We start from the raw sequence: 57,671 nt of genomic DNA, 5'->3' as shown, positions 1-57,671 counted from the left end.
TTTTTTCTTGGAATGAACTGAAAAATAGACAGGGTTAAATGAATTGATATAAACAAAATTATCTTTCACATGGAACCGATCTAATACTGTATCAATACTATTCCAAATGGTTTTACAATTTTTAGTTTTTAATTGATTATAAATCAGTCCAGGAGGAAGAAAATTAATTGGAAAAACCGGTGGCGGACAAATATTTATAAAGTTGGGATAATCATCAAAAGGCTGAAAATAGAACACATCGTTTTTCCAAAGTGCCTTTCTCTTTTTCAATTGTTCTTTATACGCTTCGTTTGTAAGATCTTTAAACGTGTAAGGATGATCAACATAAAATACTAATCTATCTCTAGACCACTTTTTCGCTAAAGAGATAGATGTAGCACCAAACTGTTCATCGACTCTCGTTAGTGCTTGTAATACAATGGGTCTAAAAATATGCATAGTTTATGATTGAAATTGTTTTTGATATTTAAAGTTTGAGGCAGAGTATTTCGGGAAAAGTAGAATTAAATCAATCCACCAATAAAAGATGAGTTTTAGTCCTCCTAAAAATAATTTAGGTCTAAAGAAATACTTAAATGTACTCTTTAAATTCATTAATTGATGATAGAAAAAGACTTCCCAATAGATCGTCACCCATGGTGAAGTGTTTCTATATTTATGATAAAGATTCGTGTTTTTATAATAAAGAAGAAACTCACTTTCTAGGATTTTCATTCTAGATTTCATCTTAGAAAATGATTCTTGACGTGGAGGGTGACAAACTTTCATTTCCTCCACAAAGACGATTTCTCCTACTTCTCTCATTCTCCAAGCAAAATCAGCATCTTCGTTATGTGCATAAGGAAAAGTTTCATCAAAACCATTGAGGTATTCAAATGTTTCTTTTCTGAAGGCAACATTACAAGTTGGTACCGCAGGATTTCCTTCTAGGTTTTCAATTTGATGAGTGAGTGGCGTCACCTCTTTTTTGAAAGTATAAGTAAGGCCTTCAAGACCAACAACTTTTTCGTTATTATATAGGTTTAAATGAATAATTTGTAACCAATTTGAATCGGGTATACAATCATCATCTGTAAATGCCAGTATTTCTCCTGTAGCTAATCTTGCTCCTGTATTTCTTGCTTTCGCAGGACCTGCTTTTTCTACTTCAAGAATTGTCCAACTTTCATTTTGACCATACCTCTTTTCTAATTCCTTTTTGGTATCATCTTTACAAGAATCACAAACAACAATCACCTCATAATTTGGGTAATCGAGTGTATTTAATGCCTCTGCCAAGGTAAGCATAGACGACATTCTGTTGTGAGTAGGTACTATAACACTTATTTTCATGACATCAGATTTTCGTAAATACTTTCTAGCTCGTTGGTGGCTTTTGACCACGTATATTTTTTAGCAACTTGTATCCCTCTTTGTTCAAACTCCTTCTTTAGATTTTCATCCTCCATTAACTTTATAATATTATCAGCAAGTTCTTCTGGAGCAGAAGACGAAAGTAATGCACCATCTTTGAGTACTTCTCCTAAAGAGCCTTCATTGGATGAGACCGTTGCTGTACCACAAGCCATTGCTTCTAATGGAGGAAACCCAAACCCTTCGAATTTCGAAGGATATAAAAAAGCATCAGCTGTTTGAAGGAAATTTTGCAAGTCCTTTTCTGCTACATACCCCACAAATGAAACATTCTTTAGATTGTACTTTTCAACTAAATCAGGAAGGTTGGTATATGCAGCGTTGCCACTTCCTATTTCCATATTGAACTCTAATCCTTTTTCTTCAAGAATTCTAGCAACCTCAATCAATGCTACTGCATTTTTATGTACAACGCCTAAACCTCCTAAGTAGCGAATTGTAAATTTTTTATTTTCTGTTTTAAGGTCCTTATCCCAATAAAATGTAGAGTGATCAATTCCGTTATATACCACTTTTACTTTATCAGGGTCAGCATCAGTCATTCTTACCAAATCTTGTTTGGAAGTTTCTGATACTGTTACTATTAAATCAGAGTACTTAATAGAAGTGTTTAACTGATACAAATAATATTGATGTACAATCGGATTTGTATTTTTAAAATGAAGAGGAATTACGTCGTGAATTGTCACTATATTTTTACCAGTCTTTTTTTTATTTGACCAATAGTACCCCGTAAATGCATCAATATTATCTGCATGATATATGGAGAATTCTCTATGTTGATGATTTAGTTCTCTAGACATATAAAAGGGTGCAATATAGTTTCTTAAGTTTCTTAACGAGCGATGATGATAGTGATTCGTAAACGGAAATTCAGCTCCTTTTTTTCTTGAGAGTAAGATCTCTAAACCGTCTCGGTACATTCCTTGGGCTAATCTTTCTGAATATTGACCAATACCAAACTTTCCTTCTAAACATGAAAGAAATTGAATATTCATTTTCTATTGGTTTTTGTTATTTAACTAAAATACTAAATAATATCAGCATGATTCATAAAATATAAAGATTGTACAAAACAATGTTATATAGAGTATACTAACACTTAATCAAACTTTAAATATGATTTATTCTTCTTTTTGAATCATTGCAGGAATAGTCTTCAACATTAATCCTATATCATAAAAGATATTATACTTTCGAGCGTATTTTGTATCTAACTCAATACGTTCATCAATAGTCATAAAAGCCCTTTTGGATTTCTCTACTTGCCATAATCCAGTAATTCCTGCCGGTGCAGAAAATCTTAGAATTGATTTATCTTTTGTCATTTGCTCAGCTTCGTAAATAGGAAGTGGTCTATTCCCTACAATCGACATATGACCAAAAAGAACATTAAATAATTGAGGCAATTCATCCAGACTTGTTTTTCGGATTAATGCTCCCACTTTCGTTACTCTTGGGTCATTCTTAAGTTTAAAAAAGGAAGATTTATTCTTTTCTTTAATATAGTCCTTATAGGTTACCTGATAACCTTTGTCGCTATATAACATGTGCGGATTTTGATCACTCGGCACTTCGTTTTCATTCGATTCTTCTTCCTTATTGTATGCATTTTCTTTTTGTAATGAACTCACCATACTATCTGCATCAACCCTCATCGACCTAAATTTGTAAAAAGGAAAAATAGCGTAATATCTCCCTACTCTCTTGGCAGAATAAATCACATTCCCTTTGGATTCAAACCTTATTGCCGCAGCAATTAATAATAGTAAGGGTGACAATAGAATGATCAGAATGGAAGAAACAACAATATCAAAGATTCGTTTTGTAAAGTCATTTACTAATACATAGAGGTTTTTTCTTCTTTTGATCAGTTTCTTATCTGGAAAATCTACGGTGTCATAGTTTTCAAGTACCTCAAACTGATAAATTACATTCTGGAGAATTAGATCTAAATTTTCTGGAACAAAGGGTTTAGTGATGTATTCACTCACTCCAGATTTTAAGAGTTCCATCTTACAGTTGACATCAATTTCAGAAGTCAATACAACAATCGGAAGATTCCTATAAGCTTCATTTTGTTTGAGTTCTCCTAAAAAATCAATCATGCTTTCATCATGAATATGTAGATCTGACAATAGTAAGGAGATTGAGACTTTGGATAAGATTTCTTCAGCTTGTTCGATACTTCTTGCTTCAATGATTTCGTATTTGCTTTTTAGGACATGTTCCACAAATTCAAACATAAATCTGTCGTCTTCTAGATATAGTACTTTTCTCATCGTGATAATTATTGTTTATCTAAGAACATTGAATGGTTAAGAAAAATTCCTATTAACTTCTGATTCCATAATTACGTTTTTATAATTATGCATCATCTTAAAATATTTCTATAGCAGCAATGAACTTGTGTATTTTAGTTTCGTTTTTGGATATATTTCAAATCAAATGATTTTAACTTTCAACTACTCTTCTAATAGTCTTTTCAAGTATTTTTGTCTTTTAGCAAACTTGCGTTTCTCCCTTTCTTCAAACTCTTCTTTCCGTTGATCATTTAATTCAACCCACCTTCTTAATTCATCTTCTAAAGCTAATTTTATTAATCGGCAGAAGATAGCAGAGAAAAACCATAATCCTACACTAAATGGTAGAATCCCATTGATATCTTGAGCCTGTTCTACAACCATAAAAGCACCATAGAAGGCAAAGAATGTGAGAATTAAAAGTTTATAATCTTGATCTTGCAAACTCCATACTTTGACTTTAAAAAAAGCAGGCAGCAACATTGCTAAATAAAAAGCAAGATAAATAACCAATCCTACATACCCCGTTTCTACCATTACCCTAACATGTCCTGAGTCAGGGGCAAAACCCGAAAGCATAGTACCAGGAGAAAATTTCATACCCCAAATCCCTGTACTTCCTAATCCACCACCAATAGGGTGCTTCGCCAACCAAGGTTTGATTCGTTCCTGATTTCTTTTTCTTTCCTTGTAGGATTCGTCTTCACTTGCATTAAAAGTAGATTGTATTCTTTGAATATGGTAATTGTTGGAAGGAGTGACAATCACAAAAGTCATAATTGCCACTAGTATCGCACCAACAATATATATTTTCGTATTTCCCCAAAGACCAATAATGATAATAAACCCTATAGGAACGATGGCAAAACCCGAACGAGTACCTGACCAAACTAAACCTAAGAAGATGATCAATAAAGCGATCACCATAAAAATCTTTTGTGACAACTTTTTATAGACGGGTATTAAAATCGCATAAAAATTGAACATCAATCCCATCAAAACACCAAAATGGGCTGGTGAACCTGTAGTACCAAATGATCTCCAACGACCATTAATATAAACTAAATGTTTTGCATCATTGGCTAAAACCCACATCATTTCAAAATTTAGATAACCGAACAAAAACTGATAACAACCCCATGCTGCACAAATAGTAGTGATGACAAGGAAATAATGTAAAACTTTAAGGATCTGTTCTTTAGTTCTAAATTGATAATAGGTTAAGACAAAAATGAGAGGATAAAAAACATAAGGGCGCATAGTATAAAACCAAGCGGCTCTTGATGCTGCCCATGGGTTTCCTACTTGCAAAAAGTTATAAGCCATCCAAGCATACACAAAATAAACTGGATAAAACTTGAAAGTAGACTTATAATCCTTCCTTTCATAACATCTAAAAACATGTCCAAAAAAGGTAAAAAGAATAGAACCGTCAAAGGAGATACCTATCGGTATTGAAGTGGGAATTTTTAAAGGGACACCTATGAAAATTGAGAGTGTTAGAAAAAAATAAATTGCAAACTCAAGCTTTACAAAAAGAGAAAAGAAAATAGGAATCGCCACACACACAAATGCCAGTACAATGCCTGTTACCCAATTGGTTTTCATCACCAATATAGCGATTGCAAATGCAAATGTAATGAGGCAGAAAGCACCAAAATTGGTGTTATACCGCTCTCCTATCATTTTCTTTATAACTCTCTTTGCTACCCTCATCATTTTTCCATCTTATTTTTCTTCACGTTCAGTATGAATAAAATTTCCTTTGGTTTGGGATCCAATTTTTAGAATACTTTTCAAATTGCTAAGAATTAAAGACGGGAACATTTTCAAAACTTGGAAAGCTGCACCCCAAAGTCTTTGATTGGTTAGAAAAAGTATCAAGCCAAAAACAAGAAATAGTAAAGACAATAAATTGAAAATTGATGTTTGAAATAATGCTAATTCAAGTGTCAATAAAGTAGGAACTACCAAAAGGTGTATGCTTCTTGGTGGGCGTGATAATGCAAAAACGTAATCTAATATTTCGAATCTAAATGATGTGATTCCTTTTACAACTAGAGGGGTAAAATAAGCTGCTAATGTTTGATATTGTTCTGCAAACCATCTTGTTCGTTGTGCTCCCAATACCTTGATGTCATCCGTTTTTTCCTCATAAACTAAAGTTGAGTTAGAAAAACATGCCTTTATATCATTGAAATTCAACAACCAATTGATCAATAAATTTTTATCCATTCCAGGATTATTTTCATCTAGCTTATTAATCCCTTTTACAAATAATCTTTTATCAACCAAGAAGCCACTTCCACTCAACTCAGGTAACCATCCCATTTTCACTCTGTATTGGCGCATCATCATATCATTCAGAGATTCCGATATTTGATCATAAGATGTTACTCCATTGACGTGTGATAATGGTAATCTTTTTCCTTGGATAAGATCATAACCATTTCCTCTTAAAGCATACATTTTGTAGAAAAAATCAGGAGCAATAATATTATCCTTGTCCAATAAAATAATATGTGTTGGATCAAAAAGCTTTAAATGATTATCTGATGTAATTTGATGGCATATAAATTTCAGTGCATGTACATAAGAGTTTCCTTCCTGATTATGAAAGCTTTTATGATTACAAAGGAAATCCATCTTTTTATAGCATTGATCTATAAATTTTGCATTGGTGTTTTGAAATAAAACGTATGTTTTCATCTCTACAAAATTCGGAGGCTGATGATCCCTTATACTTTTTAAAACTTCAAAAAAAGTAGAATTAGGTGCGTAAGCGGGAAGTACAACCAACCACCTATCTTTCATAGGAAAAGAGCTCGTTTCTGGTTCCTTGTAAAAGGATCCAATAAAAAGGGTCATCATCCAGTAAAAACTGTAGCATAAGAAATAGAAACTTATGAACTGAAAAACAGTATGGGCTAAGTCAAGGTAATTAATATTCATCGTCTTCCGTAATTATAGTACCTAAAATATTGAGGTGCGATTCATACATCTCATTTTGATTTTTAGCATCATCTTCATTGAATGGAAAATGCAATTCATACATGTAGTAAAGGTCTGATGACAAATCCATCCATTCCTTCCACTCCAATGATTGATAGATTGGAGGAGGTAAAATGAAAATATATTTATATTGCTCTTTTAATCTCTTCAACATTTTGAACCACTTACTTGGTAATGCATAATCATAAGGAGATGCTGCATACTTCGATAAGTCTATCATGCCAGAAGCTGTAGCAGTCTCTACGTCTGCATAACTATTACCAATGATGGGTGCATCTTCAAAGTCAACCTCAGGTAAATCCCAATTTGCATAAAGGATCAAAGTTTCAACCCCCAATACACGCAAAAAATCATACAGCTTCTTTACTGTATGATATTGCATTTTATTACTTCTGACATAGTTAAATAATATAATGCCTGACTCCTTCGTGTCAATTTCCAAAACTTGTTTTCTGATGGATTTAATCACATCTCGTTCAAGTGCATCTAATACCTTATTTTTTTTCTGACATCTTTTATAAATAAACTGGTTCAACTTTGGAATTTTCTGAATGACCTTATTGACCTTGTGCCTTCGTCCTGATACTAAAGCGACTGTACTAATTACTGTTTCATGCTCAAATTGGAAAGGTTTATGAAGATTTTTATCCAATGCTAAAGTGGCAACAATAGTGACAATAATTAATAATAATCCTCCCATAAAAGTACCAATCACCAAAAGCATTCTCTTTGAACTCTTGGGTTTGAGTGGGAAATTGGCCTCTTCTATGACAAATAGATCTTTACCCGCATCTTTCTCCAACACCAATGCTACATTGAGTTTATCCAAGAGTTTGAGGTAATGCTTTTCCTTTGTATTGATTTTATGTTTCAAATTATCTACATGCGAAATAATCCCGACTAACCTTTTCCCTTCACTTTTTACTTCCCAAAGTTGTGAACGGACGACTGGAATCATCGCTTCCTCTTTTTCGTATTCAATTTCTAGTACAACTAAATCAGAAACAATACTTTGTTTGGTTGCCGATGGATCATAAGTTGTATTGATAATCGTCTCATTTAATGATGATTGTAGACGACTTTCAAGGTGCGAAATTTCATTCTCCAAATTTGCCTTATGGTCAAAAGGTAATTGATCCGCCTTAAACTGATCAAACTCTCTACTTAATTTCAGTTTTTGTAAAGAATCTTTCAAATGAATTATTTGCTCATGCAAATCCTGATTTTGGTTAGCATAACCATAATCTGTTTTCACTTCTAACTGATGCTTAATGTAATCAATTGCCCTTCTTCTTGCTGCATGGTTTTTAGTCAATGTCCCAAGCATTTTTTGCAACTCTAAAATTCTCTCATTAACAGCATCTGATGAAGCCTCTACATTGAAAACATTAAAACGTTCTTGGAAGTTTCTTAACGAATCAAGCAAGTAATCTAATTCTTCTTTCGATTTGTTCGTCGTTTCCTCAATGATAATTCTCTTTCCTGTAAGTTGGTGTCCAATTTCATTTTTATATTCTTGGGTCCATTCTTCGGCCATGACTTTTACATAAAAGTAAGCCACTTTAGCTAATTTATCTTCAGCAGTAATTGTCATATATTTACTGGAACCAATTCTTGAAATTTTAATCTTAGATTCGACAGCGGCAGGAGTTATTCCATTTTTCTCCAAGAGTTGTAATATCACAACGTCAATGGGACGTTGCATATCTAATAGTTTATTTTTCTCAATTAAGAAGTCTATTCTATTAATAATTTCAGTTGGGCCATAAAGATTTTCATCTACTTCAAAATCGAAGTATCTTTTGTCACCAACCCCATCTTTTAGAATTCGCAATTGAATACGTTGAGTAACATGTTGTAAACGAGCTACCTCGATCACATCACTAAATAAAAACCCATACTCAAATAGTTTTATCGATTTACTATTTAAAGTTAAGTTTTCATCGCTTGTTAGCTCAAACTGAAGTTTGGATTTGGATTCAAAGCTCTTAAAATCTGCCGTTTTTGTGTAAACGAATACTGCTGCTATTGCCGGAGGAATTGTCCATAAATACCATCGTTTTAAGACTTCAAATAATATGTAATATATAGTTTGCACTTAATATAGTTACTTAATCAGTGGTTAGTATTTGTAATTCCTTATAAGCCATTTGTGAGGCCACTTCAGCTTCAATTTTGGCAATTCGAGTTTTTTCTAAAAGTTCTTCTATTGCGAGATAATCATCAATTTTTGCCTCACCTCGTAAAAATTTTTCTTTGACTATATTTAATATTTCTATTTGATTTGATTCTTGACTAGTCAATAACTTTAGTTTTTCTACAGCTAATAAATAGGCAGAATACACCCCTAATAACTCTCTTTCTAAAGCTTTTTGTTGACTAAAATATTGTAATTCTTTTTTCCTTAATTCATGTCTTGCAATTTTTATTCTATTGTTCAAAGAGGTGAAAGAGTACAAATCAAGTGAAAGCGTGACACCAATATCAGAGAAAGCTGAAACTTGAGTAACTGTTCCATCAGAGGAGTACCTAAAACTACTTATACCAATTGTAAAGGAAGATAGCCAACTTTTTTGAGTAGAGTGTAAAGCCTCTGTCGCTGCAAAAATATCTTCTTGTTGAATCTTTAATGAATACGCCACATCGTATCTTAATTCTTTGAGTGAATCGAGTAATTTATAATTAATATTAGTTTCAAACTGGGCGTAAGTTTGAATAGAATATAGCGTAAAAATGAATAATGATATGGTGATCTTTTTTATATTCATTAAGTCGAGATTCAAGAGTTTAGATTTTATTATGTTTAGTTACTATTGGGATTTAAAGGTTCTAGTAGAAAAGCACAATAGTATAAACAATGTAGTATAAGTACATTAATAATTTACTAAACTTTTGATTTAATCAATATTCTATACCCTATTTCAGTTTTATGAGAATATATATTATTAGAAATATCCTATTTTTATAAATTCACAAAAATACACTTTCAGAATTTTAGGCATTAAACTTCTTCTTTAATCTTAAAAATGGTTTTTCAAAATGATAAAATGAAATATGCGAAATAATAACAGTTAAAATAATACAAGTAATATTGATGAATAGAATTAATGAAAAATCACTAAGATTTAGATAATTCTCAAGCTTCATAATTAGAAATAAAACAAAATTAATAGCAATCATATGATACATATAAACACCATATGATATCGTTCCTAAATAGTTTAACACCTTATTATCTACAATAAAAAGCTTTTCATTTGAAATATTCAAAATGAAGATACCAAAGAATGGGAAACTAAAAAGGTGAATTAAGACATCTTCGCTAAACACAAAAGCATCGGTAAAGAAGTAAGCAAAAAACATAAAGTAATACAGAATACGAAGGATATCGTTTTTAATGATTAAATAATTCACTTTTCCTTCGTAATGCAATACGGATAAAAGTCCCCCGAAAGACATATAAAAATAGATAAAATGATATTTACGTAAGAAGTCAAAACCTGGTAAAAAAAATAGAATAAAACTTACAATTGTAAAAATAATCAACCCGATGATAAAAGGTTTAGGTTTTGAAATTTTGGCCAATGGAGCAACCATCAAATAAAACTGTTCTTCAATCCCTATTGACCATAATACTAACAATATGGCTCCAGGAGCATATAAAACCTTAAATACATTGGGTAAAAAACCTATACACCATGCTAAACCTTCAATAATTGAATATTCAATAGGGTATTCAATATCAAAGAAAGGAAGTATCAAACTATAATATGTAAATCCAAAAAGAAGTACGACATAATATACTGGGTAGATCCTAAGCATTCTTCTTACATAGAATTTCTTGATAGCGACATTTCCGTTTATCAATTCTTTGTATAATTGCCCTATTATTAGAAAACCACTTAATGTAAAAAATACCCAAACTGCTTCCTCTCCCTTATGAAAAATAGGCCAATCTGAAAATGAAACAATATTTACTGTTTTTGATATTTCAGGAATGTGAAAAATGACTACGCATAATGCTAGAAAACCTCTTAAGGGCTGTAGGTTGGGTAATATTTTGGGTTGACTCATTTTAATATCTTTAGCTTTTGGTAAAATTAAGATAGCTTCTAAAAAAATAACATATCCTATAACACTGATAATACACTATTATTTTACAATAGTTTCTGTAAAAAATAAAAACCATTTCAAGGACTTACCTTTATCATATCATTATTTTTGATAGTTTTTGCATTACTTTTTTACTTCGAGATTTTAACGCTGGGCCATAATAAGGCATTCCATCTTCAAGAATTAAGTATAATTCATTGGCTAGTTCAGGATACTGCATTACATACTTCGCTAAAATTTCTATAGCATGTACTTTCACGGCAATATCAGTCTCCATACTTTGGATTGCCTCAAATAAATAATCAACCCACTCCCCTTCTTTTTCGGTAGATAGTGATAAAGGAACAACAGACCGTAAAATGGAACGCTTAATTCCTTGTGTTTTGAAATTTGGCAACCAATCAACAATATCATCTCTATGTTTTTCTAACCATTCTCCATTCAAATCACAAAGAGCAGACAAAGCCCATGCTAATTGATTTCCGTACGGATTGTCTTGTTTCTTGATTTCATTATAAAGCCAATCCTGTTTATCTTCTTTAATTATAGTTTCAACAAATTGATCACGGTCTTCTTTAGAGCTAAATAATCTCTTCATTATTGTTGTTATAGATTAGTATCATGAATTAACATTCACTTTGATGTTAATTTGTTTTAATATTTAAAATTAATAAGATAATTTTTGTTTTAATATAAGTTAACCATGTTTGTATAAGAGCACACGACTTTTATATTTGGAAGTAGGATATGTGAATTAGGACTCATTTATCAATACAAAAACATATCACATATCTGCTAAAAATTGATTTGTTGTTGTTTTTGCAAGTCTGAATATAGATATGATACAAATATCCATTATTAAATCTAGCAAACAATATTAATTATAGACTTAACTAGCATTCACCTTGAGAAGATTTGAAGAAATACCCGGTTTCCCCGATTACATGATTAACATGGACGGCCTTGTCTTATTAAAACAAGACTATGAGGAAGGTAATTTTAATTTTTTGAAAGCTTATAAATGTAATGTGACAGAAAAACTTAAGGTTACCTTAAAAAAAGAAAAAGAGGGAAAGAAAATTAAAAGTACTGCCTATTTACATACACTTGTAGGAAGAACATTTTTACCAGTTTTTAATTCAAAAGGAAAAAAAGTCTGGCATGTAAATAGAGATATCTATGACAATAGCGTAGAAAATCTTAAATGGGTTCCTCTAAAAGGAAAACAGGAGTTTAATTATGCTCCAGAAAAGTACGTTAAAAGTAACCGACTTTATTTACCAATACCAAAACTTCCTTTCCTAAGTATTAACTCAAAAGGAGATGTTTTGTCTTTTAAAAGCGGAAAACCAAAACCAATCAAACAAAGGCTAAATGGAAAAATATCCTTTTTTGATACAGAAGATTATGAAGGTAAAAGACATACAGTTTATCCTCATGTCATCGTAAAAGAGCTTTTTGGTAAAAAGAATATGGAGAAAGAAGCTTCATCTATTTAATCAAAAAAATAACATTACAAATAAGCATGTTGTTCTTCTGTTCAAGTTGAATAACATGCTTTTCTTTTATAAACTTTAAAAAAGGCGTAAATTTAACTTCATGAAAGAAATTAGTATTACTATAATTTTTTTATTACAGGTTTTAATTTGCATTGGCCAAAAAGTGATTCCCTCGGTCAGCTCTTATGATCGTTTTGATTATAATGCAGGAAGACAGAATTGGGATATTGTAAAAGATAAAAATGAAATAATATACATTGCCAATAATCAAGGTTTATTGGTCAATATTAATGATTCATGGGAGTTAGTACCAACTCAAAATAATGATGTTATAATTTCACTAAAAACCGAAGAAGATATCATATGGTCGGGCGGAAATATTGAGTTTGGTTTTTTTTACAAAGAAGATAATACCGTTTTAAAGTACAAACACTGCGGAGCTGTTAAAGGTGGGCAAATTTGGGATATTGAAACAAGTCACAACAATGTTTACTTGAGAACCGAAGAACAAGTTATTATCTATAATAAAAAGACGGATCAAATAAATAGGGTCAGAACAACTGGTGGATTCTCAAGTCTAAAAAAGTGGAATAATTCAATTTGGGCTACTGACAATCAAAATCAATTAGGACATATCATTAACAATCAGTTTGTTGTGATAGATCAACTTACTGAACAACAAAAAGTCAGGGCTCTTTTTACACATAAGAATGAATTATACATCTTACATACCAACGGTGCCATCTATTCATTCAACGGAGGTATCGTTCAGAAAGTGACTAATTTACCAAGGGAAATCTTTCAAGAAGGTCTTTTTTCAGTAAAATCATATGATAGTGATACCATTTTGATAGGTACAATATCTTCTGGACTTTACATTTATTCTATAACAGATCAAAAAATCATTCAACATATAGCCTCAAAAGATGGATTAAAAGATGACACAATACTCGCTGTTTTTAATGATGAAAACGGTGATATTTGGTGTGGTTTAGATTATGGTATTTCAAAAATTGAAATGCAAAGAGAAATCAAAACCATTTTTAATAGAGGTGCCACTTATAGTGTTATAATCCAAAATGAAAATAACGTATTATTAGCGACCAATAAAGGTTTGTATGTTTCTGAACAGAATGATAATTTCAAAATTATTTCTCAATCGCAAGGTCAAGTATGGAATATCAAAAAAATAAATAATACGATTTTCATCTGTCACGATAAAGGTTTGTTTATCTTCGAAAATAACAAACTAATACCTCTTTATACTTCCATGGGTGTAATGGATATTTCATTTCTAAATGGAAAATATTTCTTATCGACCTACTCTGGACTGTATCTTTCAATAATCCAAAATAAAAGGTTAACCACTAAAGAAAATTTAAACTATCCTGGAAGTCCTAAATTATACTTTGATGAAAATAATAATTGTATTTGGGCGAAGAGTAACACAGGTGTCTTATACCAATATAAAGGAAATAACACAATATCAATTTCACATTACCCTTCAGTTCAAAAAATATTTCCTCAAAGCAATGGCGAATTACTTTTTTTAGTCGAAGGAAAAGTATCCACTTTTCAAAATGGGCAATTTGAGGTCATCAACTTACCTTCTCTTAATCAATTGGTCGATCATCAAATTTCTGCACTAAAAGTAATTGATAAAGGATTAACCTATGCCTATATCAGTGATGGAAAGCTACATATGAGAATGAATATTGTCAATGGTAATTTTTATGATTACAGCAATCTATTCAAGTCATTACAAGGTCAATTTTTGAAAGATCATGAGTTTATTAACTTTCATGATGGAGAACTTTATATTGCGACTGAAAGAGGTGTTAAAACGTTTGACCCCAACTCAAAGTATAGATCAATACAACTTCCTTCACCAGTGATATCCAAAGTGATCACTTCTGATAAAATGAATCAAAATAAGAAATATATTTATCCTTTTATTGATCCAAAAATTGACCTGAAGAAAAATGAGAATAATATCAAACTGGTATATGGTGTGGCAAAGGACAAGATTGACATCGTAGAATACAGAACGAAGCTAATTCCTTTTGATGATCATTGGTCTGATTGGAGTCAAACCAATGAAAGAGAATACACAATGCTTAACGGTGGTAATTATGAATTCATTGTGGAATCTAAAATTAATAACAGTCCACCAAATAGTGTCTCTATAGCTATAGAAATTCAAAAGAAATGGTATCAAACCTATTGGATTATTTTACCCCTGCTGATTGTTGGACTCCTTGCCTATATCCTATCTTACAAACTATGGATCATTATCAATAAAAAAGCTGAGAAGAAACAAAAGGAACAACAAAAAATTGACCTCGATAAAAAAACACTAGAAATAAAAAATGAGCAGCTTATTCAGTATGCTGAAGAATTATCAAGAAAGAATGATTTCCTAAGACAGATGAGTGAAGGCCTGTCTATTATAAAACATAAAAACGCAAAACTATGGATTGATAGAATAGATGATGAAATGAACAATGATAAGAAGAACTTCATCTTTTATAAATTGTTCTCAGAATTACATCACGATTTTATTATTCTTCTTCAAAATAAATACCCTCAATTAACTTCTAATGATCACCGATTAATTGCACTTATTCGTTTCAACCTCAACAATAATGAAATTGCAAATATCATGAATATTACAAACCGCAGTGTAATTATGAACAGGTATAGGTTAAGAAAGAAAATGGGTTTAGATAAAGAAACGGACCTTGATAAGTTCATCAAAGATTTAAAGTAAAGCTATCCTCAATTAAAATAAGAGCATTGATGCCACCTGACCTAAAAATGAACTATAAAAGGATTATTGTTTAGTTCCATTCATAAAGAATAACAATGTGCATAACCACCAAAATACCTACAAATAGGTATTTCATACTACTGATATTTCTCTTACCTTTCGGTATCTAATTGTATTCATATTCATGCAACTTATCTAAAATGTTTAAATTTCTTATCATTGATGATCATGAATTATTTAGCAATGGTCTGAAACAGATTATTGAAAAATATATACCATCAAAAGTAACTACTGTTCACGATCCACTTCTTTCACTATCTTATAACTTTTCTGATTTTGACTTAGTATTTGTAGACATGGATATGCCAAACATGAAAGGTTTAGAACTTATTGAAAAAGTGATAGAAAGAGGTGATATTTCTAAATACCTTATCATCTCTATGCACAATAAACCTTCACTTATTCGAAAGGCACAAAAACTTGGTGTTCTAGGTTATATGCTTAAAGATGATAATGTAGAAGATATCATTAACGCAACAAATGCGGTCTTGCATGACAAGCTATATATGAGTCCAAAAATTAATCACAATACAATTGACATCAATAAAACCTTTACTCCTATCTCTCCTCGTGAAGAGCAAGTCCTAAAATATATAGCAATGGGAAAAACAATGAAAGAGATAGGTGAGTTATTAAATATCAGTCCGGATACAGCCATCACTCATGGAAAAAAAATTAAACAAAAATTAAAGATTGATTCAAAGGCAGGATTAATCAAATATGCCGTTGAAAACCTACTGACATAATGAGAATACTTTTCACCTCTATATTACTACTTTTTACGTTACACACCTACGCTCAGACGAATACTAATTTAATCGTTTCACACTGTACACTATCAGAAATTGATGTCAATAATATTCCTGGTAATTCAGAGTGCACACCTAAAAATTACGATTTTTTTGATATACAATACCACAAAATTACCGTTCATAGTACAGTAAAAGAAAACTATGTTTTAAGATTTAATTATATACTTTTTGAAGACTTTAAACTTTGGCAAGTTGATAGAAGCGGAACAAAACTTCTTGTTGATATGGAAAATAATTCCAAACCAACTAAGTACGACAGAAGTTTAGGAATTCCAATCACTTTTGCATTGAATGGTGTAGAGACAGTTGATTTTTATTATCAGATTAATAATAAAGGATTTCCAGTAGATAATCTATTTTGGGTGCAGAGTGAAGATGAGTTTGAAAAAGAGGTAGACTTTGAAGAAAACATTAAACTCACAACAAGGACTATTGTGATAAGTCTTTTGTTTATTGGAATAATTTTGGGATTAATCATCCAAGAAAAGCTTTTCTTGTTTTATACTTTAAGTTCTATCAGTGCATTTTTATTCTTCGAATCTGAAAGCGGTATCATCACAAACCTTTTAAGTCATAATCACTTTAATTTAACTAAATATCTTCTTGTATTTAGTTCTTATTCTTATTCGATTAGTACATTTTACTTTTATGTATACTTGATATTTTCTACCCCCAATAGAATTCCAAAATTTGCTTTTAAAATTGTACATATTGCTAGTGTTGTAGGAATTATAAGTTTTCTAATGTATCCATTCTCGGCTTTTTATCCGAACATTGTTAATTTCCTTCTTGCACAACTCTCTACTCTTTTTACGCTGGTACTTTTATGCCTTTATTTAATGGTTATAATTTTAGGTTTAAAGTCAAAAGAAAAACTAGCTATACCAACATTGGTTATTTTTCTGATCACAACAATTTTTGTGATATTTTTCTCCGTACTCCCCAATATGGGCGTTTATGAAAAGTTTAACTTTACAAGGACTCTCTACTTCATCATTTTCACTTTTGATATTATTTATTATTTACTTCTTATTTTAAAGAAAACGTCATCTATCATTAAAGAAAGAAATGATCTACAAATTCAAAACCAACTGATACAACAAAAATATTCCCTAGCAGTAATAAAGGGACAGGAAGATGAAAGAAATAGAATTGGTAGAGAACTTCATGATCATGTTGGTGGAAACTTGGCTTTGATTAATAAATCGAAAGATCTTGATACAGATAACGTAAAAGAAATACTAAAGCATACTATTAAAAGTGTAAGAAGTTTAAGCCATGGGTTGGTTTCTCCAGAATACGATAAAGAAGATTTTGAAGATATACTCCTTGATCTTTGTGCAAAATATAAAAGTAATCACCTCAATATACATACAACTTACACTATTGATGTACCTATTCAATCTCAAATGGTCAAAAATCACTGTTATAGAATTTTGCAAGAACTATTTAGTAATGCTTTAAAACACAGTAAAGCAACCGATATTTTTATTGATTTTATGCTTGATAAAACTACTAACATGATGACATTATTTTATGAAGATAATGGAGTTGGATTTAATACTTGTAGTAACAATGAAGGAATCGGAATCAAGAACATTAAATTTAGAGTAAATGCTTTGAATGCTAAAGTTGCATTTACTTCTGAAAACAAAGGTACTTATATAACAATTTCTGACATTCAGATTTATCAATAATTGCCTTTACCCTCTTGTATTTTCCTTCGGCATCCAACTAACAAAAAACATTTATACGTATAGGTATAATGTATTACGTTAGTGCCATATTAAATATAAAAATGATAATAAAAAAAGTAACTTTATTAGACTAATTTCTCAAAACTTGGTATGATGTTTTCAGTACTTAAAATGGTTATTTAATTATTATTATTTGTTTGATTACTTGTGTTTTAGTTACGATTATCTAAAAATAACATACTAATTAACTTAATTCATTTTATTAATTTAATGATGAAAAATTTCACGCTCATTCTTTTCCTTACACTACAATATTTTAGTGTACACTCTCAATCTATCCAACAACAAAAATGGAACAATTCTTCTTGTGGAACACTAAGTTTTTTTGAAGATTCTTTACTACTTCATATCAAAGAAAACACTTTCCATATCAGCGATCCAAATGTGAAAGAGGTAGATATCTCTATTAAAATGTATGCGAACTACTACGATATGTTATTAGACGACATACAAATGAAAGATCATAATGGAATTTATGTTTCAGGAGGAATGTATTCCATCCAAGTTACTGCCAATGGTCAAAAGATAGATTTTCAAAAAGACATTAAGGTGTCTTATATCTCTGATGGCACAGATCATTACAACGGATTTCAATATAATACCCAAGATAAGAAATGGGATTCTTTGAATGCTCCAATTTTGGACTATGCAACTACAAATTCTACTTCTGAAGATTGGGGAGCCCTCAAACCAAGAGAAAGTTATTTAGCTGAAGGTTTTTCGGATGAATCTGATGATTGGGATGCTGATTGGTCAAGTTGGGCTGAGGGTTCATCTAACTCAGATTGGCTTTATAAAACAATGAACATTAAAGGAAACGGTCTGTATAATTATGACTACCTCATTGGAAAAGACGAATTGATCACTTATCAACTAAAAATTGAAAACAAAAATATCAATAAGGTCTACGCTTATTACCCACACTTAAATACCGTTATTTACTATACGGTTAACAGTGATAATATAGTGGATGACTTTGTGTTAGTAGATGCTTCTTTATCAAATGTTAGACTTTTCACTTTTAATCCATTAACGGATAAAGGACAGGCTGAAATTGGTGAAATGTCTAAAAGTGAACTTTTACAGCTTTCGAAAGAAAAATTGAATAGTATTAAGTTCAAGACAACGATTGTTCCACTTTCAAAAGCCTCATTAGATGAAAAGTTTGCTTCATTATAAACTTAAAATTTTGGTTCTTGTTTGTTGTGTGAGCTTACCTTTTACATCATTCGCCCAAGAAAAATATAAGGAAGTTCATATCAATACTACGTTTAAAGGAAATGATATCTACAAAGATATGGCATATGCTATCTTGGAAGCCGTTAAAATAGGACGGCTTCCAATGTACACTCCTTTAAACAAAAAGAAACGTACTACTTTTGAAACATTAATGTATCAATTAAGAGGCTGGACCTTTATGGAAATTGATCCCAATGAGCAATATTGTAGTACAACAGATATTAATGAAGCATCAATCCTATTTGAACAAGACTATTTATTATTTTATGATGATTCTAACGTTTTGCATACTATTCATCATTCTCCTGTCTATATCCAGTTTACAATTTTATCAGAACTTTCAGGTCACGCTTATGATGTTCTTGGTCCAATTTTCTATTTTGACGATATAAAAAAGGCAAAACTGAAATTAAAAGGGTCAGATCAATTTTTACATGAAATGATTCTAAACCATCAATACCAAGGTTATGAAGTTAGAGAAGATGGGAAACATGTACCATTTCACTCCAGCGAATGAGGGAAACTGTAATAGTGAATCTATTTTTTGTAACGGTAGTGCCCGATGATTTTATAATCAAATAACATATCTTCCAATACTTGACCATTACCCATATTATGTATAATCATTGGTCTTTTAGAGAAAAATGTAGTTTCTGAAGAAACGATACCAATATGAGTTAGACCTCCTCCAAAATTCCAACAAACTATATCTCCTGCTTTGTAATCACTAGCATTTTGAGTGATGGGTAACGTAGAACCATGTCTGCCAAAAAAGGTCATAAGGTTGGGTACTCTTCTATGATCAATATTTTTATCTGTTTTCGTCAAACCCCAATTTTTGGGATATTTATTAAAATGAGCGACCATATCTTCATGAACTTCTTTTTGTAAATCAATGCCCAGTTTTCTATAGGCTCTAATGACAACATCTGTACACACTCCCCTATTGGATGGAACATCTCCATTCGGATAATCTAATCTAAAATAAGAAGGATCGTAAACTACATACTGTTTTGTTAGCGTTAATGTTGAATCTGCAAGTTCTTCATAAAAGTCTGTTTGACTAAAAGCAGATCCTGAAGAAAAAATTAATAAAATAAGGTGAAGCAATTTTGATTTCATGGTGGAATAATAAAACAGAGATCTAATAATTTATTTAAAGTATATAATACAAATTACAACTCTTGTTCCAAATTACTTGCCCTCTTAACACACCCCTTAAACACAAAGAAAAGAGATACCCCTTTTCCAAAAAGATCTCTCAACATAGAAAATTATAAAAGAAGTTGATTTTACCTTTCTTCTAATTCAACTTTAATTTCTTTTATTTTTTTATAATTCATTGGTAGAATTGCACCCAAAGCAATAGGCACCGCCAATAAAGCAGTTGTGGTACTTTTGGGACCTTCGCTGAATAACCCGTAAATACATACAACGAATAAAAGTGCCAGAACTCCTGCCAGCATTCCAGTTATAGTTTGAAGAGACTTTAATTCTTTCTCAAGTGTTTCTGTTGTTTTGTCTTTTAATTCCATTTGTATTTAGTTGTTTTTTGGATAAATAATTGAATATCATTCGTCTTTTGAAGAAAGATAGACTCATGAAATAGAGTTTACTTTGTTAGAAATGTAAAAGATAATACTTTTAGAGAGATATAACGACATTGGGAAATTAAAATTTTGCGTTTTTTTGTAGTTGCAATTTGATACTAAAAGAAATTGACTTTAATACAGTATTGAGTATATATCAAAAAAAGACTCCACTTTAATATTAAAAGTGAAGCCTTTGATATCTTTATAAAGGTTCCGAGGAATAAATCATGGGAATTTTGGAAATTTAGAGAAGTCTCTTTTCCTTTTTTCTAAAAAGGCATTTCGACCTTCAACAGCCTCTTCTGTACCGTAAGCCAAACGAGTTGCCTCACCTGCGTATACTTGCTGCCCTACTAAACCATCATCAATTAAGTTGAATCCAAACTTCAACATTTTGATCGCAGTAGGACTTTTTGTCATAATTTCTTGTGCCCAGTCAAATGCCTCTTGCTCTAACTCATTATGAGGAACTACTTTGTTGACCATACCCATTTCAAAGGCTTCTTGTGCAGTGTAAGTAGCACCTAAGAAAAATATTTCTCTAGCTCTCTTTTGACCAACTTGTCTCGCTAAATAAGCTGAACCAAAGCCACCATCAAAACTAGCCACATCAGCATCAGTTTGTTTAAATTGAGCATGCTCTTTACTCGCAAGCGTCATATCACAAACTACATGTAAACTGTGTCCACCACCAACACACCAACCTGGCACGACAGCGATCACTACTTTATTCATAAAACGGATTTGACGTTGCACATCTAAGATGTTAAAACGATTCACTCCATTTGTTCCTTTATAACCAGTATTTGATCTTACACGTTGATCACCACCTGAGCAAAATGCCCAACCTCCATCTTTTGGAGATGGTCCTTCGCCCGTGATTAATACGACCCCAATTTCTTGACTTTCATGGCAAATAATCAATGCTTCCCATAATTCATCAACTGTTTTTGGTGTGAATGCATTACGGCATTCTGGTCTATTGATTGCAATACGAGCAACACCATCCAATGACTTGAAGGTAATTTCTTCGTATTCTTTAACTGTTTTCCACTCTAAACTTGCCATTGCTATATGTTTGTTTTTAAAGTGAAACAAATGTAGTGAATTAAGACCTAAGAGTGAAAAATGAATAATTGAATTACATTTTTTTGGGAAAAGTAATCGTATTGTTTTTCGAAAATATCTAAATGAAGAATTTACATAGTTCTTATACCTTCTTCTTCCATGATATTTTTCAATCGCTGTGGATAATCTGTAATTATTCCATCTACATTTAATTGAATCATTTCAAGTATATCATCCTCTTCATTTACAGTCCAAGGGATTAACTTGATATTTTCCTGGTGACATTTCGCTACTAATTCTTCAGTAACCAATTCATAGTAGGGACTATAAACTTCAGGGTTAAAACCTAATTTTTGTAAGTTATCTTCTAGCGAATTAGTGTTCTCGATGAGTAATACCAATTTCAAACTCGGATCGACTCTTTTAACTTCTTGTAAAGAACCAACATCAAAAGATTGAATAGTTACTCTTTCTTTGATATCGAGTTGATTAATTTCGTTTAAAACTAGTCGAACAAACTCTTCTACCTCTGGATGATATATATTATCGTATTTAGGATCTCGTTTGATTTCGATATTATAAAAAGGCTTATTTATACCATTTGAACCTGCATATTTTTCAGCATTTTCAATCACTTCACTCAATAATGGTTTATAGGCTTTCAATTTCTTTTGATTTGGAAATCGTAGATGCTTTCTTAAACCAACATCATATTCTTTAATCTCAGAATAGGTCATTTCATAAAGATTATGATCAAGTTCATTCTCTTTCTCTATATATTTACCATCAGGAGATGTAGCTATTTCGTGAGAGAAAAATGGTTCATGTGATACTACAACTTTTTTATCCTTTGAAATCACTACATCCATCTCCAATGTAGTTACTCCTACTTCCAAAGCTCTGATGAACGCTAGTGTGGTATTTTCAGGATAGACTCCCCTGCAGCCTCTATGACCTTGTAAGTCTAGTACTTGTGGTTTATTCTGACAAGAGGTCAATAATAAGATAAAAATTACTGTTAGTTGTTTCATAATTAAATGTAAGGAGATCAAATGAAGAATAGCTTATTTTACCCCATCTCTCTGTAATATTTATTGTTTAATTAAACAAAATATCAAATTATGTTCATTCTAGAATCGTTTTCTAATAGATTATGATTTTAACAACCTACCTCTCAAGTATAAGGAATGATTGTTTTGATAGCTAAATTCTACTTTTTCAATAAATATATGTCATAAAAAAAACTTGTAGTAAATCGATTTAAATTGAACTATTTTAAAAACAGGGTTGTTTGATCAAATGTAACAATTAACCAAGTACTTTTTTTAAATGATTAAGATTATACCCTTACTCCTCTGTATCTATTTTATCAACGGTGGAGTATTTGCTACTACTGTTGTCCCCGATAGTATAATGGTGGCCAATCAGTTAATTATAATTGATGAAGACGGTAAAAAAAGAATACTCCAAAAGTATCTATCACTTACAAAGTCCAAAAAATTCTATTTCGAATACCTTAGTCAAATAAATGAATCCATCTTCGATGTAAACGGCATTCTCTCAAAATACAAGCTACATACTGATCTCAAATATGTGGCAGCTCTTGAAAGTCATATGAATCCAACAGCTGAAAGTAATACAGGAGCAAAAGGAATTTGGCAATTTAAGTATGATACTGCTTTAGAACTTGGACTTATTTATAAAAATTCAGATAAGAGAGAATGTGTTACGGCCAGTACACATGCAGTGGCCCAATACTTTATGCATCACCTAAATTATTTACAAGATGATTACCTTAAAGTTATTCTGGCACATCATTTAGGTTTACAAGGAACAATTTCGTACATGAAAGATCAGAATATTCAAAAACTCAATGAGATTAATAAAAACACTCATGTTTATCTAATACATTATTTAGCACACTACATAGCACTAAATAGACACTTTAATTAGTATGCAAAAAATAAAAACCTCAGTTCATATAAATATTCACTGAGGTTTTGTATTGTTTAAGCACTTTTTTTGGCTGACTTTTTCTTAGCCTTTGCTTTGGCTTTTTTCTTTGCAGCTTTCTTTTTCGCTACCTTCTTATCAGCCTTTTTCTTTGCTTTTACTTTTTCTTTTTTCTTAGCTTCCTTTTTCGCAGCTTTTTTCTTAGCCTTGATTTTCTCTTCCTTCTTCTTCGCTTTTAGTTTTGCTTCCTTTTTCTTAGAAGCTAGCTTTTTGTTTTTTTTCTTTAAGTCAGAAGCTTTTAGTTTAATTACTTTCGTCTTTTTCTTCTTCTCTTTCTTCATCTTTATTAGTTTTTGTGCGGTTGATTTTTTTATAGAAAAAATTTAATGGTTAGTTCCTATATAATGTTTAAAATCAATTCACAATTAAGAAATATATTTAACATTACGTTAATATATAAGTAATTATTAAGAAACACTAATACATGGTGAAAAAATAATGCTTAACTACTCCTTTTTAGTAATTAAGCATTTAGACAAGAAAATTTTGAAAAAAGTTTTTCTAATGATATTGATGGAAATATTCTGAAGGTGAACATCCAAATTTCCTTTTAAAAGTGGTTGAAAAATGCTGCACTTGAGTATAACCAAACTCAGATGCAATTTCAGATATTGATTGATGATTGTTTAATATTGCTATTCGAATTAGCTCCATTTTATAATTAGAATAATAACTAGACATCGATTGACCAAAAACAACTTCAAACAATTTATCGATTTCTTCTAAAGCACTTTTTTGTATGATTTGATCAAAATCAGGTTTTTCTTTCCAATTACTAATAAGCTTGTTTCTGACTTTAAATAAGTCTCTTAGTTTACTTTCACTTAACTCTAAATCATGTTGCGTTATCATAACTTTTCCAAGAGCGTTTAAAAATAAGAAATACAATTCTTGGATCTTTACAGGAAGTATTTTTGCTTTCAGTTTTTCTGAATAATTATTGATTTCTTGAAGACTGTTCTTAAACAACATCACATCCCGATTCTCATCAAAGAAATTGAAGAAATGAGACCTATTTAAAAATAAATCACTCACTTCTTTATTATCTATTTCATTAAAAGTGGCCTCCGAAAAATAGATATTGATATTATATAATTTTTCTCCTTTGGAAACCTTATTGACAATACCGATCTGCTTTGAGCAAGTATAAAAACCATTTGCATTTAATTCTTGAACTGCATCATTTTCTTTTACACAAATCGTATCGTTAAAAAAAGAAGCATAGTACTTAAAATAAGATGAACTACTGTAATTGAGATCTATAGTTAAATCTTCTTTGGCGATGATATGATTGTAGATAAAATAAATACCCGGATGTATTTTATAAAAAAAGATAAACCCTTCTCCTTTATCACTGTCTACTTTCAATAAGTTAGGATGGATAAATTCTCCCTCAAAAAAATCTTTCAGCCATTGTTTATGCTGATTGTAGTCGTGAATAATATTAGTATACATGATGATAAAGTTTGAATTGTTAACCTTCGAAATTAAAGATAATATGTACGAAATCAAAATAACTTTGAGTCCACATATTTTCTGTATTCGGTGATCAATATTTGCCTTTTTTCTTCGATAATCTATGCCTTATCAAGCTTAAAAATTGTGATTTCAGGTCGTACATTAAAACGAACTTGTTTTACAAATCCTAATGCCCTATTGATATAAAGTTTTCTACCATCATATAGATCAAATTCTCCTTGTGTATATCTTTTATTTTCAACAGGTAAAACAGGTGGATCAAATAATGGGGGTTTACACTGCCCTCCATGAGTATGACCTGAAAGAATCCATCCTTGATAGCCATTCCAAACATCTAAATCACATACATCTGGATTGTGGCACAAAACAATATTAGCTTTAGTAATATTATAATCATTCATAACAGCAGATGGATCGAAATTAGGGCCTAAATAATCATCAAAACCAATAAAGTTTAACCCTTCCACTTCTTTTTGAGAGTTAATTAAAACATCTACGCCCACATTTTTTAATAAATTCACAATTTGACTAGCAAGATACTCATCCTGATAAAACCATCCATAATCATGATTTCCTAAAATTCCAAAAGTGGCAACTTTACCCGTAACTGCATATTTTAATACTTTTTCTAATTGTGAAAGTTGTTTTTTATTTCTGTAACTCACATAATCTCCTGTATAAACGACAAAATCAGGATCATATTTTTGAGCTTGTAAAAAGGAATCAATTATATAATCAAGATCAGCAAAATCACTTACATGTATATCACTAATCTGCATTACAGTTTTGCCGATTAGCTTTTCGGGTAAATTTGCCACACGCATATTTCTATTTACAAATTCAAGCCAAAATGGTTCAATCTGCCAGCTGTATACACCTGTAAATAACCCGGTACCAAGGGTACTAAGAAGACTTGTTTTTATAAATTTCCTCCTGTTCATTTAAGACGCAATAAGTTACTTTAGTTTCGATAATTTTTTTTCAAAGATTATTACAAATGTATTTAAAATAACAGTCTAGTGACACAAAAACCTGATAATTATCGCTTCCTTTTTAGAATTGTGATTTCATTCATTTTTTCTAATTTTGAAATAACTATTACAATAAGATAAATTCCATGCTTCAAATCATCAAATTCTTACCTCTCTATATCTTCTTCATTATTATAACAAACATCACATTTGGTCAAAAAGATGTTTTTCTTCGATTGAATAATGAAATGCACTTAGAAGAAATCTCTGATGTTTGTCAGTCATCTAAATATTACTTTACCACTTCTCAAGACAAAACCATAAAAGTCTGGGACATCACTACCGGTGACCTTATCAAAACGTTAAGAGTACCTATCGGTGAAGGTTTGATAGGAAAACTATTTGCTTGTGCTGTTTCAAATGATGAGTCAATATTAGCGGTGGGCGGTTATACTGGTGAGCATAAAAAGAATAAGAGTATATATCTATTTAATATACAAACTTGGGAGATTAAACAAGTAATAGCTGGTCTTCCTAATGTAGTAAGTGATCTTGCTTTTCACCCTAACAATGATTTGATCGTATCATTTTATAGTAATGCACAAGTGGGTATTTTTGGCCTTAAAAGTGGTATTTACTATAAGAAAAAGGTATTAAATCAGTTTGAAGATGAAATTAGATCAATCAATTTTGGTCCCAAGAATCAAGTTTTAATTACTTCTTTAGATGGGAACATTTACATATTTGATCAAGAATATAACTTCAAGACTAAATTTAAAACAAAGCATGAAGCTCCTAAAAGTCTTGTATTGAACAAAGAGAAAAATCTTGCAACAATTATATTTCTAAATAGTCCCGAGATTACTCAATATCATTTATCACATGGAGGAGAATTGAAGTTTAAAAAGGACATTACCATTAAGAACGCTCATCGGATTAATACACTTTTCTCTACTTCAAATGACAACTTGATGTTCTCTTACTCAGATAGTTTATCTAAATTAAAACAAAATATAGCTGTATTTCATCCTACTAAAGGTTTTACAAAAAGGCTTTCAATTGGGAATGGTAATATCAATCTTATCAGAGAAAGTAAAGGGCATTATTTGTTCTTTAGCACTATACCTAAAATTGTTGCTTATGATAAAACATTCAATGCTGTTTATCAGAAAAATAGTCATCATTTGGATTACTTCCATAGTAAAATGGAGGATTTTGGAATCAACGAAAAAGCTAATATCATTACCATTAAGAACAAAGATGAAAAACTAAGTTTCGATATTAATACAAGAAGTTTTATAGCTCCTGAAAATCATTATTATATCGCTAAAGAAGGTCGAAATAACACTACTGTCAGTAATTGGAATTATTCAATGTATCCAATGATCAATAACGACACTGTACAATTCATCAATAATTATGAATTTTGTCAAGCTGTTGATGTATCTCAAGATGGTAATTTTGTTGCCTTGGGAACGCATAGAGGCATATATTATTTGACAAAAGAAAACAAACGTTTGTGGCATGTTGACTCCCCCTCACCTGTTGTAAATATCATCATTACTCCTGATCAAAAGAAAATTGTTGCTTTTACTCAAGACGGCAGTATCAGGTGGTACAATACTAATTTCAAAGAGATCAAAGGTGTACAGCTCAAAACTGTAAAACCTACTGGTTTAGCCTACAGAAATGGCATTCGTCAAGGCGACATCATCCTTTCAGTAAATAATTATCCTGTTCAAGATAAGAAGGGCTTATCGCCTCTGATTCAAAGAAAAGGAAGTTATAAGTTTAGTATTAAAAGAGGTGATGAAGTTAAAGAGATTATCATTGATAAAAACACGAGCAAATTTGGTTTTGAATATGCTCCTAAGAAGAAAAATGATTACTTACTCTCTTTATTCATTGATCCTACAAATCTAAAATGGATTTTTTATACCAAAGATGGTTTTTATGATACCTCTATCGGAGCTGAAAAATATTTAGGTTGGCATGTCAATATTTCTCCACGAATTACCTATTTCTATGATGTTTCGAGATTAAGAGATACCTATTATCACCCCGATACTATCAATACTTTAATGGCTCCTTCCGCTCTTCAGTTAAATTCAAGGTCGATTAATAATGAAGAATTGATACAAAAACTACCACCTGTTGTAAAAATAAAATACCCTAGTATGGGGGAAGTAGTTTCTAGTACTAACCTTCAACTTCAATACACTGCAAGATCTTTGAATGGGTCAGAAATCGAAGAAATTAAAGTGATGATTAACGGCAAGACGGTTGAACAAAGTAGAGGACTCCAATTGAAAGAAGATGAAGTGCATTTGATGAATATCACATTACCCAAAGAGGATTGTTTTCTGCTAGTTATTGCCAAAAACGAGAATGGTTGGAGTGAGCCTTCTTCAGTTATGGTTAAATGGAGCGGTAAAAAAGAGACGGCTCCAAAACCTAATCTTTACCTACTATCTATAGGTGTGAGTGATTATATGAATGGAGGGTTGGATTTAAAGTATGGTGCAAAAGATGCTAATGATTTCAAGAGTATTATTCAGGCTCAGCAAGGGGGACTTTATGAAAATGTTTATCATAAGTTGCTCACTGATAGTGAGGCTACCAAAGGAAATATATTGGATGCTTTAGAATGGATTCAAAATGAAACAACAAGTAAAGATGTTGCTATGATTTTTATGGCTGGACATGGTATGAACGATAGAAATGGTGCTTTTTATTACCTTCCTCATGATTCTGACTTAAATAGTATTCGGAGAACTTGTCTCTCATTTATTGAATTTAAATACACTATCTCTACAATTCCTGGAAAGGCAATTTTATTTATTGATACTTGTCATTCGGGAAATGTCATCAATGGAGCAAGATCAACTGACTTCAACCTTACCAAAACAATCAACGAATTGTCTGATGCTGAAAATGGAGCTGTTGTATTTACTTCTTCTACAGGAACTCAACTTTCGGTTGAAAGTGATCAATGGAAAAATGGTGCTTTTACAGAAGCTTTAATTGAAGGGTTACGGGGTAAAGCAGATCAAGACCAAAAAGGAGTAATTTATGTGAAAGCTCTAGATTGGTATTTATCTAGAAGAGTTAAAGAGTTGACATCTGGAAAACAATCCCCTACTTCAATTATTCCGTATGGTGTGACTGATTTTCCAATCTTCGTTGAATAAAAAAAGCATTTTCTCTATATAAATCCAAAAAGGCATCTTATAAAAATGCCTTTTTCTTAACAATTCAATTTATGTGATAATGATGAAAAATAGTTTTAGTTTTTCGCTATTGATATTCTCAATTTTCAAACACAAGGATAATTACTTATCCTTGTGTTTGTTTCTTTATTTGTAGTTGATTTCTGTATTTTCAGCAAACCATACTTTTTTACCATAAACTGTATTTACAATACCTTCAGATGCTTTTGCCCAGTTAGCAGCATTTGAAGTTTGCTCAGAGAATGGGTAAGGGAAACGGTTAGGAAGTCCTTCAGTGTACTGAGTAGCACCTCTTACTTCATCAATGGCAGGCCATCCCGTTCTTCTTAATTCAGCAAATGCTTCAGGACCATTTGTGAAAATAGAAAGGTATTTTTGCTCCATAATGATTCTGAATTGACCACCATTTTTGTTCCAATTCAAGTTGGCAATTACTTCAGATGCATCATCATATGCTCCTAAAATCTCATCTCCAGCTACAGGAATCATTGGTGCTTGGTATGCTTCAACGTCAGCATATTGTTTTACAAAAGATGCTCTGATACCTTCTTCTACTAACGTCTGTACAGAACCTGCAACACCAGGGATACCATTTAATGCTGCTTCAGCTTCGATAAATTTCAACTCTGAATAAGTCATCCAGAAAGATTTACCGTTTGGTTGTTCTCTATAAAGTGAACCAATTCTTGATACTGAGTTTAACAATGGGAACTCCTCTCTTGGCACACCATTTTCTTGTCCAACATATTCAATTTCAATGTCACCTTCAGGGTCCAAAGATCTTGGTGTAGGTTGAGCGAAGATGTATAACCTTTTGTCATTATTTTCTTGTAACAGATCTACAACATTTTTTGAAACTGCGAAGTCATCACGGTTATCAATATGTCTATTGTAGTAGATTGGTTGCATGTATGGTTGAGAACCTAAGTACACTAATTCAGCATCATCAGAGTTGCTAGTAAACATTGGATATTTACCAGGGTTACTGAATAGTTTTGTTAAACCAGCTACTGAAGTATTTGCATCTACTTTGTTGATTCTTGTGTATAATCTTGCAGCCAAAGAGTTGGCTAATTTCTGCCAGTTACTTGTTCTACCGCTGTAAATAATATCTGATCCAGCATCAATTCCCCCACCGTGAGATAATAACTCATTAGCTTCTTCTAATAATTCAAATAATGAATTATAGATGTCTTGCTGTTGGTCATAAACAGGTTGGAAGTTTGTTGTTTCATAACCTAACTCAATAGTTTGGAACGCCTCAGAGTAAGGAATATCACCCCAAACATCTGTAGTTACTGAGAAGAAGTATGCTTTTGCTACCAACATTGCTCCTTCTAATGCTTGTGCATTTCTAACACCAATAGCATCATCCGATTCTTCAGCGATAGCCTTACGTTTACGAACGCTATGTAAAGCCAATTCTAAATCATAAAGACCAGCAAGGTTAATGTCATTGTTACTACCTGACATACCAGCATACATTCTTTTCCATTTCTCATCCATTACACCTGGACGGTACTCATACCAGTCCTCATCTAAATATTGGATTTTTGAGAAGTGTTGTGCCCAAAGGCCTGCACCTGTTAAGTTAAAATACTGTCCTTGTGCACCATAGAAACTACCTGTACTTGTGTAAAGTACGTTGGAAAATAAAGTTTCTGGTTCAACCTCACTAGGGCTGTTAGGGTTTTCTCTCATTTCATCAAAGTTTTTGAAACAAGAAGTCATACTTGCTAAAACAATGATTGAGAATATATAATTAATATATTTTTTCATTTTTCTTTTCTATTAAATGGATGTTTTAATTTGATAGATTTAATTCTAATTAGAATTTCATCTTGATATCAAATCCGAAACTTCTTGCAGTTGGTAACTGACCAAATTCGAAACCTTGACCTGACATACCTGCACCGAAACCAGCTTGAGGGTCAATGTTTGGAGCATTTTTGTACATCATCCAAAGGTCATTACCTACAGCTGCAACATATAGACCTTTAAGACCCGTGTTCTTCAACCATTTTTGAGGTAAATTATATCCGATAGAAAGTTGTGCTAATTTCACATAAGAAGCATCATAAACATACTCTTCATGGATACCGTATAAACCTTGGTAGTAAGTCATTGCGTCAGCAGCTACTTCGTTTGGCTTGTAACCACCATTACCGTCAGGAACAACACCTACAATTCTACCGCTTTCACGATCGATTGCTGTTTTCTCTAATACACCTGCATATTCACCGAACATGTTTGTTACTGAGAAGATGCTACCACCTTTTTGGATATCAATCAATGCTGATAAAGTAAATCCTTTGTAAGTGATCGAGTTACGGATACCACCTCTCCAATCTGGGTTGATGTCACCTAATGCCTCTTTCTCTGTTCCTCTTTGAGGAATACCTTGCTCGTTTACGATGATGTCACCGTCAGGAGAACGTTGGTATTTGATACCGTAGAATGTACCCAATGGCATACCTGGACGAGCTTCTGTAGTAAGACCCCAGTAATCACCTAAGATAAACGAGTCAATATTGTCAGCTAATTCAACTACTGTGTTTACGTTTCTAGTGTAGTTGAATGAAACATCCCATTGGAAATCGTCTGTTTGAACTGGGGTAGCATATAATAGGAATTCAACACCCTTGTTTTCGATCTCACCAGCGTTAATTGTAGAGTATCTATAACCTGAAGATGCAGAAACATCAGCATTTACAATTTGGTCATATGTATTCTTCTTGTAGTAAACAGCCTCAAATCCTAATCTGTTGTTTAAGAATGACATCTCTAAACCAGTTTCCCATGAGTTTGTAGTCTCTGGCTTTAAGTTAGGGTTTGCTTGAATGTTGGCATACTTAAACATTGGGTTTCCATCCCAAGGAAGTGGAGAACCGTATACATTTTGCAACATGTAAGGGTTTGCTGCTGCACCAACTTGTGCCCAACCACCTCTTACTTTACCATTTGAAATCCACTGTGGCAAGTCGAAGTGCTCAGAGAATACATATGAAAGGTTGATCGATGGATATAAGAAACTATCATTTGCTGCAGGAAGAGTCGAAGACCAGTCATTACGAACGGAAACGTCCATAAATAAGTAATCTCTAAAACCTACTGAAGCAGTCGCATATAAAGAGTTGATGATTTGCTCTTCGAAGTAAGTGATCGCATCAATTTGACCTACGGCGTTAGCAGGAGTATAAATACCAGGGTTTGCTAAACCTGTCGCTGTCATTGCATCTCTCTTATAGCTTCTATACATGTTATTACCACCAGCATTTGCTGATACGTTCCAATCACGACCAAAGTCTTTTGAGAATGAAAGTAAGAAGTCAAAGTTTGACTCGTTTACAAAATAGTTCTCTTCAGTGAAACCACCTGTTGGGTTGTTGATAGAGTATTTTGCAGTTCTTTGCATACGGTTTTCAGTATAGAAGTCCGTACCACCTTTCACTTGTAAACTTAAGTAATCCGTGAAGTTATATTTCATTGAAGCATAACCATTTACACGATCTCTTCTTTGAGAGTTAGTGTTCTCGTATGCAATCCAATAAGGGTTATCATGGTAGTTGTAATTCCAGTTATATGGAGTACCATCTAACTTTTTGTAGTTCTGTAAGCCCGCTACATCAACCTGACGACCGAACCAAACGAATTGTTGCATTACGTTGTTAGCACCATAACCTTGAGAAGGTAAGTTGTCTGAACCTCTATGAGAGTAAGTTGCTTTAGCGTCAAAACGTAATTTCTCAGTGATTTTATGACCGATAGCCATTGATGCACTATACGTATTCAATCCAGTGTTTGGTACCATACCTTTTTGGTCAGAGTACATTAAACTGAAACGCATGTTAGTATTCTCATTTGCATGAGAGATTGATAAGTTCGATGTTGAAACGTGACCTGTTTCGAAGAAATCTCTCACGTTGTTAGGGTTAGATACCCACGGCACTGCTTCACCATTTGAGTGGAACTGAGGGATCATTAATCCAGCATCTAAACGAGGTCCCCATGATTCGTCAAAACCATCATGGATACCACCACCTTTACCATCAACGAATTTGAACTCACCGTTCATACCTTGACCGTAAGTGTTTTGGTAATCTGGTAAAATCAATGGTGTTTGGAATGTAGTTGTATTTGATAATGATACACCTAAACCTTGAGATCCTTTACCTTTTTTAGTCGTAATGATGATTGCACCGTTAACGGCTCTTGAACCATATAAAGCGGCTGCGTTTGGTCCTTTTAAGACAGTCATTGACTCAATATCATCTGGGTTCAAATCTGAAATTGGAGAACCGAAGTCAGCACCACCTGATGATGTATTACCTGAGTTATAAGTGTTATCTACAGGTACACCATCTACTACATATAACGGTTGGTTATCACCTGTTAAAGATGAGTTACCACGAATTACAACTCTTGAAGATGAACCAACAGCACCTGATGATGCAGTTACTTGTACACCTGCTACTTGACCATTCAATGAACTTAAGATATCGTTATCTGCAGTTTTCAAATCGTCACCTTTTACTTCACTCACCGAGTAACCTAAAGACTTTTTGTCTTTTTCCATACCTAAGGCAGTTACTACGACTTCGTCTAATTCTTGAGCGTCTTCTTCTAAGATAATATTGATTACTGATTGTGTACCAATCTCCAATACTTGAGTAGTGTATCCAATTAGTCTTACTTCTAATTTTTCTGCTCCTTCTGGAAGATCGATTGAATAGTTACCTTCAAAATCGGTAACTGCTCCTACTGTTGTACCCACTACAAGGACTGTAGCTCCGGGCATAGTGTTTTCACCGGCATCAGAAACGACACCTGAAACTCTTCTTTCTTGGGCGTATAGAGATGAGATACTACACGTCAATAAAGTGAGTAAAAAGAGTACTCTCTTGATCATAATAAGATAATAAAGTTGATTATAATTAATTGGTTGGCTAATAAAACTATCTGGTTCTAGTGAATAGTTATATAAGACAGTAAGTCGTAAGGCACTTTGATATCTAGCATTCAAAGCAACTTGAGACATCTATAAAAATCCAATGAATAGTCATAGCATAGACTTTGACGAACATTGAAATTCAATAAAAAAGAAATGATTTAATGGTATTAGTAATTATTTTACTATAGACAATTCGTTTAAATTTTAAAATTAGGTTTAACTGATTAGCTATTCGTTTACAAGAATAATAGATATCATTAAAAAAGGTTGCATCGAATTAACGGTATTTATTTTAACATCAAACACATTGTTTACTTTTAGTATTTTTTAGTAACACTGTTTTAATTGTAAGACTTTTTTTAGTAATACAGATTATGAAAAGTGTTATAAAGAGTAAATTATACAACAATTAAGTAGGGTAAATATTGAATAAATTTAAACATGTTCATACCCCTCTTTCTAATAAGACCTTTACTCACATTTAGTTTTGATGGGCTTCAAAATATTTCTCTACTTCCTATAAAATACAATATAGTTCTGATTTGTATTCGTTCGGCTAAAGAAAAATTATTAATTGAATAACGTCTGTTAACCGCATTTGCTGTTTTCATAAAGCTGCTAATTCTACTTTCATTCTCTATTGTTGCTAGCTACAAACTAATGATCATATTTTTTTCAAGCTGTCTGAGTATTTTGTAAGACAAACAAAAAACGAAACTAGAAAATCTAGCTCCGTTTTTGAGTTTACTTGTATGATATAATTACATGAAAAAAAGCATTAATTTGTCAATACTACTTTTATCCTATCCGTTCGCGTTTCACCATTAATACTAATAAGATAGATACCTTTAGAAAGGGTACTTAAATCTAATTGGTGTTTATAATTAAAATCTATTGTCGATTTGTAGACTGTTTCTCCATTTAAGCTATAAACCTCAATATTATATTGTCCGATTTCTAATCCTTCTAAATAAACAACTCCAGATGATGGAATAGGGTAAGCAATAATTTCTTGGAAATTGCTTTCTAATGAAGCTACAATTTGTCTTGCATTACTTCCTGAAGAGAAGTTAATTTTATCTAAGTTCCATTGCCAATCATTACTGCCTGAAGCTGTGATTCTGAATGTGTGTAAACCTGCTGACAAATTCACCGAAGAACTTGAACTTAATGCTTGGTAGTTATCCCAACTTCCATTTGAAGGTACTCCATCTGTTGCAACTACAGTTCCATCTACTGCTAATTGGATTCCAGTACCTGAATTCACAGGTGTAGAGATCATGTATTCGATCGCGTAGTTTCCTGCATTTTGTACATTCACGCTGTATTCCGTCCAATCTCCTGAATTGACATAATTGATACCGACACCATTCATCTTATTGGCTCCATAAGGAACAAATGCATCATTAAATGAACCTCCTGTAGTTCCGAAATCCTCTGCTTCAATAGTGAAGTTCGAAGGAGTTGTTGGCGGAGGAGTTACATCTTCTACTGCAGTGAAGATCAGTTTATCTAAGTTCCATTGCCAATCATTACTACCTGAAGCTAAAACTCTTAAGGTATGATTTCCTGACAGTGTTATATTTCCTGATGCTGAAAGTGAAGTGAAGTTACTCCAGCTTCCATTATTAGGAACATTGGTTGTATTCACTGTCACACCATCAACCAAAAGACTCACTTGAGTACCTGAAGTCATTGGTGTTGAAATCATATATTCCAAAGTATATGTTCCTGATGCATTGATGGTGTATTCCGTCCAATCTCCGGCATTGACATAATTTACACCACCAGACATGATGTTCATTCCGAAGGGTACTTGACCATCATTAAAAGTACCTCCTGTAGTATTGAAAGATTCTGCTTCTACCTCAAATGATTCTCCTTGAACTGGAGGAGTAGTCGAATTACTCACGGTCACTGTTGATGTGGCAGTGTATCCACCGTCAGTCGTTGTTGCTGTAATCACTGCTGTTCCTTCACTTACGGCAGTCACTACACCCGATTGGTTTACAGTAGCCACGTTTATATTATTTGAAGTAAATAACATCGTTTGGTCTGTAGCATTTATAGGGCTTACTTGTCCAGTTAAATTACCTTGAGCACCTGTTTCTAATGACATATTTGTGGGTGTAACTGTTACCCCAGTTACCGCTACAGTCCCTCCCGAGGGCACAGGCTTATACACTCTTACCCAGTCTACTTCCATTGTATTTTTAGAAGCTGCAGCTAAATCTGCATCGGAAGGTGTTTCATTTCTACTCACCAACCAGCTTTGCGATTCCACATTAATGATAATATCCATTTCCTTCGTAAAACCATTTCCATTCTGATATTCTCCCGGATCGATCACATTAATACCATTCGAATTATCACTTGCTGCTTGGAGTGTATTCATATTAAAAACAGAACTTGTAGCGTAAACGGTAACTTCTGAGTAGCCATTCGAACCATTCACTGGCATTCCTCCTACATTATTACCCCATGAATCAACAGTATTTGCAGGATGTTGGCTGTTATAATAAGTATATTCCCAAGTACCGTTCATTAACGTTGCTATCGAATTGTGGTACATCACTCTTACTAACTCACCGTCGATATAGTATTCAAAATGATTCGGGGTTTTCCAATAGACTCCCAATCTTAAATATCTTCTGTTACCATTATTCCAAGCCCAATCGCCCCATCCATAAGATGTGCTTACTCTACTATCAGGCCACCAACTGTTCCAATCTCTTGGCTGGTAATCATGAAAAGGACTTCTGATAAATGAGTGATGAGAGATATGTGTTAGATGCTTAAAACCATTCACCCCACCATAGTTCTCAATGATGTCAATCTCTTGCGTATCGTCTGGACTTAATAACCAAAAACAAGATGCTAAACTGATGTTTGCCACACTTATTGCTGATTCCACATACACAGGGTATTGCACTCTTGCATTGGAAGTCACACAGCCAGAGTTCACCCCATTATTTAGCAACCCCATTTTTGGAGAATTTCCATTCCAAGGCGCTGCTTGGTTGTTTTGGTCCCATCTTGAAGCATTGATGAATAAGCTACCATTTTGTACTGAAACGTTTTGGTATTTCCAATATGTAGTACCTGGACCATCCCATGCATTATGATAGAAGTTATACCACTTTCCATCACCAAAATTCGTTTTTGAGTTGACAGGATTAAAGGTGTAATTGAAGTCGTCTGAGACATTGTCTTGTAGTTCCCAAGTGTTGCCTGAACCCGCATTAGCTGGCACTGCGATTCCACTCCAATCTTGGGCTGAAGTGTTTAAGTAAGTCATTATGGCGGCTGCCATTAAAAGTAGTTTTTTCATTTCGATAAACTAAATTGATAGTAAAAATTTGTTTTAAGGGTGTATTGATAGGAATGAAGAATGTAGAATTAAGAATGAAGGCTGAAAACAAGATCCGCAACGTAATTATAAAACGACTTCATAAATCACATTACAGAACAAAATTCTTCACTCTAAATTCTTCATTCTTATTTATACAGAAAAAGTGCAACACTTCCCGGGGGAAGCATCACACTCCTTTTATCTTTATTTCACTACTGAAATTCTAACATTTTTCTCTACACCTTCCCCTACAATTCTCATAAGGTAGATGCCTGAAGAGAGGTCTTCAACATTCAATTGGTGAATGTATTTGAAGTCGATTGCTTTATAGTCTACCAATACACCATTGATATTGTATAGAGCTACTTGATAAGCACCGTTTGGTAAACCTTTGATGTTGACAACATTGGTAGATGGGTTTGGATAGAGTGATAATTCCTCTGCTAAATCCACCTTAGATTCCACTTTTCTTGCTGATGAAGAAACAGGAGTAAACGTCACTTTATCTAGGTTCCATTGCCAAACTGCGCTTCCTGATGCTATGATTCTTACCGTATGGATTCCTTCAGCAAGAGTAACTGTCCCTGTTGCAGAAAGTGGTTGGTAATCATCCCATTGACCATTGTTTGGAACTGCATCTGTAGAGACCACATTACCATCAATCTCTATTTGGATGGCAACATCTCCACTCGTTGGTGTAGAGATGGCATATTCCATTTCATATTCGCCTGCTCCTTCTATGTTCATTGTATATTCAGCCCAATCGCCTGAGTTCACCCAGTTGATTCCTAAACCTGATACACGATTTACACCTAATGGAACATGACCATCATTATAAGTACCTCCTGTGCTTGTGAAGTCTTCTGCCTCAATCACTAATCCGCTTGGAGGAGTTACTACATCTGTTACAGAAATTGTTGTAGTCGCTGTGAACCCACCATCATTTGTTGTAGCTGTGATTGTTGCTGATCCCTCTGAAATTGCAGTGACTAATCCATTATTAATTGTCGCTACTGCTGAATTGCTTGAGCTCCAAGTATAAGATGCGTCCGTTGCATTAGCAGGAAGTACAGAAGCCGATAATTGAGTTGTTTCTCCTATTAATAATGAAGCATTTGAAGGAGTAACATTAATACCTGTAACCGGAATAACCTGTGAAGCGACCGGAGTCAACACCACTTTATCCAAATTCCATTGCCAAACATTGGTACCTGCACCCACAAGACGTAAAGTATGACTTCCATTCAACACGATTTGATGTGCTGATTTTAAAGGTTGGTAATCATCCCATTGACCATTACTTGGCACGTTATCAACACCTACTGAAGTTCCATCTAATACCGCTTCAATTGCAGCACCTGACATTGGTGTCGAAATGTGATAGGTTATTTCATACGTACCATTACCACTTACCGTGTATTCTGCCCAGTCTTCACCGTTCACATAGTTGATTCCTAAGTTATCTACCTTATTGACACCTAGAGGAACGAATGCATCATTGAAAGTACCTCCTGTTGCTACAAAGTCTTCTGCTTCAATCACAATATCGCTTCCAACATCAATCCCGTTGACTGTTACAACTGTTTTTGCTGCGAAACCACCATCAACTGTTGTTACAGTAACTGTTGTTGTTCCTTCAGCTAAACCTGTCACAATACCATTATTTACAGATGCAATTGCTGTGTTAGTTGACGACCAAGTCAGATTTGTATTGGTAGCATCCAAAGGAGCAATAATCGCATTGATTGTCGTTGATTGATTGACGTCCAAAGTAACATTTTCCTTATCTACAGTAACACCTGTTACTGGAACCTCAACACCAACTTCTTGTACTGTTACATTGGTAGTTGCGGTAAATGTTTCGCCTACAGTTGTCACCGTAATTACTGCTGAACCTTCTGTCACTGCTGTCACTTGACCATTGCTTACTGTTGCCACTGATGGATTTGAAGAGGTCCAAGTCACATTTTTATTAGATGCATTTGTAGGGTAAACTGTAGCTGTCAATTGAGCTGAGTTATTTACAAACAAGCTTACTTCCGACGGATCCAATGTCACACCTGTTACTGCCACATAATTGCTTTCCACTACAATATCAATGGTAGATGTAATACCATCTGCAGTGGCAGAAATTGTGGCTGTACCAACACCCGTTCCCGTCACGACTCCGTTGTTATTTACTGTCGCGATATTCGTGTTATTACTTGACCAAGAAATTACTTTTGGACAAACATCTGTAGGCAAAAGTGAAGCGGTTAAAGTAGCTGTCTCTGTTTCCTTGATTGTAGTAGCAGAGGCCGTAATATTGATGCTTTCTAAAGTTTCATTACAAGTAATTTCACCTTCAAAATTCATCTGGAAGTAATCCAAGTTCCATTGCCAATCTGATGTTCCTGCACCTACTAGGCCGATTGTTACATTTCCTTGCGGTAAGTTTACTCTTTGACCTAAAGCTACAGTTGCGTACGCATCCCAATCATTCATTGGTACTTTTGCAGAACCTTGACTTTCACTGTTGACAAACATTTCAATCACACCATCTTCCACCGCTGTACCTGCAAAGAAAGCAATAGAATATTCTCCTGCTTGAGGAACGAAAACTTCATATTCTACAAAGTCACCTGCTTGTACATTATTGATACCTTGTCCTCCTGTCGGAATATCATAAATAGCAATATCACCTACTGCACCACCCATATTACTGAATGATTCTGCTTGAATAACTAAAGTAGTTCCCACAGTTAGATTACTTGTGGCTACCACTGACTGATTTGAAGCAGAAGTCGCTGTTAATGTCAATGTACCTTCAGTGGTAGATGCCGAAATTAAACCATTGGCATCCACAGTTGCCAATGCAGGATTGTTCGTCGACCAAGTGATGCTTTTCTCCGTGGTCCACTCTGGAACATACACTGGTGTTACTTGCATATTTCCACCAGGGAAAACCGTAATATCTGTTGGAATGATGATTTGAGTTGGCTGCACCACTACTTGTGATTTCACTGTCACATTCGCTTCGGCATATAAACCACCATCTTGTAAAGTACCTCTGATCACGGTATTTCCTAAGCTCAGACCTGTCACTGTTCCGTTGTTATCAACAGTTGCAACGCCGGGATTTGAAGAGGTCCAAAGTACTGTTTTATCAAAAGCATTCGCTGGTAAAACTTCCGCCGTTACCGGCAATGTCTGTCCTACTTCCACCTCTCTTAACCAATCCACCAAAGTGATACTTTCTGGTCTGATTCTGTCCAGAATTGATAAATCAGAAGAGCATTGATCGATGATTTGATTCCCCTCTAAAGCTGAAACTCTTAATGCATAGTTTCCAACAGGAGGCACTGCATTTAATGATAAATCAACGGCTACAACATCTTTGCCTTTTACTTCAGTTGTTGTTGTTCCTGTTCCTAAAACAGTATTTCCTTTCATTAACTCTACCTTGATCGTTCTTGTCCCTAATAAGTTCACAAAAACATCAAAAGTATACTCTGTATTACCCGTCACTTCACTGATCATTGCATCACAGTATACTTTTTCATCGCCTACAATTCCTACATTTACGATAGTAGAAGCTGTGATCACATTTCCATTGTCATTAATTGTTGCTGTAATCACTGCAGATTCTCCAATCGCAACACCTGTTACACTACCTGACTGAGGATCCACCTGAACTGCCAAGTCATTTGAAGAAGACCAAACAGCCTCTTGGTTTGTCGCATCAAGTGGTAATATATTTAAGGTTAGAGGAGTCGTTACATAGAAATCTACCTCTACATTATTTCCTTCTTCGATAGAAAGATTTGCCACAGGAGTATCCGCGTAAGGAATTGCTGAAATAACAAATGTAGATGAGATCGTTCTGTCAGTATTTGTCGCTGTAATCGTAGCTGATCCTGAAGATGCAACTCCTGTAACTACACCATATTCGTCTACAGTCGCTACACTAGTATTACTTGAAGTCCAAACTAATGCTTTATTCGTTGCATTGGCTGGCGAAAGAACCGCTTTCAAGGCCTCTTTTTGTCCTTGCATTACTTCGGTATCTCCTTCGATAGAAACTGCATTTAAAGCAACAGCATTTGAGCCACTACGACCAGGTGCCTTAGAGAAATCCCAAACCTGAATTTGAGTCGTTGCCCAATCAGTAGGTGCATTTGTCTGACATTCAATCGTATTCGAAGCCTGTAATAAACCTGCAGGAATATCCACCTCCAAAGTTCCTAACCATTGATTACGAAGGTCACCTAATGACCCTCTCCAATTGCTATTATGCTCTAGCTCAACACCATTTATTTTTACAACGACAGATCCCAAATGAGCTTTGAAGAAAGCTCCTGATATTCTTAAAGTTGCTTCATACTCTCCATTTGGTACTACTACCCCATTGACTGAAGTCGAAAGGCTTTGGCTTGTAGTATGGATTAATTCACTACCAAATTCATGATAACCAGAACCAATTTTTTCACCCATAAACTTCGTTTCATCAGAAGTCTGATCTAAAGTAACAGAGTTCGCAAAAGTGTATTCTAATACCATTGTAGCATCACTATCCAAAGTCACCGCTCCAGGAGCAGATTCAACCGTAAATTCATCTAAAGCAGGTTTTCCAAATTGTCCTTTGTTCATATCCAAGTAAAGATTTTTTACTAGCACACTTTGAACAGGGTTTTCATAATCATCATAGAAAGATAAATTGACGTCTTTTGGGGTGTTTTCCAAGTTGTTAAGGATCAAGTATATTTTATTACCATCTACATAAGCATCAACTTGCAAATCTCTATTCGTAGACTTTGTATCAATACGAGTACCTTTCACATTGCTCCATAATTGGAAGAATTTGATATATTCTGACCATTCCCATTCTCCATCACCATCTTCATCACGCATCATTGCATAAGGGTAACGAAGATCTTGATCAGGAATATCACCCCAAATCGCTTTGATAGGTGTGAAAGGCATTGACTTTGTAATGTAATCCGGGCGTTCTAAGAATTGCATAAACATGGCATTGAAAGGCTTTAAGTTCTCCCAATCCATTCTTTGCTGATCATAAACACCCGGTCTGTTGTTATCATTATATTGACCATTTACAGCTCCAAACTCAGAGACAATCAACTCTTTACGTGTTCCCGTTTTATATAGATCGTACCATTCGATGATGTCTAACATTGCCTCCGTATGACCACCCGAACGAGTAGCTGAAGGAGCGTCGTTAGCATTCAAATTCCAACCTGGCCAATCGTAAATATGAATCGAATAGAAATCCATATTAGGACCACATGTATCCATAAAACCCTGCCACATAATATCCCATTGGTACCATGGATTTGATCTGTAATTGTTTGCTTCAGAATCCATCATATTGTGGTAAGTGATATAACCGTCACCGTCCAACCATTGATCCAAATAGTTCTCATCATAACGAGAAATACCATCCGGCAAGTGGAAGTCATGCAGACCCCAAGTCATACCACCAATTTTAGGGCGGTATGGATTATCCGCACCAAAACGTTCCTTTACGCCTTGAGCAACGAGGTTATGATATTCCCAAATTTTTTCTTGAGAAGTACACGTCATATGTCCCGTCATCATAGGCATATCAGGCTCATTAATTACTTCCCAATAACCAGGTAACGGTTCACCTTGTCCGCCCTCTGATTTTCTGAAGAACATGTCCAAGTAATTGACTACCCACTCTGCTGAGACATCAACATCCATAGGTTGCCACCCTGTCCAAGTCACTCCATCGCCATTCCATGACAACGTAGGATATGTAGGGTGAGGGTTGGTACCGCCAATTAGTTCACGACTTTTCTTTTCGTACTGATGAGTAAGATAATCTTTCTCATACTCCCCTTTTAGCCAAGTTCCTAGCTCATTCATATGCTCTAAACTTGGACGATTTGGGCGATTAGGATCCTCTTCAGTAGCACTGAATTTCCAAGTTGCCGATCCTGTATCTCTACCAAAATAAGTATCAAGTTTATTTAAGAGGTAGTCTAGTTTGTCTTCTTCTCCGTCCCAGTCTGTTTCGAAAGAGGTACCATGAAGCGTCATGTACTTTTCTCTTTCAAATTTAGAAACGCCGTTGACTGAGTGTTTGATATTTAAATTGACATCTACATTGACGTCTTGTGCTTTAGTGAAATAGGCACATGAGAGTAGTATTAAAAAAAGAATGACACTTTTTTTAATTCGTAATTGATAGTTCATCATTATCTTTCATTTCAATTGATTTAAAGTGTCAATAGCCGATACTACAGTACTTAAAATAAGTAAACCTGAAGTGAGTAGCATTTGAATCTCTGAAAATTAGAAGAGATAAGTTGACTATTTATAATCTTATCAAAACGGAATAGAAGAGCATAACCCACAAGCTACACCTCGGGATTCGAATGAAGAGTTTTATAAAAAAAGTACAACTAATAATTCTTATTTTCTATTATAAACTGCTAATTGACACGTAATAAGCTTGCTTTCTCCATGACTCATAGCTGTAAAGACATGAAGACTGTATTAGACTAGAAAAAATCTAGTCTAGATTAGAGATTTAATAATAATTCATTCATATTGCAGTTAGAAGTTGAACAAAATTTCAATTTTAGAGTCTACCACAGTTAAGATTCCCGTCTTCATGGTAGGCTCATTTTTTTGAAGGAAAGTTTGTAAATAAACACTTATGATGTTTGGTTTCACGTTCACCAGTTCTGTTAAACGCCCACCACAAGTGTAATATCTACGTTATCAAATATGAATGGTTCAAAAATTTAAATCAATTTTTCTGACTAGACAAAAACTGTATACCCCCAAATTTACTTATACTGCATAACCTTCTCGAATCGTTAAATTTCACTATACTTTCAAATAAAATAACTAGACGATAACTGTATAAAATATTGTTTATCAACTTTAAGATCTTATTTTATTACTTAAAACTTTGGTTCGAGACTATTCAAAAACTGAACATAAAAACTCATTTCTTAAAAAAAATATCCCCCAAAATAAAAAGCTTTTATCTACCTTTCCTTAGAATTTTGTTAGTCTAATAGTACTCAATTCCTTTTTTAATTTAAATATTAACGACTACTGATTTTAGTATCTAATTATCAACGACAACAATTTGCTATCAAAAACTAATTATCTTCTCTCTTTAAGAATTTCATCAGCCACTAGTAAGTCAAAAGTCTGTTACCTTTCTACCAATAATTATTTTTATAAGTAGGATAAATAAAAAAAAGAACACTTTATAAAAATGTTCTTTTAGAGGCTATTTAATTAAATGATGATTCTACAAAATTCTTTCTGTTTCTTGTGAATTTTTCTTGAAACAAACTTCACACTTTTCGTTTAGAATTAAAAAAAATCCAAATTACAAAAGGTGACAACTCAAAAATGTATAATAAAGTACACACTTCAATCATTACATGACTATTACAAACTAGCTTTACTTGAGATCATAAGAAATAACACTGTTATGGTGAAAAAACAGCTTAAGACACTTATTTTAAAGGTATTATTTACAATGATAGCATTATGAAATACATATAATTTTATTACATTTGATGACATTTTTTATTTTTTAGCCTACAAATGAAGTGATGAAAACTTTTTGTACTTTTTCTATTGTATTACTGTTTGCCAATTTACTTTTCGCACAAGAATCCCTAGTTCCTTATCTTAAATCAGGAAAATATGGGTATATGTCCTCCACTACTAAAAAGCTTGTCATCCCCATTCAGTTTGATCATGCTGAGCTATTTGATGGCAATCTAGCCTATGTTGAGAAAGGGGGCGAGTTTGGTTTTATTGATAAAGATGGAAATGAAGTCGTAAAAATTGGTGCTTATACTACCATATACGAAGAACCACCACATTTTTCTGAAGGGTTGTTAGCCGTTGTTAAGAATAAAAAGTTTGGTGTAATTAATCAAAAAGGGCAAGTGGTAGTACCTTTTAAATACGATTATATTGGTACTTTTTCGGAAGGCAAAGCAGCTGTTGGTTTATTAAAAGATCCCACCACATACAATTTTAGGGTCGAAAACTACAAAACCCTAAATATTGGTGTACTCTCAAAGGATGTGAAATTCACTAAAAGAGGCTTAGGTGAAAACAATCAAAAAAAACATTGGGGTGAAAATGGAGACATGTGGTATGGCTTCATCAATACGCTCGGCCAAGTAGTTGTGACAATTCAATATGGAAAAGTTGGTGATTATTCAGAAGGTTTGGCACTTGTTGTCAAAAATGTAGTACATGGAAAAGGGGGTTACATTAATCATTCAGGCATTATGAGTATTCCAGCTCAATTTATTGAAGCACATGATTTTAAATATGGCTTCTCTCATGCCCGTAGAACACATTTATATGGTGACAACTATATTGCTAGTAATTATGAACATGTTTATGTGATGGATTCTCCTAATGGTATCATTAATAAATCGGGAAAACTAACGCTCGCAACTGTACCTATTCAGCATTTTTTAGGGCAAAATGAAAAGGGCTTTATCCTAAAAAGTTGGGATGAGAAAGTTTGTTTTTCGGAATACAATGGTGATATAAAAATTCCATTTGATGATTATGTGGATGGATTTGTTAGTGAAAATACACCGCTTGCCTTTAAAAATAGTAACGGTCTTTATCAGTTTCACGATAATAAAACATATGCTAAATTATCAAGTACAATTAAAATTGATAGTTTAAAAGAAGGCAAAGAAGGTCTACTTGTTTTCTCCAAATTAAATAGTCCTTTTTACGGCGTTTTAGATCATAATTTAAAAGTGCTTGTTCAACCAAGGTATGACTTCATCTCTACTTTTAGTGATGGTTTTGCAAAAGTTTTAAAATCTGAAAATGGAAAAAGAATGACTACAAAGCATTTTTACATTGACAAGACAGGATTTGAATATGTAGATTTTAGTTCTCATTTATAATTCATAAAAATAGCGGCAATTCTGTACTTTAGAATTACCGCTATTATTAGAGACTTAATTTGCTTCACTAGCAGCTTGGAAAGCATTCCAACCCTCATCAACCTGAACTAAATTATGTTTGAGTTCATAGGCTTTGTAGAGGCTCATCATTTCTTTAAATCTTTCTGGCATTTGTTTTTCTAAAAATACTCTTTCAGAAGGATCTTTCACCACATCGTAAAGGTGCCACTCTCCATCTCCAAACATTCCTTTTCTGACCTTCATCAATTTATAATTCCCTTTCATCAAATAAGCATTTCCGAAAAGCTCAAAAGCATACCAGTCATCCTCAGACCTCACAATATCCGACTTTCCTTCTAAAAAAGATCTTGCAGAAATTCCACTAGGTGCAGTAACCGTTTTTCCTTTGTATGTACTACCAGGATGTTTAATTCCGGCATAATCTAGGATCGTCATGGGTAAGTCTTTTACTGAAAAAACCACATTACTGATTTCTCCTGCTCTTTCATATTTTTCGGTCATTGCTCCTGGAGGAACGATCATCATAGGTACTCTTATACCTCCCTCACCAATGAACCATTTCCACCATGATAAACCACCTGTAGCAGCATTGGCCCAAGCGGTACCGATATAATTACAAGAATTGGCTGTTCCTATGGCTTCAAAACTAGTGTCATAATTTTGGGCAATCCATTGACCAAAAACTTCATTACCGGTGTTTGGATTTTCTGCTTCCATTCCTTCTGGACCATTATCAGATAAATAAACAATCATCGTATTTTCTAACTGTCCAGATTCTTTCAAATAGTCTAAGATTTGACCAATTCGATTATCTTGATCTTCAATTTCAGCTGCATAAGTAGCAAAAACTCTTGCTTGATATTTCTTCTCCTCCTCACTCAAATCATTCCATTTCTTAACAAGGTCATTTTCTGGAGCCTCTGTAGCAGAATGAGAAATTAGCCCTTGTTTTTTCAAACTTTTATAACGGTACTTTTTCAATCCTTCGTACCCTTTCTCTAAATAAAATTTGTAATGCTTATCAATTAACTCTGGTGGTGCCTGAATTGGAAAATGTGCGGTTGTAAATGCCATCCAAGTAAACCAAGGTTTTCCTTCTGCATCGGATTCTTTTATAAATTTCAAAAGTTGATTGGTATATAATTCACCTGAATAAACACCATCTGGTCTATCATATTTTTCACCATTCAAAGTCCAATGCTCTTCAAATTTTTTATTCATAAAATCAGGATCAGAAAAGATGGGTGTCATTCTGAGGTTATTCCAGTGATTTGATCCACCTGATAAAATTCCAAATTCTTTATTAAAGCCCCAATGTGAAGGACCGTAGCCTCCAGCTTCTTCTCCTCCTAAATGCCACTTTCCTACTTTTATGACATCATACCCTTCGTCGTTAAAAAGTTGAGAAATCGTTACAGCATTTTCTGTCAAATAACCTTCATAGCCTGGTTTTCCTTTTGAATCTGGGTAGAAAGAATAATCAAAAGACCCCAAACCTACTTCAATATTATTACAACCTGTCATTAACATTGAACGTGTCACCGAACAGACTGGTGAGGAGTGAAAATTTGAGAAACGTACTCCTGCTTTTGCTAACCGATTGAAATTGGGAGTTTTGATTTCTGATCCATAAACACCTAGGTCTCCAAAAGCTATATCATCTCCAATGAGAACCAATATATTCGTTTTTTTATTTTCTCCTGATAATTCAGAATCTTTAGACGGACTTGAAGTAGAGGTACTACAGCCAATTAAATAAATTGACATACCTAGTAAAATAAGCAATCTGTACATGGTGGATTGATTAATGGTTTTAATTTTTACTTTGAATAAATAGATTATAAAATCCAGCTTACTAATAAGTTATTAAAAACATAAATCAATCTCATAACATTGATTACAAAATTGATCAAATCTTAAATTTATACAATGATTATACAAGGAAATTTATCTTTTAAAGGGTTGAAAAGGGTGAATTTCAGCAATTAAAAATCACTTTAGAAGAATCCTCTCATACCAAAGGTAACGTTTCTACCGGGGGCATTAATTCCCGAACTATAAGTTCTATAACTTTGATCAAAGATATTATCAACATTAAAATGTAACTCTGCAAAGTCCCTTAAACGAATACTACTTTGAAAATTTAAAGTCCACCATGATAATGCTCCCTCATGAGCATAGAGGTAAGGTTTTTCTTGTTCTGAAGGTGCTAAATCCTGAAATTCAATTCCTCCGCTATAAAAGGTATTTAATCCAATTTGCCAACGATTTCTAGAATAAATTATTTCTAGTTTACCAAAATCAGGCGGAACATGTCGTAGACGATCTCCAGTAACTTCATCTTCACCAACAGTATAAGTATAAGAACCTTGTAAGGTAAGGTGACTACTTAAATTTGCTTTAAGTTGAAGTGAGACACCCGCAATTCTTGCCTTACCTGTATTTTGAAGTGCGAAAACTGCATATTTATCACCATCAATAACAATTGAATCTTGTCCATTGAATTGATAAGGCCCACGAACCATAGCATTATGCAACCTAGAGTAAAATCCTGTTAATCCAACTTGAAAAATATCATCCCATCTTTTTTCAACAGTTGCATCAATAGTGTAAACATCTGTAGGTTTTAAATCTGAGTTTGGTACTACTAAATCATCTTTTGAAGGGTTATATACTTTTCCAATATCATCAATGTTAGGGGCCTTGAAACCTTTTGCTAACTGCGTTTTAAATAACCAATCTTCATTTTGATACGTTAGTCCAATACTTCCCGTTAAAGAACCAACATCGTAGTTAAAATGATCATAGGGTAAGTTTAATTGTTCTGAAGCTTGATCGGTATAATCGGAATTGATAAATGTATGAGAGTACCTTAACCCCAAAGATGCAATCAGCTTCTTGTTGATACGGTATTTCCCGACCCCGTAAAGGCCTAAAGTTGAATAATTACTCCCACCACCTGCATACCTTGGTAAAGCACTATTTTTAGCACCTGTTAGAATATTGTATGTTTCTGCTTTCGCATTTACTTTATTCGTAGTTCCTTCAAATCCATATGCTAATTCGAATTGATCATTTAATTTCTTGAGTAAATCAAGGTTGAGTCCCCATATATTAACGTCAACATAATCATTATTTCTTATCTCATCATTGAACTTTCTGTTATGACGGTCTTCTTTTACAAATTGTTGGGATAATGTCAACTTAAAATCATTGTACAACCGATTTGGCTTTGAAAGTTTCAATTTTAAAGCATTCAACATCCATAGTTGTGGTCCATAATACCATTGTGCGAACTTTGGGGTTGTAGATCCAAAATTGGTTTCCAAAAGATTATTGTCAACACTAATTATATCCTCTGAAGTGACATTAATATTTTCACCTTCATCATTTTTCATAGGGTTTAATTCTGTCAACCGATCGTACCTAGGAACATTAGAAGTATTCGTAAACAAAAAAGAATACTGAATATCTACAAACTCATTCGGTTTGAATCTTACTTTTTGCTGAGTACTAACTTGTTCATAACCTGTTGGACTTTGCTTTTCAAGTTCATGTAAATTTGACTGAATCTGATCTACACCATTTTTCGTCATTACCACAAACTTCCTTTGACCAAAACGATCACTATTTGACTTATACCTTTTCCCAGAGGTCAAATCCTCAAAAGAAGAATAAGTAAATCCTCCATGCCAAGACCATTTGTTATTTCCGGCATCCAAATGTATAGCACCCGTACCTTCACCTGTTGCAGAAGCTAAACGGATAGCAGCATCACCATGTAAAGTCACGAATTCATTCTCACTAAGTTTTGGTGTTCTAGTGTGAAAATCAATGACGCCACCTAAAGCATCACTTCCATAAATAACACTTCCTGGTCCAAAAACAATTTCTGCATTTTCTACACTATTGGGGTCTACACTTAATATATTTTGAAGATTACCACTTCTATAAATTGCGTTGTTCATCCTCACACCATCTACTACTAATAAAATTTGATTGGCCGCAAAACCTCTGATCATTGGACTACCTCCACCCATTTGACTTTTCTGAATGAATACTTCTCCTGTATTTCCGATTAGATCAGCAGTGGTACGTGGCATATCATTGGCAATCGCTGCACTTTTGATACTTCGAACTTGTTGAGGATTTTCATTTGATTTTTCTTCCCATTTATTTGCTCCCACCACAATTTCATCTAATGAAATAATTTTTTCATCAAGATAAATGACAAAGTAACGATTGATGTGATCTCTGCTAACAGTGACTGTCTTAAAGTTGACATGAGAAAAAGTAAGCCTCTTCCCTTTACCAAATAATTCAAAGTTTCCTTGTTGATCAGTAACTGTACTTTCTCCGTGTTCATCTCTAATAAAAACACCTTCAATACCTGTGTGTAAAGCGTTTTGAACACTATAAACTTGTGCCTCTACTACGTTAATAGTGGCTATAAAAAAAAGACAAAAAGTAAATGCTAATTGAAGTGTATTCTTCATATTGAAGAGGAGATTGATATAGGCTTTTATAAAAGTCCCGAAGTAAAATCTACAATGAGAATACTTCGACTTTTGTCATGAATAACTATCAAAATTATAAAAAATCTTTAATTCTTAAAATTATTTTAGTGATTCTTACTCTATATATAATTTATGAATTTCAATCGAAGAAAGCATAAAAAAGGCCAAATAGTAGAATAGAAAACTATAATGATACTATTTGGCCATTTGAGGTTATTTTGTTGATCAGTACTCCAATTCTATTCCCTGCGTAACCATTTTACTGCCTACACCTCCAACAAAACTAGCACCGTATGCACTCGATGCAAAAACCACAATTATATGAGTTGGATTAGCCTCTTTATCGTGATAAAAACCATGTTCTGTCATCTCTTTGTTTCCTTCTGAAGGTAACATAAAAGCAGGAACTCCTGATAATTCACCATAAGTTAAATCCATGGAAAGTTCTTTAAAAGACTTTACCTCTTCGTCAGATCTGTACCAAGCAGTTGCAAGTCTATACCTTTTTTCTTGGTCACCACTACCTTCTCTTACTTGAAGAATTACATAGATATCACATTCGTCCATTGTACCACTATATGGTTTGGGTTCGTATGTATATGTAGTTTTAAAACGCTTTGGTCTACTTGTAAATGGTACACCAAAATCCGTTACTACATTATCAATCCCAGAACCGTGTATTTCACCCGTAAATAAAGATCCTGAGGCAAGTTTCCCTAAAACTGATTTCGTTTCTAAAGTACCTCCTGATGGAGACATTGTGTTAGGATAAGGAAAAACAGTATGTAAAAATGCAGGAAAAATTACTTCTGCTGCACCTTTATCTCCACTTCTCCATGGAGTTGACATATCATTACCGGGTAAATAATAGCCTCTATTTTCTGAATTCCCATTTAAAAACCAAGTTGCGAAATTACTAAATGGCACTTGTTCACCCTCAAAAGCTTCTTTGGTTACGTTGACTACCCAAAGTGTCCCATCTTCAAATTCATAGGTTACAGGTGATGAAAAATCTGTAACCTCATCTCCTGGAGTTAATGTACTATTTTCCGGGAGGTAATGAAAAGAAGTAATCCGTAAATTGGAAAGGTCAGCAGTAGATGGCATCAAAACATCAATCGTATTTTGATCAAAATTTAACGTTGAAGAGATTTGATCTTCAATGGTAAATGAAGTAAACATTGATGATTCATGTTGTGCGATAACCTTCCATTCTAACATTTCAGAAAAGAAGAAAGATACTGTATCACACAATTCATGAACTGTTGTATAATCAGGAGATAACGAATGTTCTTTAGGTGCATATTCAAAACTTGTAATGTTTAGATTACAAAGATCGTATTCTACAGGCATAATTACCGTAATCAACTGATTACCATGATCAATGATAGAAGATCGTTGTCCTTCAACTTCAAATTTTGTAATCTCCACTTCAGGCATCTCTTTTTCTACGGTCACTGTCCAATCATAATCTTGATATGTAGTAATCGTAAATTCAACATCAGAGGTAAAATCAGTTACAGAATCTGGATTTGGTGAAATCGTCGCATTTTCAGTAATCACTAATGAATCAATCGTTAAATTGGATAAGTCACTGTAACCATTGACATACACTTTGGCATTTTGATCAGCAGGTGAAATAACAGTCTCCCCTACTTGATCACTCATTTTTAGATATAAAATTTCACCTAATACTTTTGGATAAGGTAAGTCATTTTCAATACATGACACATTAATGATCAATGCCGATAGTAGGATAATGAGTTTTAGAATTTTCATGATTAAATGTAAAAGGCTAGTCCTATGTTAAGTGAAAAAATATCAATGTTGAAATTGGCACTACTCGTTCTTCTCCAACCTTCCTCTACTTGGTTTTCGGTTTGTTGAACCCATTTATTGGAGAAGCCCATTATACCTATCATTACTTCTAAAGCCACATTATCATTGATGAAAGCAACCATTCCTGGGGATACACCTATGTTAAACTCATTGATTACAGAGTAAGTACCCTTATTGTCTGCTGGAGTTTCTCCATGAACCATATCTTTTGATTGTCCATAACCATACGAAATTCCGACTTCATTAAATAATGCAAATCGCTTACTATTCCCCAAACTGAGGTAATGTCTCATAAAAATGGTTGAATAGAAAGTATGAGATATTTGTTCTTGACCTTGGATCGTAAATGAGATATCATCATCCAACTTAATGGTCATATCATCTACTTTAGAAAAGCTTCTGTTATATGTAAATCTAGCTCCAACTGCAAAATCATCCCTTAGAAAATAGGCGACAAATGGGCTCACATCAAAATTATAACCATTTCCTGTCCAATCTTCCATCATCAAAAACTTATAATTGTCAGTTTCACTTTCTTTATATTTAAAAGTGGTACCAACCAGCCATTGTCCCTTTGGAATGAAGGTAGACTTTTTGATGTCCCTCTTAAACATTTCACTCCTTTGATGATGTTCTTGATTATTGTAATCTTCTTGAAAGTTTTGTGCGAATAATGGGTTGTAGTAGACCATTAAACATAGCATTATTAGTTTTCTCATTTTGTATTAAGTGTTTTGCTTTTAACAGGTAAATATTCCCGGTTTATTATTCACAAAACAGTAGATTAATATAATTTGAGAAGGCATTAACGTATTACAAGAAAGTCAAGAGAAAAAGTATTAAAACTAAAAAGCTCATTTATTGTTATTTAAGTCATAACAATAAATAAGCTTTCAAAGTAATGTTAACGAAGACAGTTTGTTACCTTTAAGAATTTTTAGTGGAAGATTACTTACACTTATAAGTGATAATACCACTCCCATTATAATAAATGGTCAAGTATTTACTTTTGCGTTTTGGTGGACTAACTAATAAAGATAAATGGTCGTTTTGATACTTCATTTTAAAGTTTTGTAGATAAGGTTCTGTATCAAAAGCATAATTAAAATTCTTCTCCTCTAGCTTTGTTTTAATCAGTATTTCAATCGGTTCTTTTTGATTTATAAATGAGGTTAATGGTGCTAAAACTTCTGTTTCTTTTGTGATAGAAGTAAGATAATAGAGGGGTTGATTGGTAAAATCTGTCAATGTTTTATCCATAAATAACCACTTTTTATCTGAAGGATAATGATTTCTAAAAAAAACCTCAGGACTCCCCTTGAAATAAAGAGGTTCATATTCCCAAACGAATTTCATGGATTGATCTAGATACCCTGCCCCCCAAGTGACATCGACTAAAAACCATTTATCATCAATTTTAATGGCATTCCAAGCATGATCCGGATTCTGAAATTTTCGTGTTAAATCAGATAAATATACTCTGGAGAAACCTTCTACAATTTCACATTCAATACCTAATTCATCACAAACGGCTTTGTATAGTTTTGAATATCCATCACAAATAGCACTCTTATCTTTTAAAGCATCCTCAGCAATTTCTTTAAAAATCTGTTTTTCGATGGCTAATTTTTGTGCTTCATTGTTGTAAGAATATTTAAATACCTTTTGTTCATTCAAACCTTTAACATCATAACTTATATTATAAGCCATCCAACAATAAATAGCCCTAGCCTGTTCTTCTTTGGTTTTAAAATCCGTTTTTACCCTATTGGCAAATTTTTCAATCGTAGAAAAACGTTTAGGATAGTTTTCTTTGACATATTGATCTACATTTTCTTTTGGTGTAGTACCAAAAACAGTAGTTGAGATTAATAATGAAATGAATAAAAAAAATCTTGTTTGTGGAAAGTTTAATACCATTATGATCAACACTAAATGAATGTAACATTTGACTTGAAAGTTACTTAGCAATTGTTAAAAATAAAAAGATATTTTATTTAAATCCGCCATGTTATCTTTGCTGTAACATAATACAAATCGAAAGCATCTATTCTTTATACAACTACAAAACATTATCCAAACTCCTTATTTCGTTTTACTTATATACTACATCGTTTTTAATAAAAAGACCTCTGCTAAAAAATTTTAGAGAGGTCTTTTTTTTTTCATCATAATAAATTTACTGATCATCTCTATAGATGAGAGACATTTTATTATAATTGTGAAAGAGAATTTCTGTTTTTTCTGATTCGTTGATTGCATCTTTAAAAGTTCTAAAAAACAGTTCTAATTCATTCGTTTTTAATCCTTTTAAGTCAAAAATGTGTTGTTTTCCGTCGTAAAGTGTGATAGTGAAAGTGGTATCATTGATGGAAAATTCATCAATAGTCTCTTTCTGGATGATGGTTTTAGGAGTTCCTTTCACTTTAATCTCAACCTCATTTAAATCCCATTTCAAATAGTTTCTTTTGTTGATCACCAACAGAAGACTCAATCCACTAAAAGAGAATAAAATAAGATTAGCTAATTTGGCCTCTTCAAAAGAAAGAGGGTACACTAGTAGAAAAACCAAACTGATAACTGGCACTGATAATATAAATTTTTGCAGTGCAGAATACTTGTAATAAAATGATCGTTTATTGATTCTTTTCATTTTTGCGTTATTTAGAAGGGTCAAATGTGATAGTAATATATTTAAATTTAATGAGTGGTAAGTACTTGAGTTAGTGTATACATCTAATAATCTGATTTACCATACAATCCTTCAATTTAAACATAATAGAATTGAATATCAAGCACTTAAAAAATTAAATCAATGGAACTTTACTTAAATAACGATTCTCTAAATAATACAATTGTACTATAAAGCTATTTAATTATAAATTTAGAAGAAAAGGAACTAAATTCGGTAGTTTCTATTCTTATGAAATATATTCCACTTGAAAAATTATTGGTTGCTATAGTATAATTATTTCCTTTAGAAGTGATAGTATGATTTATATTGAGATTGGTCATTTCTCTTCCTGCCCCATCAAATAATTTGATTGATTGAGTATCTATATACTGAGTGGTCATTATATGTAGAACATCTTTTACAGGATTAGGGTAGAGATGTGCTTCTGTTAATTCAATGGCAGACAAAGCGGTAATTGTATCTTCTAAAACAGTAAGTTTGAAACTTGATTCAAGACTTCCTCCAAAACTATCCATCGCTTCAATCGAAACAATCCCTTCTCCACTTTCATTAAATTGAATAACTAATTCATCATTGCTTAAAGAAAAATAAATAAATGCATTGTTATCAGAATTTACTTCATATGATAAGGTGTGATAGTCATCATCTTTAAAATAATCATCTAGGAACAATTTAAATTGACGGTCAGATAAGTAATATTCTTTGTCTTCCAAAGTATTGATCAAATAAGGTATTTTATTAAGTACCGTTAGCTCAAATGCTTGAGAAACTTCTGAATATTGATCGGAAGCTGTAATTGTAACTGTACTACTGCCAATAGATTTCGGGGTAAAAATAAAATGACTTGAGTAACTATTTGTGAAATCTACTACCTCTTCGTTTTCTATTTCTATGCTATAGGTCAATGAATGATCGTCAATATCTTCAAAGAGAGTATCTAAATCAACTTGGAAGCCTAAGTCAGTTAAATGCAACTCTTGAGATGCTATATTACTCATGATATTAGGTTCTCGATTTACAACCATAATTTCAAATGTTTGAGTTATTTCGGAATATTGGTCGGAAGCCGTAATCGTAACTATACTATTGCCAATAGATTTCGGGGAGAAAGTTAAATGATTAGAGGAACTACTTGTGAAATCTACTACTTCTTCGTTTTCTATTTCTATGCTATAGGTCAATGAATGACCATCAATATCTTCAAAGACAGTATCTAAATCAACTTGGAAACCTAAGTCAGTTAAATACAACTCTTGAGATCCTATATTACTCATCACGTGAGATAATCGATTTACAACCGTAATATCAAATGTCTGAGTTATTTCGGAATATTGGTCGGAAGCCGTAATCGTAACTGCACTACTGCCAATTGATTTTGGGGTGAAAATAAAATGATTGGAGGAGCTACTTATGAAATCTACTACCTCCTCGTTTTCGATTGCTATGCTATAGGTCAATAAATGACCATCAATGTCTTTAAAGACCGTATCTATATCAACTTGGAAACCTGAGTCAGTTAAATACAACTCTTGAGATGCTATATTACTCATCAATTGAGGTGATCGATTTACAACCGTAATTTCAAATGCTTGAGAAACTTCTGAATATTGATCAGAAGCTGTAATCGTAACTGCACTACTGCCAATGGACTTTGGAGTGAAAGTAAAATGATTGGAGGAACTACTTGTGAAATCTATTACCTCCTCGTTTTCTATTTCTATGCTATAGGTCAATGGTTGATCGTCAATGTCTTCAAAGACCGTATCTATATCAACTTGTAAACCTAAGTCAGTTAAATGCAACTCTTGAGAGGCTATATTACTCATGATATGAGGTAATCGATTTACAACCGTAATTTCAAATGTTTGAGTTATTTCGGAATATTGATCGGAAGCTGTAATTGTAACTGCACTACTGCCAATAGACTTTGGGGTAAAAGTAAAATGATTGGTGGAACTACTTGTGAAATCTATTACCTCCTCGTTTTCTATTTCTATGCTATAGGTCAATGGTTGATCGTCAATGTCTT

The 57,671-nt window shown here is 33.2% G+C and carries 37 protein-coding genes (1 of these 37 running past the window's edge); 9 read left to right on the top strand and 28 right to left on the bottom strand.

The window, feature by feature from the left end; translation table 11 throughout:
• The 10 genes from IC221_RS08305 to IC221_RS08260 all read right to left on the bottom strand — a co-directional run.
• Positions 1–438, bottom strand: the 5' end (the start) of a protein-coding gene (locus IC221_RS08305) for a glycosyltransferase (protein WP_188168516.1). Its footprint begins 768 nt before the window's first position; the window shows 438 of its 1,206 coding nt (coding positions 1–438); the start codon lies at positions 436–438; its stop codon lies off the left edge, out of view.
• Positions 439–441: 3 nt separating this feature from the next.
• Positions 442–1,332 carry a glycosyltransferase family 2 protein gene (locus IC221_RS08300; protein ID WP_188168515.1) on the bottom strand — a complete coding sequence of 297 codons (891 nt, stop codon included), beginning with the start codon at positions 1,330–1,332 and terminating at the stop codon, positions 442–444.
• Positions 1,329–2,411 carry a glycosyltransferase family 1 protein gene (locus tag IC221_RS08295; RefSeq protein ID WP_188168514.1) on the bottom strand — a complete coding sequence of 361 codons (1,083 nt, stop codon included), beginning with the start codon at positions 2,409–2,411 and terminating at the stop codon, positions 1,329–1,331. Before IC221_RS08295 ends, IC221_RS08300 begins: the two co-directional genes overlap by 4 nt.
• 126 nt (positions 2,412–2,537) lie before the next feature.
• Positions 2,538–3,695, bottom strand: coding sequence for a sugar transferase (locus IC221_RS08290; protein ID WP_188168513.1), 1,158 nt, complete (start codon positions 3,693–3,695; stop codon positions 2,538–2,540).
• A gap of 183 nt (positions 3,696–3,878) precedes the next feature.
• On the bottom strand, positions 3,879–5,402 hold the full coding sequence (locus tag IC221_RS08285; protein WP_188168512.1) for an O-antigen ligase: 1,524 nt from the start codon (positions 5,400–5,402) through the stop codon (positions 3,879–3,881).
• 42 nt (positions 5,403–5,444) lie between these two features.
• A complete protein-coding gene (locus IC221_RS08280) occupies positions 5,445–6,668 on the bottom strand; it encodes a glycosyltransferase family 2 protein (protein WP_188168511.1) in 1,224 nt (407 codons plus the stop codon).
• Complete coding sequence (locus IC221_RS08275) at positions 6,658–8,826, bottom strand: hypothetical protein (protein WP_188168510.1); 2,169 nt, start codon at positions 8,824–8,826, stop codon at positions 6,658–6,660. The genes IC221_RS08280 and IC221_RS08275 overlap by 11 nt, the downstream gene beginning before the upstream one ends.
• Before the next feature lie 13 nt (positions 8,827–8,839).
• On the bottom strand, positions 8,840–9,496 hold the full coding sequence (locus IC221_RS08270; protein ID WP_188168509.1) for a TolC family protein: 657 nt from the start codon (positions 9,494–9,496) through the stop codon (positions 8,840–8,842).
• A 226-nt stretch (positions 9,497–9,722) separates the two neighbouring features.
• Positions 9,723–10,802, bottom strand: coding sequence for an acyltransferase (locus tag IC221_RS08265; protein ID WP_188168508.1), 1,080 nt, complete (start codon positions 10,800–10,802; stop codon positions 9,723–9,725).
• Positions 10,803–10,935: 133 nt separating this feature from the next.
• On the bottom strand, positions 10,936–11,439 hold the full coding sequence (locus IC221_RS08260; protein ID WP_188168507.1) for a hypothetical protein: 504 nt from the start codon (positions 11,437–11,439) through the stop codon (positions 10,936–10,938).
• A 307-nt stretch (positions 11,440–11,746) separates the two neighbouring features.
• Here IC221_RS08260 and IC221_RS08255 point away from each other — a divergent pair, with 307 nt between their 5' ends.
• From IC221_RS08255 to IC221_RS08230, 6 genes are all read left to right on the top strand, one after another.
• Positions 11,747–12,340, top strand: coding sequence for a hypothetical protein (locus IC221_RS08255; protein WP_188168506.1), 594 nt, complete (start codon positions 11,747–11,749; stop codon positions 12,338–12,340).
• 100 nt (positions 12,341–12,440) lie between these two features.
• Complete coding sequence (locus IC221_RS08250; RefSeq protein WP_188168505.1) at positions 12,441–15,110, top strand: triple tyrosine motif-containing protein; 2,670 nt, start codon at positions 12,441–12,443, stop codon at positions 15,108–15,110.
• Positions 15,111–15,310: 200 nt separating this feature from the next.
• A complete protein-coding gene (locus IC221_RS08245) occupies positions 15,311–15,916 on the top strand; it encodes a response regulator transcription factor (protein WP_188168504.1) in 606 nt (201 codons plus the stop codon).
• Entirely contained in the window at positions 15,916–17,679 is a 1,764-nt protein-coding gene (locus IC221_RS08240; RefSeq protein WP_188168503.1) for a histidine kinase, read from the top strand. Before IC221_RS08245 ends, IC221_RS08240 begins: the two co-directional genes overlap by 1 nt.
• Before the next feature lie 270 nt (positions 17,680–17,949).
• Positions 17,950–18,918: a hypothetical protein gene (locus tag IC221_RS08235; protein ID WP_188168502.1), complete on the top strand. Its 969-nt coding sequence runs from the start codon at positions 17,950–17,952 to the stop codon at positions 18,916–18,918.
• Positions 18,896–19,495, top strand: coding sequence for a hypothetical protein (locus IC221_RS08230; RefSeq protein ID WP_188168501.1), 600 nt, complete (start codon positions 18,896–18,898; stop codon positions 19,493–19,495). Before IC221_RS08235 ends, IC221_RS08230 begins: the two co-directional genes overlap by 23 nt.
• Before the next feature lie 20 nt (positions 19,496–19,515).
• Here IC221_RS08230 and IC221_RS08225 read toward each other — a convergent pair whose 3' ends face one another.
• The 4 genes from IC221_RS08225 to IC221_RS08210 all read right to left on the bottom strand — a co-directional run bounded on the left by IC221_RS08225 (position 19,516) and on the right by IC221_RS08210 (position 22,669).
• Complete coding sequence (locus tag IC221_RS08225; RefSeq protein ID WP_188168500.1) at positions 19,516–20,100, bottom strand: DUF1287 domain-containing protein; 585 nt, start codon at positions 20,098–20,100, stop codon at positions 19,516–19,518.
• A gap of 170 nt (positions 20,101–20,270) precedes the next feature.
• The gene (locus IC221_RS08220) at positions 20,271–20,513 is read right to left on the bottom strand and encodes a redox-active disulfide protein 2 (protein ID WP_188168499.1); all 243 of its coding nucleotides are present in this window, start codon (positions 20,511–20,513) and stop codon (positions 20,271–20,273) included.
• Positions 20,514–20,795: 282 nt separating this feature from the next.
• Complete coding sequence (locus IC221_RS08215; protein WP_188168498.1) at positions 20,796–21,638, bottom strand: 1,4-dihydroxy-2-naphthoyl-CoA synthase; 843 nt, start codon at positions 21,636–21,638, stop codon at positions 20,796–20,798.
• 131 nt (positions 21,639–21,769) lie between these two features.
• A complete protein-coding gene (locus IC221_RS08210) occupies positions 21,770–22,669 on the bottom strand; it encodes a glycerophosphodiester phosphodiesterase (protein WP_188168497.1) in 900 nt (299 codons plus the stop codon).
• 298 nt (positions 22,670–22,967) lie between these two features.
• Between IC221_RS08210 and IC221_RS08205 the strand changes: the two genes are divergently transcribed.
• Positions 22,968–23,591, top strand: a complete 624-nt coding sequence (locus IC221_RS08205) for a transglycosylase SLT domain-containing protein (RefSeq protein ID WP_188168496.1) — start codon at positions 22,968–22,970, stop codon at positions 23,589–23,591.
• Between the two features lie 56 nt (positions 23,592–23,647).
• On the opposite strand, the gene IC221_RS08200 is transcribed toward IC221_RS08205, so the two are convergent.
• The 3 genes from IC221_RS08200 to IC221_RS08190 form a co-directional block, all read right to left on the bottom strand.
• Complete coding sequence (locus IC221_RS08200; protein WP_188168495.1) at positions 23,648–23,932, bottom strand: hypothetical protein; 285 nt, start codon at positions 23,930–23,932, stop codon at positions 23,648–23,650.
• Positions 23,933–24,152: 220 nt separating this feature from the next.
• The gene (locus IC221_RS08195) at positions 24,153–25,106 is read right to left on the bottom strand and encodes a helix-turn-helix transcriptional regulator (protein ID WP_188168494.1); all 954 of its coding nucleotides are present in this window, start codon (positions 25,104–25,106) and stop codon (positions 24,153–24,155) included.
• Positions 25,107–25,228: 122 nt separating this feature from the next.
• Positions 25,229–26,071 (bottom strand): metallophosphoesterase, encoded by an 843-nt coding sequence (locus IC221_RS08190; RefSeq protein WP_188168493.1) that lies wholly within the window; start codon positions 26,069–26,071, stop codon positions 25,229–25,231.
• Positions 26,072–26,247: 176 nt separating this feature from the next.
• On the opposite strand from IC221_RS08190, the gene IC221_RS08185 reads away from it, so the two are divergent.
• Positions 26,248–29,292, top strand: coding sequence for a caspase family protein (locus IC221_RS08185; protein ID WP_188168492.1), 3,045 nt, complete (start codon positions 26,248–26,250; stop codon positions 29,290–29,292).
• A 165-nt stretch (positions 29,293–29,457) separates the two neighbouring features.
• Here IC221_RS08185 and IC221_RS08180 read toward each other — a convergent pair whose 3' ends face one another.
• The 4 genes from IC221_RS08180 to IC221_RS08165 all read right to left on the bottom strand — a co-directional run bounded on the left by IC221_RS08180 (position 29,458) and on the right by IC221_RS08165 (position 43,853).
• Entirely contained in the window at positions 29,458–31,110 is a 1,653-nt protein-coding gene (locus tag IC221_RS08180) for a SusD/RagB family nutrient-binding outer membrane lipoprotein (RefSeq protein WP_188168491.1), read from the bottom strand.
• Between the two features lie 49 nt (positions 31,111–31,159).
• Positions 31,160–34,240: a SusC/RagA family TonB-linked outer membrane protein gene (locus IC221_RS08175; protein ID WP_188168490.1), complete on the bottom strand. Its 3,081-nt coding sequence runs from the start codon at positions 34,238–34,240 to the stop codon at positions 31,160–31,162.
• Positions 34,241–35,060: 820 nt separating this feature from the next.
• On the bottom strand, positions 35,061–37,613 hold the full coding sequence (locus IC221_RS08170; protein WP_188168489.1) for a carbohydrate-binding protein: 2,553 nt from the start codon (positions 37,611–37,613) through the stop codon (positions 35,061–35,063).
• Positions 37,614–37,838: 225 nt separating this feature from the next.
• Positions 37,839–43,853, bottom strand: a complete 6,015-nt coding sequence (locus IC221_RS08165) for an Ig-like domain-containing protein (protein ID WP_188168488.1) — start codon at positions 43,851–43,853, stop codon at positions 37,839–37,841.
• Between the two features lie 1,382 nt (positions 43,854–45,235).
• Here IC221_RS08165 and IC221_RS08160 point away from each other — a divergent pair.
• Positions 45,236–46,570 carry a WG repeat-containing protein gene (locus IC221_RS08160; protein ID WP_188168487.1) on the top strand — a complete coding sequence of 445 codons (1,335 nt, stop codon included), beginning with the start codon at positions 45,236–45,238 and terminating at the stop codon, positions 46,568–46,570.
• A gap of 54 nt (positions 46,571–46,624) precedes the next feature.
• Here IC221_RS08160 and IC221_RS08155 read toward each other — a convergent pair whose 3' ends face one another.
• The 7 genes from IC221_RS08155 to IC221_RS08125 form a co-directional block, all read right to left on the bottom strand.
• Positions 46,625–48,385: an arylsulfatase gene (locus IC221_RS08155; protein ID WP_188168486.1), complete on the bottom strand. Its 1,761-nt coding sequence runs from the start codon at positions 48,383–48,385 to the stop codon at positions 46,625–46,627.
• A 203-nt stretch (positions 48,386–48,588) separates the two neighbouring features.
• Entirely contained in the window at positions 48,589–51,087 is a 2,499-nt protein-coding gene (locus IC221_RS08150; protein ID WP_188168485.1) for a TonB-dependent receptor, read from the bottom strand.
• Positions 51,088–51,333: 246 nt separating this feature from the next.
• Positions 51,334–52,887 (bottom strand): PCMD domain-containing protein, encoded by a 1,554-nt coding sequence (locus IC221_RS08145; protein ID WP_188168484.1) that lies wholly within the window; start codon positions 52,885–52,887, stop codon positions 51,334–51,336.
• A 2-nt stretch (positions 52,888–52,889) separates the two neighbouring features.
• Entirely contained in the window at positions 52,890–53,666 is a 777-nt protein-coding gene (locus IC221_RS08140; protein WP_188168483.1) for a hypothetical protein, read from the bottom strand.
• Positions 53,667–53,895: 229 nt separating this feature from the next.
• Entirely contained in the window at positions 53,896–54,867 is a 972-nt protein-coding gene (locus IC221_RS08135) for a transglutaminase domain-containing protein (protein ID WP_188168482.1), read from the bottom strand.
• A gap of 259 nt (positions 54,868–55,126) precedes the next feature.
• Complete coding sequence (locus tag IC221_RS08130) at positions 55,127–55,600, bottom strand: hypothetical protein (RefSeq protein WP_188168481.1); 474 nt, start codon at positions 55,598–55,600, stop codon at positions 55,127–55,129.
• A 215-nt stretch (positions 55,601–55,815) separates the two neighbouring features.
• Positions 55,816–57,671 (bottom strand): T9SS type A sorting domain-containing protein (locus IC221_RS08125; RefSeq protein WP_188168480.1); only part of this gene is annotated, 1,856 nt, incomplete at its 5' end.

The sequence above is a fragment of the Flammeovirga sp. EKP202 genome (assembly GCF_014534745.1).
In the GTDB taxonomy this organism is placed as follows: Bacteria; Bacteroidota; Bacteroidia; order Cytophagales; family Flammeovirgaceae; genus Flammeovirga.
The sequence above is the reverse complement of the archived record's forward strand: the minus strand, read 5'-3'. Positions and strand labels throughout refer to the sequence as shown.

Excerpts from the sequence above, each read along its gene's own strand:
- IC221_RS08240 (WP_188168503.1), top strand. The coding sequence starts at position 15,916 with ATGAGAATACTTTTCACCTCTATATTACTACTTTTTACGTTACACACC.
- IC221_RS08265 (WP_188168508.1), bottom strand. The coding sequence starts at position 10,802 with ATGAGTCAACCCAAAATATTACCCAACCTACAGCCCTTAAGAGGTTTT.
- IC221_RS08225 (WP_188168500.1), bottom strand. The coding sequence starts at position 20,100 with ATGAAATCAAAATTGCTTCACCTTATTTTATTAATTTTTTCTTCAGGA.
- IC221_RS08185 (WP_188168492.1), top strand. The coding sequence starts at position 26,248 with ATGCTTCAAATCATCAAATTCTTACCTCTCTATATCTTCTTCATTATT.
- IC221_RS08195 (WP_188168494.1), bottom strand. The coding sequence starts at position 25,106 with ATGTATACTAATATTATTCACGACTACAATCAGCATAAACAATGGCTG.
- IC221_RS08205 (WP_188168496.1), top strand. The coding sequence starts at position 22,968 with ATGATTAAGATTATACCCTTACTCCTCTGTATCTATTTTATCAACGGT.
- IC221_RS08180 (WP_188168491.1), bottom strand. The coding sequence starts at position 31,110 with ATGAAAAAATATATTAATTATATATTCTCAATCATTGTTTTAGCAAGT.
- IC221_RS08215 (WP_188168498.1), bottom strand. The coding sequence starts at position 21,638 with ATGGCAAGTTTAGAGTGGAAAACAGTTAAAGAATACGAAGAAATTACC.
- IC221_RS08220 (WP_188168499.1), bottom strand. The coding sequence starts at position 20,513 with ATGGAATTAAAAGACAAAACAACAGAAACACTTGAGAAAGAATTAAAG.
- IC221_RS08290 (WP_188168513.1), bottom strand. The coding sequence starts at position 3,695 with ATGAGAAAAGTACTATATCTAGAAGACGACAGATTTATGTTTGAATTT.
- IC221_RS08190 (WP_188168493.1), bottom strand. The coding sequence starts at position 26,071 with ATGAACAGGAGGAAATTTATAAAAACAAGTCTTCTTAGTACCCTTGGT.
- IC221_RS08135 (WP_188168482.1), bottom strand. The coding sequence starts at position 54,867 with ATGGTATTAAACTTTCCACAAACAAGATTTTTTTTATTCATTTCATTA.
- IC221_RS08245 (WP_188168504.1), top strand. The coding sequence starts at position 15,311 with ATGTTTAAATTTCTTATCATTGATGATCATGAATTATTTAGCAATGGT.
- IC221_RS08280 (WP_188168511.1), bottom strand. The coding sequence starts at position 6,668 with ATGAATATTAATTACCTTGACTTAGCCCATACTGTTTTTCAGTTCATA.
- IC221_RS08260 (WP_188168507.1), bottom strand. The coding sequence starts at position 11,439 with ATGAAGAGATTATTTAGCTCTAAAGAAGACCGTGATCAATTTGTTGAA.
- IC221_RS08155 (WP_188168486.1), bottom strand. The coding sequence starts at position 48,385 with ATGTACAGATTGCTTATTTTACTAGGTATGTCAATTTATTTAATTGGC.
- IC221_RS08300 (WP_188168515.1), bottom strand. The coding sequence starts at position 1,332 with ATGAAAATAAGTGTTATAGTACCTACTCACAACAGAATGTCGTCTATG.
- IC221_RS08170 (WP_188168489.1), bottom strand. The coding sequence starts at position 37,613 with ATGAAAAAACTACTTTTAATGGCAGCCGCCATAATGACTTACTTAAAC.
- IC221_RS08160 (WP_188168487.1), top strand. The coding sequence starts at position 45,236 with ATGAAAACTTTTTGTACTTTTTCTATTGTATTACTGTTTGCCAATTTA.
- IC221_RS08270 (WP_188168509.1), bottom strand. The coding sequence starts at position 9,496 with ATGAATATAAAAAAGATCACCATATCATTATTCATTTTTACGCTATAT.
- IC221_RS08250 (WP_188168505.1), top strand. The coding sequence starts at position 12,441 with ATGAAAGAAATTAGTATTACTATAATTTTTTTATTACAGGTTTTAATT.
- IC221_RS08235 (WP_188168502.1), top strand. The coding sequence starts at position 17,950 with ATGATGAAAAATTTCACGCTCATTCTTTTCCTTACACTACAATATTTT.
- IC221_RS08210 (WP_188168497.1), bottom strand. The coding sequence starts at position 22,669 with ATGAAACAACTAACAGTAATTTTTATCTTATTATTGACCTCTTGTCAG.
- IC221_RS08175 (WP_188168490.1), bottom strand. The coding sequence starts at position 34,240 with ATGATCAAGAGAGTACTCTTTTTACTCACTTTATTGACGTGTAGTATC.
- IC221_RS08150 (WP_188168485.1), bottom strand. The coding sequence starts at position 51,087 with ATGAAGAATACACTTCAATTAGCATTTACTTTTTGTCTTTTTTTTATA.
- IC221_RS08145 (WP_188168484.1), bottom strand. The coding sequence starts at position 52,887 with ATGAAAATTCTAAAACTCATTATCCTACTATCGGCATTGATCATTAAT.
- IC221_RS08285 (WP_188168512.1), bottom strand. The coding sequence starts at position 5,402 with ATGATAGGAGAGCGGTATAACACCAATTTTGGTGCTTTCTGCCTCATT.
- IC221_RS08130 (WP_188168481.1), bottom strand. The coding sequence starts at position 55,600 with ATGAAAAGAATCAATAAACGATCATTTTATTACAAGTATTCTGCACTG.
- IC221_RS08200 (WP_188168495.1), bottom strand. The coding sequence starts at position 23,932 with ATGAAGAAAGAGAAGAAGAAAAAGACGAAAGTAATTAAACTAAAAGCT.
- IC221_RS08140 (WP_188168483.1), bottom strand. The coding sequence starts at position 53,666 with ATGAGAAAACTAATAATGCTATGTTTAATGGTCTACTACAACCCATTA.
- IC221_RS08295 (WP_188168514.1), bottom strand. The coding sequence starts at position 2,411 with ATGAATATTCAATTTCTTTCATGTTTAGAAGGAAAGTTTGGTATTGGT.
- IC221_RS08165 (WP_188168488.1), bottom strand. The coding sequence starts at position 43,853 with ATGATGAACTATCAATTACGAATTAAAAAAAGTGTCATTCTTTTTTTA.
- IC221_RS08230 (WP_188168501.1), top strand. The coding sequence starts at position 18,896 with ATGAAAAGTTTGCTTCATTATAAACTTAAAATTTTGGTTCTTGTTTGT.